Origin of the sequence: Prauserella muralis, assembly GCF_003202285.1 — a bacterium.
Lineage (GTDB): Bacteria > Actinomycetota > Actinomycetes > Mycobacteriales > Pseudonocardiaceae > Prauserella_B > Prauserella_B muralis.
This window is the reverse complement of record NZ_MASW01000001.1, coordinates 1,399,162-1,455,193: the sequence shown is the minus strand read 5'-3', so window position 1 is coordinate 1,455,193 and position 56,032 is coordinate 1,399,162. Positions and strand designations below refer to the sequence as shown.

Sequence of the window (56,032 nt, the reverse complement as noted above, 5' to 3'; positions counted from 1 at the left end):
GCGCCGTGTCGCCGGATGACGTGATGATCGTCGTGATCGCCGGGCTGCTGTCCACCTCGTGCGCGCTGCTCGGCGGATTCCTCGTACTGCGCAGGCAGGCGCTGCTGCCCGACGCGGTGAGCCACGCCGTGCTGCCCGGCATCGTGCTGATCTTCCTGCTCACCGGCGAGCGGGCGTCCGCGGCGACCGTGCTGGGGGCCACCGCGTTCGGGGTGGCGTGTGTCGCGGGTTTCGAGTGGCTGCGGCGCAGCGGCATCGTCGGCTCCGACGCCGCACTCGCGCTCGTGTTCCCCGCACTGTTCTCCCTCGGGATCCTCGGCATCACGCGGTTCGCCTCGGGCGCGCACATCGACCTCGACTCGGCCATCTACGGGGACCTGACGTTCGCGCCGCTGCGCACCATGAGCCTGGCCGGGCTGGACGTGCCGACGTCGCTGGTGGTGACGGGCTGCGCGACGGTGGCGACGATCCTGTTCGTGGTGTTGCTGTGGCGGCCGCTGCACGCCAGCACGTTCGACCCGGAGTTCGCCGAGCTCAGCGGGCTGCGTGCGCGCGCGGCGGGGCGAATGCTGCTCGTCGTGGTGGCCGGGCTCGCCGTCGTCGCGTTCGACAGCGTCGGCGCCATCCTGGTGGTGACGTTCTTCATCGTGCCCGCCGCGACGGCGCGGCTGCTGACGCAGCGGCTCGGCACGATGCTCGTGGTCGCCGTCGCCGCGGGCTGGGTCAGCTCGCTGGCGGGCGAGCGCCTGGCGACGGCGATCGACTCGTCCATCCCCGGCACGATCGGGCTGGCCAGCGCGGGCCTGTTCGTGCTCGCGCTGCTGCTGGGCCGCCGCGGCCTTGCCTGGCGAGCGTTGCGGAGCCGCCGCCCGGAGTCCTGAGGCACCGCGCCTACTTGCGGATCTCCAGGGTGCAGCACTTGGGGCCGCCGCCCGCCTTGCGCAGCTCGGAGATGTCGAGCAGCACCGGCTCGTAGCCGCGGGCGGCGAGCCGGTCGGCCAGCGCGGTGGCCTCCAGCGGCAGGATCACGTTGCGGCCGTCGGAGACGCCGTTGAGCCCGAAACACTCCGCGTCGGCGGTGCCTGCCACCACGGCGTCGGGGAACATCCGCCGCAGCACCCGCAGCGAGCCGGGCGAGAACGCCTGCGGGTAGTAGGCGATCTGCGCCTGCCGCGTGTCGGTGGCCTCGCTGAGGACGAACAACGCGGTGTCCAGGTGGTAGTAACGCGGGTCGGTCAGCCGCAGCGACACCACGGGCACTCCCAGCGTCTCCTGCGCCTCGGCGTGCGCCTCCGGGTCGGTGCGGAAGCCGGTGCCCGCGAGCAGCACGGAGCCCGTCCAGGCGAAGTCGCCCTCGGCCTCGTTGATCCGCCGCGGCATCGTGAGGTCGCGGTAGCCGTGCTCGACGAACCAGCGGCGGAAGTGCTCGGCCTCGGCGGCACGCTGCGGCGCGCGGAACCGCGCGCCCAGCACGCGGCCGTCGATCACGGTGCCGGAGTTGGCGGCGAACACCATGTCCGGAAGCCCCGGCCGCGGCTCGACCTCCTCGACGGTGTGCCCGAGGTCGCGGTAGGTGTCGCGCAGGATGGTCCACTGCTCCATCGCGCGGTCGACGTCGACGGGCGTGCTCGGGTCCATCCACGGGTTGATCACGTAGTCGACGGCGAAGTACCGCGGAGGGCACATGAGGTAGTGACGGGGGGTGGGCACACGCACGGGCAACGGGGAGGTGTCCGTCATACTTCGAATGTATTGGTGCCAGATCATGCAATCAATCGCTGTTGGTTGCGTGTTTATGTGCTAAACATTGCGTGTGAACACGCTCGATCAGCGAATCGTTTCGTGCCTGGTGGCCAACGCGCGGTCCAGCTATGCCGAGATCGGCAAGGTGGTCGGACTGTCGGCGCCGGCCGTGAAGCGCAGGGTGGACCGGCTGCTGGAAACCGGCGTGCTGCGCGGCTTCACGGCCGTGGTGGACCCCGAGGCGCTGGGCTGGGGCACCGAGGCGTTTGTCGAGGTGCACTGCCAGGGCAACGTCTCGCCGGCCCGCATCCGGGCTCACCTGGAGCCGCTGCCGGAGGTCGTCGCCGCGTACACTGTGTCGGGAGCGGCCGACGCGATCGTGCACCTGCGCGCGGCCGACATCCACCACCTCGAGGACGCGCTGGAGCGTCTGCGCGGGCTCGAGATCATCGACCGCACGGTGTCCACGGTGGTGCTCTCGACACTGCTCGAGCGGCCGCCGAACCGTACCGCCGATCCCACGAACTGAGATCGACAACGGCGTTACCACTGGTCACAGGTAAGCCGGATCACACCCCTGCGCACCCCCTGAAAACAACAAGTAATCTCGAAGTATTGACGCGTGTCCCGCGCCCAGTCGTGAGAGAGGGATTCCCTGGCCCATGAGCACGAGTGCGAACGGCAGTGGCACCGGCGCGCTGTCGGCGACGCGACCCACGGAGGTCAGTCAGCTCGACCGAGTCGTCATCCGGTTCGCCGGTGACTCGGGCGACGGCATGCAGCTGACGGGCGACCGGTTCACCTCGGAGGCCGCGGCGTTCGGGAACGACCTCGCCACGTTGCCGAACTACCCCGCCGAGATCCGCGCCCCGCAGGGCACCATCCCCGGCGTCTCCAGCTTCCAGGTCCACTTCGCCGACTACGACATCCTCACCCCCGGCGACCGGCCGGACGTGCTGGTGGCGATGAATCCCGCCGCGCTGAAGGCGAACCTGGCCGACGTCCCGAACGGCGGGACGATCATCGTCAACACCGACGAGTTCACCAAGCGCAACCTCTCCAAGGTCGGATACGGCTCCGACCCGCTCGAGGACGACTCGCTCTCGGCCTACGAGGTGCACCGGGTGGCGATGTCGACCCTGACGCAGGGCGCGCTGGCCGACACCGGCCTCGGCAAGAAGGACGCCGAGCGCTGCAAGAACATGTTCGCGCTCGGTCTGCTGTCGTGGATGTACCACCGGCCGACCGAGGGCACCGAGCGGTTCCTGCGCGAGAAGTTCGCCAAGAAGCCGGACATCGCCGAGGCCAACGTGCTGGCCTTCCGCGCGGGCTGGAACTACGGCGAGACCACCGAGGCCTTCGGCACGACGTTCGAGGTGGCGCCTGCCAAGCTGGCGCGCGGCACCTACCGGCAGATCACCGGCAACACGGCGCTGGCCTACGGGATCGTCGCCGCGGGGCAGCGCTCCGGCCTGCCGGTGCTGCTGGGCACCTACCCGATCACGCCGGCCTCCGACGTGCTGCACGAGCTGTCCAAGCACAAGAACTTCGGCATCCTCACGTTCCAGGCCGAGGACGAGATCGCCGGCATCGGCGCGGCACTGGGCGCCTCCTACGGCGGCGCACTGGGCGTGACGTCCACGTCCGGCCCCGGCATCGCGCTGAAGAGCGAGACCATCGGGCTCGGCGTCATGACCGAGCTGCCGCTGCTCGTCATCGACGTGCAGCGCGGCGGCCCGTCCACCGGCCTGCCGACGAAGACCGAGCAGGCCGACCTGCTGCAGGCCATGTTCGGCCGCAACAGCGAGTCGCCGGTGCCGATCGTGGCGCCGTGCACGCCCGCCGACTGCTTCGACATCGCGCTGGAGGCCACCCGCATCGCGCTGACCTACCGCACGCCGGTGCTGCTGCTCTCCGACGGCGCCATCGCCAACGGCTCGGAGCCGTGGCTGATCCCCGACGTCGAGTCGCTGCCGGACCTGCGGGTGACGTTCGCGTCGGAGCCCAACGCGCCTGACGGCTCCGGCGAGTTCTGGCCCTATGTCCGCGATCCGGAGACGCTGGCCCGCGAGTGGGCGGTGCCGGGCACACCCGGCCTGCAGCACCGCATCGGCGGCCTGGAGAAGGCCGACGGCAAGGGCAACATCTCCTACGACCCGGACAACCACGACCACATGGTCCGGCTGCGCCAGCGCAAGATCGACAACATCGACGTGCCGGACGTGGAGGTGGACGACCCCAGCGGCGGCAGGGCCCGCGTGCTGGCGCTGGGCTGGGGCTCGTCGTTCGGGCCGATCGGCGCCGCGTGCCGGCGGGTGCGCAAGAACGGCATGCCCATCGCGCAGGCCCACCTGCGCCACCTCAACCCGTTTCCCAAGAACCTCGGCGAGGTACTCGCCGCCTACGACACCGTCGTGGTGCCGGAGATGAACCTCGGCCAGCTGGCGACGCTGCTGCGCGCCAAGTACCTCGCGGACATCAAGTCCTACACCAAGATCGCCGGACTGCCGTTCAAGGCCGAAGAGCTCGAGAACGTCTTCACCGACATCATCCGTGACAAGGAGGTCGTGGCATGACCGCCACCGACCTGGGTCTCCCGCGGATCGGCGGGCTCGACCTGGTCCCGACCACCGACGAGCCGCAGAAGGCCAAGGAGTACAAGTCCGACCAGGAAGTGCGCTGGTGCCCGGGCTGTGGCGACTACGTGGTGCTCAACACCATCCAGTCGTTCCTGCCGACCCTGGGGCTCAAGCGCGAGAACATCGTGTTCATCTCGGGCATTGGCTGCTCCAGCCGCTTCCCGTACTACATGAACACCTACGGGATGCACTCCATCCACGGCCGTGCGCCCGCGATCGCCACCGGCCTGGCGACCACGCGTCCGGACCTGTCGGTGTGGGTGGTCACCGGTGACGGCGACGCGCTGTCGATCGGCGGCAACCACCTGATCCACAGCCTGCGCCGCAACGTCAACCTCAAGATCCTGCTGTTCAACAACCGGATCTACGGCCTGACCAAGGGCCAGTACTCGCCGACCTCCGACCAGGGCATGGTCACCAAGTCCACGCCGATGGGCTCGGTGGACACCCCGTTCAACCCGGTGTCGCTGGCGCTGGGTGCCGAGGCGTCGTTCGTGGGCCGCGCGCTGGACTCGGACAAGAAGGGCCTGACCGAGGTGCTGACCGCCGCCGCGCAGCACCGCGGCTCGGCGCTGGTGGAGATCTACCAGAACTGCCCGATCTTCAACGACGGCGCGTTCGACGTGCTCAAGGACTCCGACGAGGCGCAGCGGCGGCTGATCCCGCTCAGGGCGGGTGAGCCGATCCGGTTCGGCCCGGAGGGCGAGTACGGCGTCGGCCGTGGCGGCTGGGGCGGCCTGGAGGTCGGCAAGGTTTCCGAGATCGGCGAGGAGAACGTCGTCGTGCACGACCCGACCATCGCCGACACCGCGTACGCGTTCGCCCTGTCGCGGCTGGGCGACCAGAGCCTGAACCACACGCCCACCGGAATCTTCCGGCAGGTCAGCAGGCCCACCTACGACGACCAGGCCCGCGCGCAGGTGGAGCAGGCCGCCCAGGCCAAGACCCCGGATCTGCAGGCGCTGCTGCGCGGCAAGGACACCTGGACAGTCGCCTGAGCGATCGATCTCCGCTCGACACGACGCGGCCCCGGGGCTGAACAGCCTCGGGGCCGCGTTCGTGTCCGGGTCCGGGATCAGCTGAGCGGGCGGAACCCCACGCGCTCGGCGTCGGCGGGCGTGCGGAACCACACCTCGGCGACCATGCGCTCGAACTGCGGCGAGTCCTCGGTGCAGTAGCGCAGCGCGGTGACGCTTGCCTTCACGGTGTAGTCATCCGACGGCCTGCCGCCTCCCGGCCGCGGCATCGCCGAGCCGGGCCCGAACGGGCCGGGGGGAAGGCCGTCGCCGGGTCCGGGGTCACGGGCGGGAGGCGTCGGCGCCGAAGGACCGGGGGCGACGGCGGGTTCGAACAGGGAGCCGCTGTGCGCACCGCCCTCCGGCTCGGGTTCGCGCCGGGTGACCGGCCGCATCGACGGCTGGATGGGTTTGGGTGGCTCGAAGCCACCGGGAGGCGACTGCCGCGGCCTGCGCTTCGGCAGCACCTGAGTCTGCTCGACGGCGGGCTCGTCCTCCGGCTCCGTGCCGGGGTCGCTGAACGCGTACGCCGGGGGCGGGTCGGCCTGCGGCTGCTCGTCGGCGGCGCGGTGCCGGGCGGTCTCCGGCTCCTGCTGCGGCTGGTACCCCATGGGCTCGAACAGGCTCGGCGCGCGCCGCGGCTGCTCCGGCTCGGGCTCGGGCTCGGGCTCCGGTTCGGGTTCGCGCTCGGGCTCCGGCTCCGCGTATTCGTGGTAGGGCTGGTCGTCGTAGGTCTCCTGGTAGGTCCCCGGCTCCTCGTACCCGTGCCGTTCCTCGGCGAACCGCGGCTCGTCGTGCGGCTCGACCTCGGGCTCGGGCTCAGGCTCCGGGACGCTGCGCATCGAGTCGTCGCCGCCCAGTACGGCGCTGACGCCCGGCGCGCCGTACTGCTCGTGCCGGTCCTGCTCGCGCTGCCACCGGTCAATGTCGTCCTCGTCGTCGGCCGCGGCGGCAGGCTGGAAGCCCTGCAGACTGTCGCGCTCGTGCCAGTTGGTGGCCGGGGTCGGGGGCATCTGCTGCGTCAGCTCGGCCTGTGCGGGTTCGGAGGGGGTGAACTGCCTGGTCGACGGCATGGGCGCGACCGGGTCGGACTCGTCGCCGTGGGCGGCGCCCCCGAACATCGCGGGCTCCGGGCGCGGCCCCGGCTGGACCGGTGCCGGGGTGGACTCAGCGGCGGCGAGTCTGCGCTCCAGCTCGCGCACACGGCGCTGGGCGGGCCGGACCAGGAAGAGCCAGGCGAGGAACGCGCCCAGCACGAACGCGATCGCGCTGAACACCCACACCTGTCCGAAAATGGACATACCCGCGCTGTCCTCCTCGTGTTCTGTTCACCTGGCGACGGCGCAGCGGCCCGTCAACGAGTGCGCGCGACGAGGTAGTCGGCTACCGATTCGCAGGCGTCCCGTGCCGGGGTCGGCGGCAGGGCCGCCAGCTCCGTTCTCGCGCGCTGAGCGTAGTCGGAAAGGGTGACCCGCGCGCGCTCGAGCCCGCGGGAACCGCGCAGGCGCTCCAGCGCCTCCCCCACCAGGGTGTCGTCCTCGAGGGGAGCGCTGCGCAGCAGCTCGACGAGCCGCGCGTCGGGGGCCGGTTCGGCCAGCTCGTAGAGCATCGGCAGCGTGCGGACGCCCTCCCGGAGGTCGGTGCCCTGCGACTTGCCGAGCTCGTGCGACGGCGAGTCGATGTCGATGATGTCGTCGGAGATCTGGAAAGCGGTGCCGATGATCTCGCCGAACCGGCACAGCGCCTCGATGTGGTCCGCAGGGGCGCCGGAGAGCATCCCGCCGAAGCGGCCCGAGGTGGCGATCAGCGAGCCGGTCTTCTGCGCGATGACCGACAGGTAGTGCTCGACGGCGTCCTCGCCCTCGCCCGGGCCGACCGTCTCGCGCATCTGGCCGGTGACCAGCTCACCGAATGTCTCGGCGATGATCCGGGCCGCGTCCGTGCCCAGGTCGGCGACGAGGCGGGACGCGTGCGCGAACAGGAAGTCGCCGGTGAGGATGGCCACCGTGTTGTCCCAGCGCGCGTTGACGCTCGGGGCGCCGCGGCGCATGGTGGCCTCGTCCATCACGTCGTCGTGGTACAGCGTGGCCAGGTGCACGAGCTCGACGGACGCGGCGGCGGTGATCACCGCGTCGCGGCCCTCGGTGCCGAACTGCGAGGCCAGGAGGGTGAACAGCGGACGGAAACGCTTGCCACCGGCTTCCACCAGGTGCCGGGCAGGCTCGTGCACGGCGGCCACCTCGCTGCGCACGACGTCACGGAGGATGCGCTCGACGTCGCGCAGCCCGTCGGCGAGGGTCCGGAGCAGACCCTCGTCGGCGATCTGCAGCCCGACTGCAGCGCGCAACTCCTCGATGGCGCCATCACGCACTGACACGTCGGCTCCGCCCTTTCCGGCACTGGGTCACGGTCCTCACCAGCCTAATGGGAGACATTGACCTGCCGATCACCCGCTGGTCACGCCGTTGCGTGATGCTGACGACACCACCCGCGCAAACGCTTGCGACTTCCGCCGAAGCCGTCCCCGAGGGAGGGGAACCGTGCTAGCGTCCGAACCGTCGTACACGGAGCGTAGGTGCTACGTCACGGCACGAGGGGGAGCGAGTGAAGAGGGAGATTCGCGGGCAGGCGATACCCGTGACGCAGGTCTACGTGCCGCGGGAGCGCCCGGAGCGCGACACCACGCAGACGGATACTCCCGGCACCTCCTGGTTCGACACCGTCATCGCCACCGCAGGCCCCGGCTACGCCTTCACCCCCGACCAACTCCACACCATCGCAGGCGAATGGGAAACCCTCGCCGAGCGCTACAAGGCCGCGAAGCGAACTGCGCAGCAGATCGCTCTCGTCGAAGGGCCCGGGGCCGAGTACGCAAGCATCAACAACGCGGAAAAGATACGAGCATCGGGTTTGGCACTGATGCAAGCGCTGGACGAGCGCGCGAACTACTGCGAGACGATGGCTGGCAAGTTTCGCACGGCCTTGAGCAGTTACAGTCGCGCGGAAGGTGATGCGGCTGCCGAGGTCAAGGCAAGAGGGAAGTTCTGATGCGTCGACTGGTCCTCTTGTTCACCTCACTGACGTTTTCTGCCGTGCTGGCCATGGCCTGCACAGGAATGGAGCCGGGCGAGGCAGTGCCGACCGCTACCGGGCAAGCCGGCCCGAGTTCGCTGGTCACGGAAGACCAATTCCCCGCCTACGGCGCACCCCCGGCCGATCCTGCCCTGGACATCACCCATTTTCTGGCGCACCCATGCGACGCGGTGACGGAACAGCAGAAGGCCGCGTTCGTTGGCTCCGATGCGGAGGCCACCGCCAACGTCAGTGGCGGTACCGGTCCCGAATGCGTGTGGGGTCCGCCCGATCAGTCGCGGGCGCGGTTTGCCGTGGCGTTCCCACGGATCGACGATCGAGGGCTGACGACCCTGTACCGGAACCGAGCGACCGCCGCGTTCTTCGAGGAGATGCCCTTGGCGGCAGGTTATCCGGTCGTCGCATATGGCGTGACGGATAACCGCGGTGAAGGCGAATGCACCGTTCGTGTCGGCGTCAGCGACCGCGACACGGTCGACATCACGCTCTACCTCAGCGACAACAAAGTCGGACAACTCGACCCCTGCGAGGCGGCACACGAAGTCGCCACCGCAGTCGTCGGCAACATCAAGGCAAGGAACTGACATGCCCACAACCGACGTGACGTGGAGCATCGCCGTAACGAGGGCAAACGTCGACTGGCGCATGGTGAGGGGGACAGCATGAAAAGGGAGATCCCCGGCGAAGCCATACCCACCATGCAGGTCTACGTCCCCCGCGATACCCCGAAGACCGGCAACGACCAGATGGAGACTCCCGGCACCTCCTGGTTCGACACCGTCATCGCCACCGCAGGCCCCGGCTACGCCTTCACCCCCGCCCAACTCCACACCATCGCAGGCGAATGGGAAACCCTCGCCGAGCGCTACGAAAGGGCCAGACTGCGGGCACAGGCGCTGATCGACGCGGAAGGCCCCGGCGCAGAGTATGCCAGCATTAACAATGCGGAGAAGGTGCGCGAATCGGGTCGAGCCTTGAGCAAGGCGCTCGAGGAACGCGTCGCGTACTGCACGACCATGGCCGAGAAGTTCACAGCCGCACTGGGTGCCTATTCGATGGCGGAAGACGCTGCGGGGGAGAGAATGCGCGCCACCGGGGGTAGTATGTGATGCCTCGCCCGCACCGGCTCACCACCGCCGCCGTCCTGGCACTCGCCCTTTGCCTCACCGGCTGCACCGGCACGGAACCCGGCGATCCGCAACTGGACGCATCAGCGCCGACCACTGCAACCGCGGAAAGCAGCTCACCTACCGGAGCAGCCGTGCCGCCGGTCGACCGGCCCTTGAACATCGATGACTTTTTGCGGTCGCCTTGTGCTGCGCTCACGAAGCAGCAGATCGACGCGTTTCTCGGGCCGAGCGCCACGGCAAAGCCGGACCCTGCCGCGTCCACCGGGCCTGACTGCCGGTGGGGTACCGATATGCGGCACGCCCGTATCTACGTCATCTTTCCTCGGGTATCCGAGCGGGGTCTTGCAGCCGTCTACCAGAACCATGACGAGAAGTACGATTTCTTCCGAGAGATGCCGTTGGCCGCAGGATATCCATCAGTCGCCTACGGAGTGACCGACAACCGCGGTGAAGGCGAATGCACCGTTCGTGTCGGCGTCAGCGACCGCGACACGGTCGACATCACGCTCTACCTCAGCGACAACAAAGTCGGACAACTCGACCCCTGCGAGGCGGCACACGAAGTCGCCACCGCAGTCGTCGGCAACATCAAGGCAAGGAACTGACATGCCCACAACCGACGTGACGTGCAGCATCGCCGAAACGAGGGCAAACGTCGACTGGCGCATGGTGAGGGGGACAACGTGAAGAGGGAGATCCCCGGCGAAGCCATACCCACCATGCAGGTCTACGTCCCCCGCGACACCCCGAAAACCGGCAACGACCAGACGGAGACTCCCGGCACCTCCTGGTTCGACACCGTCATCGCCACCGCAGGCCCCGGCTACGCCTTCACCCCCGACCAACTCCACACCATCGCAGGCGAATGGGAAACCCTCGCCGAGCGCTACGCGCAAGCCAAGGTGAAAGCACAGATCATCGCCTATGCCGAGGGCCCCGGGGCCGATTACGCGAGCATCAACAACGCCGAGAAAGTGAGCGCATCGGGCACGGAGCTCCTCGCCGCCCTCGATGAGCGAGTGCGCTACTGCGAGCAAATGGCGCAGAAGTTCCGCGCAGCCTTTGGCGCCTACCTCGCCGCCGAGGACAACGTCCGCGCCGAGGTCCTGGACCGCGGGGGCAGGTACTGATGGGACGCACCAGCCGCCTGGTAGCCGCGACCGCGGCCGCCGGTCTTGTCGCGGGCTGCACCGGTACCGAGCCTGGCGAAGCGGTTCCGGGAAGCCCCACGCCCAGCTCGTCTGCGGGCGCTGGCTCTCCCGACAACGGGGCGCCCAAGGTGGAGCGGCCGCTGAATGTCCAACCACTGCTCGCTGCACCTTGCGACACGCTCACTGAAAGCCAGGTCGAGACCTTCCTCGGTTCGGGCGCCAGCGCCAAGGCGGCCCCCGAAGGCATCACGGGACCCGAGTGCAGCTGGACGACAGATCATCAACATGCCCGGATCTACCTCACCTTCCCGGATCTCGACGACGCTGGATTGACGAGTCTGTATCGCAACAGGCAGAAGGGCGAGTTCTTCGAGGAGATGCCGCCAGCAGCCGGTTATCCGGTTGTCGCCTACGGGATCACGGACAACCGCGGCGAAGGCGAATGCACCGTTCGTGTCGGCGTCAGCGACCGCGACACGGTCGACATCACGCTCTACCTCAGCGACGACAAAGTCGGACAACTCGACCCCTGCGAGGCGGCACACGAAGTCGCCACCGCAGTCATTGGCAACATCAAGGCAAGGAACTGACATGGCCGAGGAAGCACCCATCAGCGCGGGTGAGATCTACGCGAAGATCCACGGCGGGCCCGGCGAGCCGGGGCTCAGCGCAGCACACGAGGCCGCTCGCGACCTCGCCAACGAGCTCGAGGACTGCGCCCACCAGGTCTTCGGTCTGGCCCAGAAGATCCACGAAGGGTGGCAGGGCGAGGCGGCTGACGGCGCATCCAACGCAGCCATACCTCTTGCCGAGGCCTCCGTCACGGACGCCATCTACCTCGCGACCGCAGGCAATGCCGTCACCGAGCAGATCAGCGCGTTCGGCACCGTGCGCAACTCCGTGGTCCCCGTCGCCGACTCGCTGCCGGAGATGGAAGCCCTCGACATCGTCGTCCCCGGCCGCTACGAGTCACGGCTCGCCGAGCACGAGGCGCAGGCACGCGCGAACGTCCAGGCGTTCGCGACCTACCACCAGGCCAGCACCGCCAACGCCGAGACCGTGCCCGCCTCCTACTACTCGCTGAGCGACACCGGCGCCCGCATCGCCGTCGCCGAGAGCCCCGCGGCCACACCCGGCAGGGAGACCGTCGGCGGCACCGCGGGCACCGTCGCCCCCGCCGGCTCCGTGCGCGCACCCGCACCGGCGACCCACGTGCCTGGCAGCGGCACCGCGGCCAGCAACACCTCGGTCCGGCCGCCGGGCCGGCGCCCGGACGTGCCCGCCGCGTCGGCCCCCGCGACAGAGACCGCGGACACTCCCGGATCGCCAGGAGCCCGACCGCCCGCCGGCATCCCGACACAGGACGGATCCCGGCAGCCGGACGACGGCACCCACGCCGCCACCTACACGCCCCAGCCGGTGAACCCACCCACGCCGCAGCCCGACTCCTACCAGTTCGGCCCCACCGGAAAACCGATCAACCACCTCAACACCGGCACCGGCCCCTGGGCACCGCCCAACCCGTACACGAGCACCGGCACCGGCACTCCCGGCACCGGCACGGGCACCGGTGGTCCCGGTACCGGAGCCCGCGGCGGCTACGGCGGCACCGCCTGGCGTGGCGGCACGCCCGGATTCGGCCAGGCACCCGGGCAGACACCGGGCCAGACACCGCCCGCACCGGGCCGGGGCACGGGCGCCGCCCTGCCCGGCGAACCGGTCTCCCGCGGCGGCACCGCTGCCACGACGGGCGCCGCCGGAGCCCGCGGCGCGGCCGGAATGCCGCTGGGTGCCATGGGCGGAGGCCGGGGCCGCGAGGAGGACAAGGACCGCCAGCCGCCGCCCTACCTGCGCAACCCCGACCCCGACGACACCTTCGCCGGACCACCGCAGGCCGCCGCGCCACCCGTGCTGGGCGAGCGCAGACCCGGCACCGACGCCGAGCGCAAGGAAAGGTAAGCCAGCCGGTGGAGTTGTCGCTGCGCACACTGCTCGGCGCCATGCAATGGGCAGGTTGCGGGGAGCCGCACCTGATCTTCGCCGGGGGTGCCGAGTACGTTCCGCCCGCGGCCGCCGGCCGCGAACGCCGCGCCCTGTTCGACGAGCTCACCGAACTCGGAGTCACCGTCGGCAAAGAGCTCGACCCCGAGTTCGAACGCTGGCTGCACGTCCTGGACCGGCCGCACACCGAGTACTACGCCTACGCGCGCACCGGCGACGAGCAGTTCGGCGTGCTGATCGCCGTCCGGGGCAGCACCACCGTCGTCGCGGAGCACCACGACAAGCGGGTGTGGCTGCGGTCCGTGGGCGAGCGCGACTACCCGGCCCTGCTGGTGGAGCTCCTTCCCTCGGTGCGGCCCGCCGCGTTCACGCCGTTCTCGCTGCCCGCGAGCGCCTACCCCGGATCAGGTCCCGAAGCCCGGCAGCTCGACACGCTGCTGGACCCTCCGCCCCGCGGCATGGGTCACCTGCACACCGCCCGCCGTCCCGGCGGCGGCCCGCGCCAGCAGGCCGTCGCACCGGTCAGCTACCTGGACACCGCCGCAGGGCGGGTCGGTATCGAGCACACCGCCGACGCACACCTGACGGTCTTTCCCGGCGACCCCACCGGGCTCGCCGCGAGGCTGGCCGCAGCCCGATCCACACTGGACTGACCGTCAGGAGCCGAGCGCGAAGCCCCCGGCGCCGGCCCAGTCGAGCGCGAAGGTCGGCGCCACCCCGAGCAGCAGCGTCACCACGACGCCCAGCGTGATCGCCGCCGTGGTGAACGCGCCGGGCACGCTCACGCTCGGCCCCTCCGGCGCGGGCTCCGAGAAGTACATCAGGACCACGACGCGCAGGTAGAAGAACGCCGCCACGGCGCTGAACACCAGCGCGATCACCACCAGCGGCGCCATCCCGTCGGACAGCGCCGCCGAGAAGACGACGAACTTGCCGACGAAGCCGCTCGTGAGCGGGATCCCCGCCAGCGCGAGCAACAGGAACGTGAACACACCCGCCAGCAGCGGTGACCGCTTGGCCAGCCCCGCCCACGCCGACAGATGCGTCGCCTCGCCCGTCGAGTCACGCACCAGCGAGATCACGCCGAACGCCGCCAGCGTCGTGAAGCCGTACGCCAGCAGGTAGAACATCGTGCCGGACAGGCCCTCGTCGGTGAGCGCCATCGTCCCGATGAGCAGGAACCCGGCGTGCGCGATCGAGGAGTACGCGATCATGCGCTTGACGTCGGTCTGGGTCAGGCCGAGGACGGCGCCGATGAGCATCGAGACGATCGCCACCGCCCACAGCACGCCGCGCCATTCCCAGTTGGTCGTCTCGAACGCGACCGTGAGCACCCGCAGGATCGCGCCGAACGCGGCGACCTTCGTGCACGCCGCCATGAACGCCGTGATCGGGGTCGGCGCGCCCTGGTAGACGTCCGGAGTCCAGGTGTGGAACGGCCCGACGGAACCCTTGAACAGCAGGCCCACCAGCAGCAGGCCGAGCCCGGCGAACAGCAGCGTGTCGGACCGGTCGGTGCCCGCGGTGGCGTTGGCGATGTCGGCGAGCCGCACCGAGCCCGCGTAGCCGTACAGCAGCGCGAGGCCGTAGAGGAAGAACGCGCTGGCGAACGCGCCGAGCAGGAAGTACTTGACCGCCGCCTCCTGCGAGATGAGCCGCCTCCTGCGCGCGAGCCCGCACATCAGGTACAGCGGCAGGCTCAGCACCTCGAGCGCGATGAACATCGTCAGCAGGTCGTTGGCCGCGGTGAACGCCATCATCCCGCCGAGTGCGAACAGCGTCAGCGGGAACACCTCGGTCTGCATGCCCGTCGAGCCGACCTGCTCACGGTCCTGCACCGTGCCGGGCGCGATGCCCGCCTGAGCGACGAACGCGCCGCCCGGCTCCACCGAGCGGTCGGCGATCAGCAGCAGCGCCGCCAGCGCGAGCGCCAGTAGCGTGCCCCACAGGAACAGGGCGGGCCGGTCCACCGCGAGCGTGCCGGACAGGGTGGTGACCCCGCGCTCCGGCGAGTCGCCCGCGTACGCGCCGAGCGCGACGCCCGCCCCCGCCAGCGCGAGCAGGCTCAGCGTGACCTGCCCCGGCCACCGCTGGTGCTTGGGCAGGAACGCCTCGAACAACACCCCGACACACGCCGCGCCGAGAATGATCAGCATCGGCAGGATCGCGGCGTAGTCGATGGGCGGTGCCTCGATGTCCGCCTGGGCCAGAAAAACGTTCGTCACGGCTGGGATTACCTTTCCTGCACCGCTGTGAGAGTCGCGTCCACCGTCGGCGTGACCGTGTCGAGCACCGGCTTCGGGTAGAAGCCGAGGCCGAGGACCAGCACCACGAGCGGTGCGAGCACCGCGATCTCGGTGACCGACAGGTCACGGATGGTCTTCTTCGCCCCGGCTTCGGGTGCCTCCACCGCACCGGGCCCCGGACTGGCCCCGAGCAGCGCGTCACCGCGCACGGGACCGGTCATGATGCGCTGGTACAGCCACAGCACGTACGCGGCGGCCAGCACCATGCCGACCGTGGCCACGATGGCGTAGGCCGGCCTGGTCTCGAACGCGCCAAGCAGCACCAGGAACTCGCTGATGAACGAGTTGGTGCCCGGCAGGGACAGCGTGGACAGGCCCGCGAGCAGCAGCATGCCGCCGAGGATGGGCGTCACCTTCGCCATGCCACCGTAGTCGGAGATCCGGGTGGAGCCGCCTCGCGCCGCGATGATGCCGACCACGAGGATCAGCATGCCGGTGGCGATGCTGTGGTTGAGCATGTAGGTCGCCGACCCCACCATCGCCTGCTGCGTGAACGCGAAGATGCCGATGGCGATGAAGCCGAAGTGCGCGAGCGAGACGTAGGCGACGAAGCGCTTCATGTCCTGCTGCCCGGCCGCGAGCATCGATCCGTAGATCACGCCGATGACGCCGAGCACCAGCACCAGCGGCGCGAGGCGCTCGCTGCCCTCCGGGAACATCGGCAGGCAGTAGCGCAGGAAGCCGAAGGTGCCGACCTTGTCGAGCACGCCGACCAGCAGCACGGTGACGCCGATGGGCGCCTGCCCTGCCGCGTCGGGCAGCCAGGTGTGGAACGGCACCAGCGGCGCCTTGATCGCGAACGCCAGGAAGAAGCCGAGGAACAGCCAGATCTGGGTGCTCGCCGGTGCGTCGCTCACCACGTCGACCAGCGTGGCCCAGTCGAACGTGCCCTGGCCCAGCTCGTCGGCGGCCAGCGAGTACGCGCCGATCGCCGAGGCGAGCATGATCAGGCCGCCGAGGAAGGAGTACAGGAAGAACTTGACCGCCGCGTACTGCCGCCGCGCACCGCCGTAGCCGCCGATGAGGAAGTACATCGGGATCAGCATGATCTCGAACAGCACGTAGAACAGGAACACGTCGGTCGCGGCGAACACAGCGATGGTCAGCGCCTGCTGCACGAGGATCAGCGCGAGGAAACCCGCGGCGCTGCGGCCCTCCGGCAGCTTGTCGGTCGAGTGCAGTGCCCCGATGACGATCGGCACGAGCAGCGCGATGACGGCGATCATCAGCAGCGCGATGCCGTCGATGCCGAACGAGATGTGGACGCCGAAAGCCGGGATCCAGTCCATCGAGGACGCCTGCTGGATGCGCTCGCCGCCCGGGTCGTATGCGAGCCACAGCGGCACGATCAGCAGCAACTCCACGATGGACACCGCGAGTGCGGTGATCGTGGCGAGCCGGTCGTTCGACCGCAGGCCGGTGAGAGCCAGCGCTCCCGCAAGGGGGAGCAGGATGAGAGCGAGCAACACAGTCATGAGTTCCCACCAAGGTGAGTCGCGGCAGTCAACTGGCCCCGAGAGCGCGCCCCCGCCGAAGGCACGGTGATGGTGGCGGCGGGGCGCTCACCCAACACCACGCGAGGAGACGCTCCCAGCGGGAGCGCCCCGGCGACACCATCACGTCGGCGCGCAGATCGCGAAAACACAGTCATGAGTCCTCACCAAGGCGAGTCGCGGCAGTCAGCAGTACCCGAGAGCGCGCCCCCGCCGAAGGCACGGTGATGGCGGCGGGGTGCGCGGATCGCGAAGAAGCAGTCACGAGTACCTCACCGCCAGGAGTGCACCGACGAGCAGGACGCCGCCACCGAGCATCGACAGTGCGTAGGAGCGGACGAATCCGGTCTGGAGTCTGCGGAGCCGGCCCGACCCTCCGCCGAGCCCGGCGGCGAGTCCGTTGACGGCGCCGTCGACGCCCCGGTTGTCCGCGAAGACCGAGAAGCGGGTCAGCCACAGGCCGGGCGTGGCCACCAGCGCCTCGTTGAGCGCGTTGCCGTAGAGGTCCTTCCGCGCGGCACGCACCGGCCAGGACACGTTCGCCGGCCGCTCCACCGGGGTGTCGCGCCTGCCGAACAGCGTCCACGCCAGCAGCACACCCAGCGCCGAGATCAGCACGGTCAGCCACGGGATCAGCGCGTGCGGCAGCACACCGTGGTCGGACTCGGACAGCTCGCCCACGGCGGGCACGAGGAACTCGGCGAGCGTGTCGCCGCTGATCAGCAGCGCACCGGCGGCCACGGAGCCGACGGCCAGCACGATCATCGGCACCGTCATCACCGGCGGCGACTCGTGGGGATGGAACTCGCGCCCGTCGGCGGAGGTGGTCTCGCGCCAGCGCTGCTTGCCGAAGAACGTCAGCAGAACGAGGCGGGTCATGTAGAACCCGGTGATGCCGGCGGCCAGCAGCGCGGAGCCACCGAAGATCCAGCCACGCCAGCCTTCCTGGCCGAACGCGGCCTCGATGATCGCGTCCTTGGTGTAGAAGCCGGACAGGAACGGGAACCCGATGATCGCCAGGTAGCCGAGGCCGAACGTCGCGAACGTGATCGGCATCTTCCGGTAGAGGCCGCCGAACTTGCGCATGTCGACCTCGTCGTTCATGGCGTGCATGACCGACCCTGCACCGAGGAACAGGCCTGCCTTGAAGAAGCCGTGCGTGAGCAGGTGCGCGATCCCGAGCGCGTAGCCGAACGGGCCGAGCCCGACGGCGAGCATCATGTAGCCGATCTGACTGACCGTGGAGTACGCCAGCACCTTCTTGATGTCGTCGTAGGCGCAGCCGATGATCGACCCGAGCAGCAGCGTGAACGCGCCGACGATGGTCACCAGCAGGCGGCCGTCCTCGGTGAGGTTGTAGATCGGCGCCGAGCGGGCCACCAGGTACACGCCTGCGGTCACCATCGTCGCGGCGTGGATGAGCGCCGAGACCGGGGTGGGGCCCTCCATGGCGTCGGGCAACCACGCCTGCAGCGGGAACTGACCGGACTTGCCGCACGCGCCGAGCAGGAGCAGCAGACCGATCGCGGTCACCACGCCCGGCGACACGTCACCGATGCCCGCGAACACCTCGGCGTAGCTGGTGCTGCCGATGTGCTTGAACATCAGGAAGATCGCCAGCGCCAGGCCGACGTCGCCGACACGGTTCATCAGGAAGGCCTTCTTCGCGGCGGTCGCCGCCGAAGGCCGGTCGGTGTACCAGCCGATCAGCAGGTACGAGGCGAGGCCGACGCCCTCCCAGCCGAGGTACAGCGTCACGAAGCTGTTGCCCAGCACCAGCACCAGCATCGAGGCGACGAACAGGTTCAGGTAGGCGAAGAAGCGCCTGCGATCGCGGTCCTCGGCCATGTAGCCGATCGAGTAGATGTGGATCAGCGAGCCGACGCCGGTGATGAGCAGGACGAACGTCACCGACAGCGGGTCGATCCGCAGCCCGAAGTCCACCTGCAGCGCGCCGACCGGGATCCACGAGTACACCGTCGTGTCCGCGGCCTCGGCGAAGGAGTCGGCGAAGAACATCGCCAGGCCGTAGACGAACGACGCGATGACCGTCGCGCAGCCGAGCAGGTGCCCCCAGGCGTTGGTCCGGTTACCCCCGAGCAGCAGGATGAGCGCGCCGAGCGCAGGAAACGCGACCAGCAGCCACGATGATGCGATCACTGACCGGAACCTTTCAGTACTTCAGCAGGTTGGTGTCGTCGACCGAGGCCGAGCGCCGGGTGCGGAAGATGGCCATGATGATCGCGAGCCCGACCACGACCTCGGCGGCGGCGACGACCATCACGAAGAACGCCATCACCTGCCCCTCGATGGATCCGTTGATGCGCGCGAACGTGACCAGGGTCAGGTTCACGGCGTTGAGCATGAGCTCGATGCACATGAACATGACGATCGCGTTGCGCCGCACCAGCACGCCGACGGCGCCGATCGTGAACAGCAACGCCGACAGCAGCAGGTAGTACGTCGGGGTCATTCCGCCGTCTCCCCCTCCTTGTCCGGGCCGACCAGCGCGTGCGCGTCCGGTGTGGACGCCTCGCCCGCCACCTGCTTGCGCGCGGTGTCCAGCTTGGCGGCGGAGGTGGACTCGATGAGCTCCGACAGCGACTCCGGGGCCACCGAGCCGTCGGGCAGCAGGGCCGGGGTCGCGACGGAGTTGGCGGTGGCGAACACCCCGGGCCCCGGCTTGGGCGAGGGCCGCTCGTACTCACCGCGGAAGCGCGCCTCGACCAGTTCCCGCTGGGAGCGCTTGCCGGCCTTGGAGTGCCGCTCGGTGAAGGCCAGCACCATCGCGCCCATGCCCGCCGTGATGAGCAGCGCCGAGGTCAGCTCGAACGGGAACAGGTAGTCGCTGAAGATCATCCTGCCGAGGCCGCCCGCTCCGCCGCCCTCGGCCGTCCACGGGTTGAGCGGCTGGGCGGGGGTGACGTCGGCGACGGCCCTCGTCAGCGCTCCGGCCAGCACGCCCGCGACACCGACGCCGAGCACGGCCGCGGCGAGCCGCTGACCGCGTAGCACCTCGACCACCGAGTCGGACGACTCCCGGCCCACGAGCATCAGCACGAAGAGGAACAGCATCATGATCGCGCCGGTGTAGACGATGATCTGCGTGAAGCCGAGGAAGGGCGCATTCTGGATCAGGTAGAGCATGCCCAGCGAGAGCATCGTGAGCACCAGCCACAGGGCCGAGTGCACCGCGTTGCGCGCGAAGATCATGCCGAGCGCGCCGAGCAGGGTCAGCGGCCCGAGGATCCAGAACGCGACGGCCTCACCGGTGGAGACGGTCGCCTCGGCTCCCGCCTGGGCCAGATAGGGCACCATCACTGCATCGCCTTCTCTTCACTCGTCTCCACGGTCTCCCCGGACGGAACGCCGCGGTCGCGCGCCAGTTCGGGGCCGTTGACGTAGTAGTCCTGCTCGTTGTCGCCCAGCCGCATGGGGTGCGGCGGCTGCTCCATGCCGGGCAGCAGCGGCGCGAGCAGGTCCTCCTTGGTGTAGATGAGGTCCTGCCGGTTGTCGTCGGCGAGCTCGTAGAAGTTGATCATCGTCAGCGACCGGGTGGGGCAGGCCTCGACGCACAACCCGCAGCCGATGCAGCGCAGGTAGTTGATCTGGTAGTCCTTGCCGTAGCGCTCACCGGGCGAGTACCGCTCCTCCTCGGTGTTGTCCCCGCCCTCGACGAAGATCGCGTCCGCGGGGCACGCCCACGCGCACAGTTCGCAGCCGACGCACTTCTCCAGCCCGTCCGGGTGCCGGTTGAGCTGGTGCCTGCCGTGGTAGCGGGGCGCGGCGGGAGCGCCGATCTCCGGGTACTCCTCGGTGGCCACCTTCTTGAACATGTTCGAGAAGGTGACGCCGAAGCCCTTCAGCGCGTCGAACATGGTGTGCCTCCGATCAGCGAGCGTGGATCGGCGTGGATGCATGGCAAGGCGGAGGCGAGCCCGCGTACCGGGTTGTACCCGGGCTCGCCGACAACACAGCGAGGCGCCGCGCCGGTCGCGCTCGCCGGAGGTTTCGCCCTGTTCGGCGCGCTGCGATCAAACGTCCCCATGGTTGCTGCCCTCCTTCGTCGACGCGAGCGCAGCCGGTTCCTGCTTCCTCGCGGCCTTCGCCTTGGCCTGCAGCGCCTTCCGCCGTGGGGTCGTCTCCGGCACCTTGAGGTTCAGCGGCGGCACCGGGTAGCCACCGCCGGTGACGGGCACGGAGTCCTCGTCGGGGACCTTCTTCTCCGGCAGCAGCAGCGACAGCAGCACGATCACGACGATGACGATGCCGCCGATGACGAGGATCTGTCCCGTGGAGACGTTGCCGTCGTTGCGGATGGCCCGGATCGCCGCGATCATGACGACCCACACCAGGGCGGCGGGGACCAGGACCTTCCAGCCCAGCTTCATGAACTGGTCGTAGCGGAACCGCGGCAGCGTGCCGCGCAGCCAGATGAAGCCGAACAGGAGCACGAACATCTTGGCGAAGAACCACAGCACCGGCAGCCAGCCCTGGTTCAGCGGCGAGTCGGCGCCGACGAACGGGAACAGGTAGCCGCCGAGGAACAGCGTCGTCGCGAAGGCCGAGACGATCACCATGTTGACGTACTCGGCGAGGAAGAACATCGCGAACTTCATCGAGCTGTACTCGGTGTGGAAGCCGCCGACCAGCTCGGACTCCGCCTCCGGCAGGTCGAACGGCGCCCGGTTGGTCTCCCCGACCATGGAGATCAGGTAGATCAGGAAGCTCGGGAACAGCAGGTAGAAGTACCAGCCGCTCTGCTGCGCGTCGACGATCGCGCTCGTCGCCAGCGACTGCGCGTAGAGCACCACGCTGACGATCGCCAGGCCCATCGCGATCTCGTAGGAGATCACCTGCGCCGCGGAACGCAGGCCGCCCAGCAGCGGGTACGGCGAGCCGGACGACCAGCCGGCGAGCACGATCCCGTACACGCCGATCGAGGCGCCCGCGAGGACCAGCAGCACGCTGACGGGAAGCTCGATCAGCTGGAGCGCCGTGCGCTCACCGAAGATCGTCACCTCGGGACCGAACGGGATGGCCGCGAGACCGATCAACGCGGGTACCGCGGCGATCACCGGCGCCAGGAAGTACACCTTGCGGTCGGCGGTCTCCGGAATGACCTGTTCCTTGAACGGCAGCTTCAGCGCGTCCGCGAGCGACTGCAGGTAGCCGCCCGGGCCGACCCGGTTGGGACCGGGGCGGTTCTGCATGCGGCCGACGGCCTTGCGCTCCCACACGATGAGGAAGATCGTCAGGATCGGGCCGAGCAGCAGGATGACGACGGCCTTGAGCAGGATGAGCCACAGCGGGTCGTCCGCGATCAGCTCCGCCCTGGTCATCGGGTCCTGCGCCTGGGCGAGGAACGGGATCACTGGTCACCTCCGGCCGCGATGGTCACCACGGCACCGTGTCCGGCGCCGAGCGTGGCGCGGACCTTCGAACCCGGCGAGTTCGCCGGAAGCCACACGACACCGTCGGGCAGGTCGGCCACCTCGAGCGGGAGGGTGACCGAGCCGCGCTCGGTGGACACCGTGACCCGCCTGCCGAGCCCGGCGGCACTCGCCTTCGACATCCGCGCCACCACCGGGCGTGCGGTCCCGGCCAGGTGCGGCTCGTCGATCTGCAGCGTGCCCTCGTCGATCAGCTGCCGCCACGTGGCGAGCACGGCCTGGCCGTCGCCCGCCTTCGGCACGTGCCCGTTCGGCACGTCCGGCGCGGCCGCCGACCCGGTGGGCTTCGGTGCCAGCCGCGCCAGATCGCCGGCCGCGGCGGCCGGGGTCTGGGTGAACAGGTCGGCGTCCATCTCGACGCCGAGGGTGTCGAGCACGCGGCAGTCGGGCAGCGCGCCGGTGCCCTCCAGCGTGATGGAGAACTCGCGGCGGCGGCCCTCCCAGTTCAGGAAGCTGCCCGCCTTCTCGTCCACGGGTGCGATGGGCAGCACGACGTCGGCGTGCTCGGTGACCTCGCTCGGCAGCATTTCCAGGCTGACCACGAAGCTCGCCGCCGCCAGCGCCTTGCGGGCCAGCGCCGGGTCGGGCAGGTCGGCCGGGTCGACGCCGCCGACGAGCAGGCCGTCCAGGTCGCGGGTCACCAGCGCGTTCAGCATTCCGGTGACGTCCCGGCCGGGAGTTCCCGGCAGTGCGCCCGCCTCCAGGCCCCACACCTGCTCGACCTCGGACCTCGCCGCGGCGTCCTCGACGGACCGGCCGCCGGGCAGCAGCGTCGGCAGCGCGCCCACCTCGATGGCGCCCCGCTCGCCCGCCCTGCGCGGAATCCACGCGAGCCTGGCCCCGGTGCGCTCCGACAGCCGGTGCAGCGCGGAGAACAGGCCGGGCACCTCGGCGGCCCGCTCGCCGACGAGCACCACGGCCCCTTCGGCGCGCAGTGCCTCGTCCAGGTCGGGCGCGTGCTGGGCGATGCCCTCGACGGCGCTCGCCTCACCGCCGGGCACGCAGGCCAGCAGCTCGCCGAACGTCTTGCTCACCGCGGGCGTCGTCCACTGTCCGATGTGGACCACCTTGGTGCGGCGCTTGCGGGCGCCCTTGCGCAGCCGCAGGAAGACGGCGGGCGCCTCCTCCTCCGGCTCGAACGCCACGCACAGCACCAGTGGCGCGTGCTCCAGCGCCGTGAACGTCACGCCCGTCTCCGGCGTGGTGCCCACGACCCGGGAGGCGAGGAAGTCCAGTTCCTCCGCCGAATGGGCCCGCGCGCGGTAGTCGATGTCGTTGGTGCGCAGGGCCAGCCGGGCGAACTTGCTGTAGGCGTAGGCGTCCTCCAGCGTGAGCCTGCCACCCGGCAGCACGCCGACGCCCTTGCCGTCGCGGGCCTTCGCCAGCCCGTCGGCGGCGGCGGCCAGCGCCTGCGTCCAGGACGCCTCCTCCAGCTCACCCGTCTCGGCGTTGCGCACCAGCGGCGTGCGGAGGCGCTGCGCGGCGGTGGCGTAGCGGAACGCGAAGCGGCCCTTGTCGCAGATCCACTCCTCGTTGACCTCCGGGTCCTCACCCGCGAGCTTGCGCATCACCTTGCCGCGCCGGAAGTCGGTGCGCTCCGCGCAGCCCGACGAGCAGTGCTCGCACACGCTCGGCGAGGACACCAGGTCGAACGGCCGCGACCGGAACCGGTACTGCGCGCTGGTGAGCGCGCCGACCGGGCAGATCTGGATGGTGTTGCCGGAGAAGTAGCTCTGGAACGGCTTGCCGCTCGCCGTGTGCGAGGCCGCGTCGTAGATCTCGGCGGTCTCGGCGGTGCCGATCTGCTGGTGCGCGCCGCGCTCGAGCAGGTCGATGAACGGGTCGCCCGCGATCTGGTCGGAGAACCGGGTGCAACGCTGGCACAGCACGCAGCGCTCGCGGTCGAGCAGCACCTGCGTGGAGATCGGCAGCGGCTTGGGGAACGTGCGCTTGGTGTCGCGGAAGCGCGAATCCGCCCTGCCGTGCGCCATCGCCTGGTTCTGCAGCGGGCACTCACCGCCCTTGTCGCAGATCGGGCAGTCGAGCGGATGGTTGATGAGCAGCAGCTCCATCACGCCCTGCTGGGCCTTGTCCGCGACCGGCGAGGTGCGCTGGGTCTTGACCACCATGCCGTCGGCGACCGTCATCGTGCACGAGGCCTGCGGCTTCGGCATCGGCCTGCCGTTCATCTCCACCTCGACCAGGCACTGGCGGCACGCGCCTGCCGGGTCGAGCAGTGGGTGGTCGCAGAACCGGGGAATGACGGTGCCGAGCCGCTCGGCGGTGCGGATCAGCAGCTCGCCCTTGGGCGCGATGACCTCCTCGCCGTCGATCGTGAGCTTGACGTAGCCCTCAGGGACCTCGACCTTCGGTTCTTCCGGCGCCATCGTCATGCCTGCGCTCCCACGAGTTCTTGCTTCGCCCGGTTGTCCTCGCAGAGGGCGAGGAACTCGTCCCGGAAGTACTTGATGCCGCTGGTGATCGGGCTGACCGCACCGTCACCGAGCGCGCAGAAGGAGCGGCCGAGGATGTTGTCGCAGACATCCAGCAGGGTGTCGATGTCCTCCTCGGTGCCCCGGCCCGCCACCATGCGCTCGAGAATCTGCGCGAGCCAGTAGGTGCCCTCGCGGCACGGCGTGCACTTGCCGCACGACTCGTGCTCGTAGAACTGCGTCCACTTCATGACGGCCCATGGCACCGACACGGTCTCGTTGAAGACCTGCACCGCCGTGGTGCCGAGCATCGAGCCGGCCTCGGCGGCGCCCTCGAAGTCCAGCGGCACGTCGAGGTGCTCGGCGGTGAACAGCGGCGTCGACGAGCCGCCCGGCGTCCAGAACTTCAGCGGGATGCCGTCCTTCATGCCGCCGCACAGCTCCAGCAGTTCCCGCAGGGTGGTACCCAGCGGGGCCTCGTACTGGCCGGGCCGCTCGACGTGGCCGGAGATCGAGAAGATCTTCGGCCCCGGCGACTTCTCGCTGCCCATCTGGCGGAACCAGTCGGCGCCACCGTTGACGATGAAGGGCACGCTCGCGATCGTCTCGACGTTGTTCACCGTGGTCGGCGCGGCGTAGAGGCCCGCGGCTGCCGGGAACGGCGGCTTGAGCCTCGGCTGTCCCCTGCGGCCCTCGAGCGAGTCGAGCAGCGCCGTCTCCTCACCGCAGATGTAGGCGCCCGCCCCCGCGTGCACGGTGATGTCGAGGTCGAAGCCGGAGCCGAGGATGTTCTTGCCGAGATAGCCCGCCTCGTACGCCTCGCGCACGGCCGCGTTGAGCCTGCGGATGCAGTGCAGTGCCTCGCCGCGCACGTAGATGAAGCAGTGGTGCGAGCGCATCGCGTACGCGGCGATGACGCAGCCCTCGATGAGCGAGTGCGGGTCGGCCATCATCAGCGGGATGTCCTTGCAGGTGCCCGGCTCGCCCTCGTCGGCGTTGATGACGAGGTAGTGCGGCTTGTCCTCGTTGGGCGGCATGAACGACCACTTGACGCCCGCCGGGAAGCCCGCGCCGCCACGTCCGCGCAGGCCTGCGTCCTTGACCAGCTGCACCAGCTGCTCCGGCGTGCCCGCGAGCGCCTTGCGGATGGCCGTGTAGCCCTCCAGCTTCTCGTAGGTCGACAGCCGCCACGACTGCGGCGACAGCCATCGCTTGGTGAGAACGGGGGTAATCGGGTCCGCACTCATTTGTGCTCCACCTCCGGCAGCGGGACGTCGTCCGGCAGCGCGGGCGCCGTCCAGCCGCGGTCAGCGGCCAGCTGGGCGCCACGCAGGGTCTCCACGGCCTGGGACGGGCCGTCGACGTCGGCGCGGAACGCGTCGGTGTCCTCGGGGAAGAACCCGGCGAGCTGCCGTTCCACCGACTTGAAGTCCGACAGCGGCGCACCCCGCGACGGCGCGGGCTTCTCCCCGCGCCGCAGGGCGTCGACCAGCTCGACGGCCTTCTCCGGCGTCTGGTTGTCGTAGTACTCGTAGTTGACCTGCAACACCGGGCCGAGGTCGCAGGCGGCGAGGCACTCGGCGTGCTCGAGCATGATCGAGCCGGGCTCGCCGGGAGTGCCCGCGACCTCCTCGTGGCCGAGCGGCTTGCCGTCGCTGCCCAGGTGCTCCTGGAGCCGCTGGTAGATCGCGTCGCCACCGAGCGCCGCGCACAGGGTGTTGGTGCACACGCTCACCAGGTGCTCGCCGCACGGCCTGCGCTTGTACATCGTGTAGAAGGTGACGACGGCGCTGACCTCGGCCTCGGAGAGCCCGAGCTGGTCGGCGCAGAACGCCACACCCTCCTGGCTGACGTAGCCCTCGACGGACTGCACCAGGTGCAGCATCGGCAGCAGCGCCGAGCGCGACTGCGGGTAGCGGGCGGCCAGCTCCCTGGCCTTGGCGACGATGTCGTCGTCGAACGGGCTCGCCGGCCGGTCGTCGGTCAGCATGCCCTCCTCCTGGACGGGCGAGATCGCCATGACGTCGACGTCCTCCCCCGCGGCGGCGAAGGTCTGCTTGGCGGGCCGCGGCCCGGGCCGCGGCGTCTCCGACGGTGTGGTCACCGGTCCACTCCCCCCATCACCGGGTCGATCGAGGCGACCGCCGCGATGACGTCGGCGACGAGGCCGCCCTCGGACATCGCGGGCATCGACTGCAGGTTCACGAAGCTCGGCTCCCGGACGTGCACGCGCAGCGGCCGGGTGCCGCCGTCGGAGACCAAGTGGTAGCCGAGTTCGCCGCGCGGCGACTCCACCGGCACGTACACCTGGCCCGGCGGGACGCGGAAGCCCTCCGTGACCAGCTTGAAGTGGTGGATCAGCGACTCCATCGACTGACCCATGATCTTGCGGACGTGCTCCAGCGAGTTGCCCATGCCGTCGCTGGAGATCGAGAGCTGGGCGGGCCAGGCGACCTTGGCGTCCTCCACCATCACCGGGCCGGGCTCCAGCATCGTGAGCACCTGCCGGATGATGCGCAGCGACTGGTGCATCTCCTCGACGCGGATCAGGTAGCGCGCCCAGCAGTCCGCGTCGGTGGAAGTGGGGATGTCGAACTCGATCTCGTCGTAGCAGGAGTACGGCTCCACCTTGCGCAGGTCCCACGGCAGGCCGGCCGACCGCAGCACCGGGCCCGTGACGCCGAGCGAAAGGCACGCGTCCACGGGCAGGTAGCCGACGCCCTTGAGCCGGTTGCGCCAGATCGGCTGGCCGGTGAACAGCTTGTCGTAGAGCGGAAGCCGCTCGTCCATCACGTCGCAGAACTTGGAGACGACCTCGTGGAAGTCGTCCGGCATGTCCTGCGCGAGCCCGCCTGGGCGGATGAAAGCGTGGTTCATGCGCAGGCCGGTGAGGTACTCCAGCAGGTGCAGCACCTCCTCGCGCTCGCGGAAGCCCAGCGTCATGGCCGTGGTGGCGCCCAGCTCCATGCCGCCGGTGGCGATGTAGACGAGGTGCGAGCCGATGCGGTTGATCTCCAGCAGCAGCACGCGCAGCAGCTGTGCCCTGCGGGGCGCCTCGATGCCGAGCAGCTTCTCCACCGCGAGGCAGTAGCCCATCTCGTTGGACAGCGGCGCCAGGTAGTCCATGCGCGTCACGAACGTGACGCCCTGGGTCCAGGTGCGGTACTCGCAGTTCTTCTCGATCCCGGTGTGCAGGTAGCCGATGACCGAGCGGAGCTGGGTGACGGTCTCGCCCTCCATCTCCAGCACGAGCCGGAGCACGCCGTGCGTCGACGGGTGCTGCGGGCCCATGTTGATGACCATGCGCTCGTCGTGCGTGGCATCGGAGAGGACGTCGTCCCAGTCACCGCCGCTGACCGTGTAGACGCGGCCCTCGGTGGTCTCGCGGTGCTCGGCGTACCGGGCGCTGTCGCTGCCCTCGGCTGTGGTGTCGGTGCCGGTCGTGGCGTCGGCGAGCCGATCGCTGGTCGTCATTGCGCCTCCAGCTGGAGAGAGTGCCTCGGCGGCGTCATGAGTAGGACCTCCGCGTATCGGGCGGCGGGATCTCCGCGCCCTTGTACTCCACCGGGATCCCGCCGAGCGGGTAGTCCTTGCGCTGCGGGTGGCCGTCCCAGTCGTCCGGCATGAGGATCCGGGTGAGCGCGGGGTGACCGTCGTAGACGATTCCGAACATGTCCCACGCCTCCCGCTCCTGCCAGTCGGCCGTCGGGTAGACCTCCACAATGGACGGCACGTGGGGGTCGTCGGCATCGAGCGTGACCTCCAGCCGGATGCGCCGCCGGTAGGTCATCGACGTCAGGTGGTACACCGAGTGCAGGCGCTGCGGCACGTCCACGCCGTAGTCCACCCCGGACACCGAACTGCAGAGCTCGAAGCGCAGGCCCTCGTCGTCGCGCAGCGTGCGGCAGACCTCCACCAGGTGCTCGCGGGCGACGTAGAACGTGATCTCACCGCGGTCCACGGTCACCTGCTGGATCGCCTCGGCGGGGATCCCGTTGTCGGCGAGCGCGGCGAAGAACTCGTCGGCGAACTCGTCGAACCAGCCGCCGTAGGGCCGCTCGGCGGGCGGCGGCGAGTAGGCGGGCAGCCGCAGGCCGCCGTAGCCGGACGTGTCACCGGTGCCGGAGACGCCGAACATGCCCTTGCGCTCGCGGCCCGCGATGACCGGCTCGGCGGGCCGGGCGGGCTCGGCGCCCTTCGGCTCCACACCGCTCTCGGCACGCTCCGCGCTGGACAGCTCTCCGCCGGTCTCTGGCTTGTCTGGGTCGTTCTCGGGCATCGCGGCCTACTTCTTCGCGTACTTGACGGAGGACGGGATGATCTCGGTGCGCTCGCCGCTGGCGGCGCGCAGCGCGGCACGGCGCGGGCCCATCGGCTCGTCCTGGATCTTGGCGTGCAGCTTCAGGATCGCGTCGAGCAGCATCTCCGGTCGCGGCGGGCACCCCGGCAGGTACATGTCGACGGGGACGATGTGGTCGACGCCCTGCACGACGGCGTAGTTGTTGAACATGCCGCCGGACGAGGCGCAGACACCCATGGCGAGCACCCACTTCGGCTCGGCCATCTGGTCGTAGATCTGCCGCAGCACCGGCGCCATCTTCTGCGTCACGCGGCCCGCGACGATCATCAGGTCGGCCTGCCGGGGGGTGGCGCTGAAGCGCTCCATGCCGAACCGCGCGATGTCGTACCGGGACCCGCCGGTGGTCATCATCTCGATGGCGCAGCAGGCCAGGCCGAACGTGGCGGGCCACAGCGAGTTCTTACGGGCCCAGTTGACCACCTTCTCCAGGCTGGCCAGCAGGATGCCGTTGGGGAGATTCTCTTCCAGACCCATGATCTTCTAGTTCCAATCCAGCCCGCCGCGCCGCCACACGTAGAAGTCGGCGATGAAGAAGGTCGCGATGAACAGGGTGACGGCGCCCACGCCCCACAGGCCGAGCGCGTCGGCCGACACGGCGTACGGGAACAGGAACACCATCTCGATGTCGAACAGGATGAACAGCATCGCCGTGACGTAGTAGGCGACGGGCATCCGGCCCGCTCCGACGAGCGGCTGCGGGGAGGGCTCGATGCCGCACTCGTAGGCCGCCTGCTTGGCCTTGTTGTACCGCTGCGGACCGACCAGGGGGCCCAGCAGCACGGAGAACACGGCGAACGCGAGCGCCAGTGCGAAGAGCAGGACCAGCGGCAGGTAGATGCCGATACCGGTCGCCGCGCTCTCCTGTGCCAGCACCATCGACGCTCCTGTGGAGTTCACTGCGGCACCATCCTTTCCGCGCCGCTGCGTTACGGACGTGTGTTGTGCGACGTTCCTGGCGGCACCCTAAGGGACCTTGGTCACACCTCCGAGGGTTAGGGCACCCTTACCGCCGGTGTTCATCCACCCCGGTCCCCGCCCCTCGGCGCCCGGTCGCTTGTGAAATGGTTCACAAGCTTCCCGACGAGGTTGTGAAGCGGTTCACAAGGCATGGAGCAAGTGTAAGACGCGACTCACATCCTGTCGCTAGTCCCCGTGGTATAAGGCTTACCTAACCTCGCCGGTCACAGGAACGTCACGCGCCGTCGTCGCAAGGCTGAGACCAGGGCGAAAACGGACACCCGAGGCGGAACGCGCGAACCTAGTACGCGTGTCCTGTGAGTTTTCCCACGTGTCAGGCGCTGGGGGTGGCCTTCGCGAGCAGCGAGATCAGGCGGTCCACCCCGTCGCCGCCGCTGGCGTCGTAGCAGCCGGAGAGGCCCTTGTACACCAACGGAATCAGCGCGTTGACGCGCAGCCCGTACTTCGTCGCGGCCCGCATGACGGCGGGCTTGCCGATCGCCTTGGCGAAGAGGTTGCCCAGCCGGTAGTAGCCGCCCATCAGCTCCGCCAGCGCCCTCGGATACCCACTCAGCGCCCGTTCCCGCGACGGGCCCTCCGGGCGGGCGAGGGCCTGCACGACGTGCTCGGCGGCCAGCTGCGCCGACTCCATCGCCGCCGAGATGCCCTCGCCGTTGAACGGGCTCACCATGCCGCCCGCGTCGCCGAGCAGCAGCAGCCCGGCGCGGTAGTGCGGCGTGCGGTTGAAGCCCATCGGCAGCCCGGCCCCGCCGATGCGGCCCACCGCGTTCTCCTCGCGGTAGCCCCATTCCGCCGGTGTGGAGTCGAGCCAGGTCCGCAGCAAGGCGCGGTAGTCGGTGTTGCGGAACGCCGCCGACGTCGACAGCATGCCGAGCCCGACGTTCACCGTGCCGTCGCCGAGCGGGAACGCCCAGCCGTAGCCGGGCAGCAGCTTGGGCCTGCGCGGATCGCTGCGGTCCCACAGCTCCAGATGGCCCTCGATGAACTCGTCGTCGTGCCGGGGACTGCGGTAGTAGCGGCGCACGGCCACGCCCATCGGGCGCTTCTCGTTCTTCTCGATGCCCGCCGACAGCGCCAGCCGCGCGGACACGCCGTCGCACGCCAGCACCAGCGGCGCACGGTAGCTGACGGGGCGCTTGTCCTCGCCCGTCTTCGCCTCCACGCCGACGACGCGGCCGGTGCGCTCGTCGGTGATCGCGCCGGTGACGGTGGTGCGCTCCTGCAGCCGGGCGCCCGCCTTGACGGCGGTCCTGGCCAGCAGGTCGTCGAAGTCCTGGCGCGTGCGCGCGACGCCGTAGGGCGGGTAGCTGGTCAGCTCCGGCCAGTCCAGCTCCAGGGTCAGCTCGCCGGTGAGGATGCGCAGCCCCCTGCTGTGCACCCAGCCCGCGTCCCTGCTGGTGTCGATGCCCAGGTCGATGAGCTGCTTCACGCCACGCGGGGTGAGCCCGTCGCCGCAGACCTTCTCGCGCGGGAACGTCGTCTTCTCCAGCAGCAGCACGTCGACGCCCGCACGGGCGAGGTAGGTGGCGGCCGTCGATCCGGCTGGGCCGGCCCCGACGACGATGACCTGGGCGTCCTGGCTCATGCGGCCGAGTCTACGGAGGGCTTGCGCGCCCTGTGGATGGCGACGACGCCGAATGTGAGGTTCATCCACTCCACGTTGGTCCACCCGGACGCCGCGATGAGCTCGCCGAGCCCGCGCTGGTCGGGCCAGGTCAGCATCGACTCGGCCAGATAGGAGTAGGCCTCCGGATTGGACGATGCGCGCCTGCCGAGCCACGTCATCGCCCGCAGCAGGATCTTGCGGTAGACGAACCGGATGGGCGGGAACGTCGGCGTGGAGACCTCGCAGATCACCAGCCTGCCGCCGGGCCGGACCACCCTCGCGATCTCGGTGAGCGCCGCCGAGGTGTCGACGAAGTTGCGGATGCCGAAGGAGATCGTGGCCGCGTCGAAGGAGTCGTCGGCGAAGGGCAGCCGCAGTGCGTCCGCGGCGACCATGGGCACGCCCCGGTGCCGTCCGCTGCGCAGCATGCCCAGGGAGAAGTCCGCCGCGACACACCACGCGCCGTTGCGGGAGTACTCGGTGGTGGACACGCCAGTGCCCGCCGCGAGGTCGAGCACGCGCTCGCCTCTGCGGGCGTCGAGCACCTTGGACGTCGTGATCCGCCACCGCCGGTCGAAACCGAACGTCATCACGGAGTTCGCGCGGTCGTAGCCGGCCGCGACTCCGTCGAACATGGCGGCGACGTCGCGAGGATCCTTGTCCAGGCTCGCTCGTGGCATGCCCGGAGTGTAGTTGCGCCCCGCACGACGGGCGCCGGAACGCCTCGTTACGGGCAACGCAGCAGCGTGAGCATGCGTTGGACGGAGCGGGGCCACGTGAACTCCTCCGCCCTGGCGCGGGCGGCGGCGCGGCGGGCGCCCTCAGGGGCGTCCAGCAGGTCGGTGACGGCGGTGGCGAATGCGGGCGCGTGGTCGGCGACGGCGGCGCCGCAGCCGGGCCGCACGATCTCCCGCAGCGCCGACGACGCCGACACCACCACCGGCGTCCCCGAAGCCAGCGCCTCCAGCGCGGCAAGGCCGAAGGTCTCGTGCGGGCCGGGGGCCAGTGACACGTCGGCGCTCGCCAGCAGCCGCGCCACCCGCACGCGGTCGGAGACGAACCCGAGAAACGTCACCGGAAGCCCACGGGCCCTGCGCTCCAGCGCCCTTCGTCTCGGGCCGTCCCCCGCGACCACCAGGCGCACCCGTTGCCCCGACTCGGTGAGCTGGGCGACCGTGTCCACACTGCGTTCCACGTGTTTCTCCGGCGAGAGCCGTCCACAGTGCACGATCAGCGCGTCGGCGCCGCCCGCCAGCTCGTGCCGCCAGCCGTGGTCGCGCAGCATCGGGCTGAAGGCGGCGAGGTCCACGCCGAGCGGCACGCGCGCCACGTTCGGCGCCCCGATCCGCTCGAACTCGCCACGGGCGAAGGCCGTGGTGCACACCACCCTGTCGTAGCTGGCGGCCATGCGCCGGTTCGCGACGTCGGCGACCCTGCGGGCCAGCGGCGAGGGCAGCAGGAACTGCTCCAGCAGCCGGTCGAGCCGCTCGTGGGAGATCACCACGCTGGGCACGTCGTGCCTGCGCGCCCACGCACCCATGCCCCGCAGCGTGAGCCGGTCGGACACCTCCAGCCGGTCGGGGCGCAGCGCCCGCAGCAGCGCACGCACCCGGTACGGGTCGACCGCCCGGTAGCCGCCGGTGCCGGGAATGCGTGGCGCGGGCAGCGACACCCTGCGCACGCCGGTGGACAGCGTCTCGTCGGCGTGCCGCGGCCCGGGAACGACCAGGGTCACCCGGTGGCCTCGCTCGGCGTACCCGGCGCCGAGGTGGTGCAACGCCGTGCGCAGCCCGCCGGAGCGGGGTCCGTAGAAGTTCGCGAGCTGCACGATGTGCATGGATCACGCCGCCGCTTCCCGCGGCGACCCCGCGCGCGGCGCCATCACGCCGCCCTGAGGACGTGCCCCCGCACGGCCTCGTAGTGGCCGAGCAGCTCCCCGCACACGGCGGGCCAGGTGCGGCCCAGCACCGCCCGCCGCGCACTGGCCCCCAGCCGGGCGCGGACCCCGGGATCGCGCAGCTCGTCGATGCGGCGATGCAGTTCGCGGGCGAACTGCTCTCGCGCGGGTGGCAGCAGGTGACCGGTGACGCCCGGGTCCACGAGGTCGCGCGGGCCTCCCACCGCGGGGGCGAGCACCGGCAGCCCCGAGGCCATGGCCTCCTGCACGGCCTGGCAGAACGTCTCGTGCGGGCCGGTGTGCACGAAGACGTCGAGGCTGGCGTAGGCGGTGGCCAGTTCCTCGCCGAAGCGCGCGCCGAGAAACGCCGCACCGGGCAGGCGCTGCCGCAACGGCTCCAGCTCCGGCCCGTCGCCGACCACGACCACCCGGATGCCGGGCACGTCGTTCAGCACGGCCAGCCGGTCGACCTCCTTCTCCGGGGCGAGCCTGCCGACGAAGCCGACCAGCAGCTCCGCGCCGGGCGCCAGCTCCGCACGCAGCGCGGCGTCGGCGCGGCCGGGTTGGAACAGCTCGACGTCGACCCCCCTGCCCCAGCGGTACACGCGCGGCACGCCGTGCAGCCGCAGCTCGCGCACCGAATGGCTGGACGGGGCCAGCGTGCGGTCGGCCCTGCAGTGCAGCCTGCGCACCCAGCGCCAGGCGGCACGGGCGCCGAGGCCGAGCCCGTACGCGGCGGCGAACCCGGCGACGTCGGTCTGGTACACCGCCACCGACGGCACCCCCAGGCGGCGCGCGGCCGCCAGGCCACGGGCGCCGACGACGAACGGCGAGGCCAGGTGCACCACGTCCGGCGCGAACCCGGCGAGCGCGGTGAGCACGGCCCTGGTGGGCACGCCCACCGGCAGCGAGCTCACCACCGGCAGGTCCACGGCGGGGATGCGAACCACGGGAACGCCGCGGTACTCGGCGGGCCCCGCACCCGGTGCGACGATCAGCACGTCGTGCCCGTGCTCGCCGAGGTGTTCCACGACGCGCAGCACGGAGTTCGTGACGCCGTTCACCTGCGGCAGGAAGCTTTCGGTGACGATGGCGACTCGCACACTCGCGACAGTGGCAGGCCGGGCCGTGCGCGAGGCCACGCCGACGTGACGACTGAGCCAACGCCGCCGAAACACTTCGCGTGGCGCGTCATCGGGGGGCGCGGAACGACTCGTCTTCGAATGGCGAGCGGCTCGTCACCTCACCGTCGCGTTCCGGACACTCGCCGTGGCCACGATAAAGAGGCATGACGCTTTTGTCCTCACGCCGGGCGCTGCCCGTCGAGCCGGGGCTGCTGTCGAAGGCCCTCGAGGTCGCCGGACGGCTCGCCAACGACGCGACGGACGTGATCACCGCGACGGCGGGCCGCGGGGCCCACCCCGACACCAAGGACTCGCCGTTCGACTGGGTCACCGACACCGATCGCACCCTCGAGCGGCACACCCGCAGAGTGCTGACGGCGGAGTTTCCCGGCATGCCGGTCGTGGGCGAGGAGTTCGGCCCCGATCTGGGCGCCGACGTCGCCGACTACCGCTGGGTGGTGGACCCGGTCGACGGCACGGCGAACTACGTGGCAGGGGTGCCGTGGTGTGCCTACAGCCTCGCGCTGGTCGACGCGTCGGGCCCGGTGGTCGGCGTCGTGGCGGATCCGTACCGGGGGCAGATCTACGCCGCCGCGCGAGGCCGGGGGGCCCGGGCCAACGGGAGCCCGATCGAGCCCGCCGACCGGGGCTGCACGGCAGGCACGATCGTGTGCACCGAGCTGACGCGCACCGGCCCGTGGCCGGGCATGGGCGGGTTCATCGAGCGGGCCGCCGCGGCGCACGCGGGGGTGCGCGTGCTGGGCTCGGCGGCCCTGTCGATCGCGCAGGTCGCACTCGGGCATGCCTCCGCGGCGGTGCTGCACAGCTACCACGAGTGGGACGTCGCGGCGGCCGTCGGGCTGGCGATCGAGACCGGCGCGGTGGTGCTCGACCGGCACGGCGAGGGCGCGGCACTGCCGCCGGACGGGCTGCTCGTGGCGGCGCCGAGCGTGGCGGAGGAGGTGCTGTCCTGGTGGTCCGGCGTCGGTTAGCGCCCGGTCACGGCACGGCCGCCGCCCCGCGCCGTGCCCAAGGGTCCCGTGGGTACCGCAGGTGTACCCACGGGACCCTTCGGCTCGCGCCGGAACCTGTTCGCGCGCCTCAGGCGTCCACGGTCGCGCGCTCCCGTGCCCGCTGCCGCGTGCGCAACCACCACAGCAGCGGCCCCGCGACGAGCCAGGTGATGCCCACCATGCTGCCCACGGGCAGAAGCGTCAGCAGCCACGTGCGGCCCGCGACCTTGGCCAGCTCAGGGTTGGTGGTGTCGTACTCGATCCTGATCAGCTGGCCCTCCGAAAGGCCCTGCGGATAGAGCGCGCCGAGGGCAGGGCTGTGCGCGATGCCGTCCGGGGTCTCGAACCGGATGATCGTGCGATCCCACGTCACCTCCTCGACCTGGCCGGTCGCGACGCCCCGGTGTGCCGAGATCGCCTGGTCGTTGCGCAGGCCCGCGAACACGAGCGTCACGCCGATCAGGGTGATCACGGACGCGAGGCCGAGCACCACCCAGACGCCGACGCGCGACGCGCGCTCGTTCGGGACACCGGAAGCCACCCGGCGAGCATATCGGCCGCCGTCACCGCCCCGCGGCGAGTTGCCGGTGGGTGAGCTGGATCTCGGCGTACGACGCGGGCTCGGAGACGGCGGCCAGCCGCGCGGCGGTGCTCGCGCCGTTGGGGCTCTGCGCCGGCTTGCCCGCCGTGAACAGCCACTCCTCGAACAAGCCGTCCAGCTGCTGCCCGGACATCCGCTCGGCGAGGGCGACGAACTCGGCGGTGGTGCCGTGGCTGCCCTTCTTGTCCTCCAGCCACGTGCGCAACAGGGCGAAGAACGTCTCGTCGCCGACGGTCTTGCGCAACGCGTGCACGGCCAGGGCGGCGCGGTCGTAGACGGCCGGGTGGAACTGGTTCTCCGGGCCGGGGTCGCCGGGCAGCACCTGCCAGAACTCGTCGTCGGCCGGGTAGGAGTCGTAGACGTACTCGGCAAGCTCGTCGGCGGTGCCCTCGCCTGCGTGCTCGGACCACAGGAACTCGGCGTAGCTGGCGAATCCCTCGTTGAGCCAGATGTCGCTCCAGGCCCCCAGCGCCACCGAGTCGCCGAACCACTGGTGGGCGTTCTCGTGCACGACCACGGACATGTTGGTGCCCGCGCGGAAGAACCCGCCGTCGTAGACCGAGCGCGTCTGGTTCTCCAGCGCGAACCCGAGACCCGTGGTCGCGATGCCACCCTGCGCCTCGAACGGGTACGGCCCGAGCAGCTCCTCAAGGAACTCCACGACCTCGGGGCTGCGCTCGATGCTGGCCTTCGCGGCGGGCAGCCGGTCGCCGAGCAGCGGGTCGTAGGCGGTGATGAACGGCTGGCCGTCCGGGGTCTGCGACTCCAGCACCTCGTAGTCGCCGACCACGAGGAACGCCAGGTACGTGGCCTGCGGGCTGGTGCTGCGCCAGCTCCACCTCGTCCAGCCCTTGCGGTGCTTGGTCTTGCGGGCGAGCGTGCCGTTGGACAGCGCGACGGCGTCGTCGGGCACCTCGGCGGACACGTCGAAGGTGGCCTTGTCGGTTGGATGGTCGTTGGACGGGTACCACCACTCGGCGATGGTCGGCTGGTCCACGGCGAGCGCGCCGGTGGGCGTCTTCTTCCAGGCCTGGTAGCCGTCGATGGTGATCTTGGACGGCGTGTCGGCGTAGCGGACGACGACCGTCATGAACTGGTTCTTCGCCAGCCGCTGGCGCGGGGTGACGACGAGTTCGGTGAAGTCATCGGGGTCCTTGGCGAAGCGCGCGGGCACGTTGTTGACGCGCACCGAGTCGACGTGCAGGCCGAAGTCGAGGTTGAACCTGGACAGCTGCTGCGTCGTGGTGGCGAGAATCGTCGTGGTGCCCGCGAGCCGGTCGGTGCCCGGCTGGTAGGTGACGCGGATGTCGTAGTGGGCGACGTCGTAGCCGCCGTTGCCCGCGCCCGGGTAGTAGGGGTCGCCGAGCCCGGGGGCGCCGGGTCCCGGGGCCGCGCTGGCGGTGGTGGCGAGCAGGACTGTCGCGAGACCCGTCGCGACGGCGCCGGAAACGGCGCGAGCCGAAAGCCGCATAACCGGACAAGCTAGCGAGCCGGGCCGGGTGCCGGACACGGCCGAAAGGAGGTTATTCCCCGGTGACCGCGGCGGCGACGGCCTGCCGGAGCCGCGCGTGCAGGTCACGGTGGCGCGAGCGGTCCACCCGCACCTCCACCACGCGCAGGCCGGGCTGGGGCCGCAGGGCGGCACGGAACTCCTCGAGCGTCTCGGCGAGCGTGTAGGGCACGTGGTAGCCGGCACACAGCGCACCGAGGTCGGCGCCGTGCGGGGTGCCGAACACGCGCTCGAAGCTGTCACTGTGCTCGGGCGCGCCCTGTTCCAGCAGCGAGAAGATGCCGCCGCCGTCGTCGTTGAGCACGATGATCGTCAGGTCCGGCCGCTGCTCGGCGGGCCCGGTGAGCAGGCCGTTGATGTCGTGCAGGAACGTCAGGTCGCCGAGCAGGGCGTACGAGGGGCCTCGGTGCACGGTGGCGGCGCCGAGCGCGGTGGACACGGTGCCGTCGATGCCCGCGACGCCGCGGTTGCGGTGCACGAGCACGTCCGGCCGCAGCCCCCCGGCCAGTGCGACGTCGCGGGCCGGGTTGGACGAGCCGACGACCAGCAGCGAGTCCTGCGGCAGCCCGCGCACCAGTTCGTCGGCGACCCGCAGCCCGCTCGGCCACGGCTCCGAGGCCAGGGTCGCGCGCACGGCGTCGGTGGCGGCGGCGTCGGCTCGCCGCCAGCGGGCCAGCCATTCCGGGTCGGACGGTTTCGTGGGCTCGTCGAACCACTGCCCGACCTGCCGCACGTTGTGCGCGGGCGCGGGCCAGTCGGAGTCGGGCCGCACGAGCAGCACCTCGACACCCGGATCGGACAGCAGCCGCTGCACCTGCCGGAACACCGTGGGCCTTCCGATGCACAGCACCTGCTCGGGCATGTGCTCGGTGAGGAAGCCCTCCACGCCCAGCAGCCACGCGCCGCCCGAGATCGCGGTGGAGCCGCCGAGCCCGAGCCCGCCGGTCTCCGACACCACGGGCCAGCCGTGCTGCTCGGCCCACTCGCTGGCCGCGCGCACACCCGCGTCGCAGGCCACCACCAGGCCGTGCCGGGCGGACGGAACCACGAACGACGGCAGCGCGCCGAAGTCCGGCAGCTCCGTCCAGCGGGCGCCGCGCGGCCTGCCGTCGAGCGACTCGAACCACTCGTCGGCGCCTTCGCCGCCGTCCGGGACGAGCGGCTCGCGGAACGGCACGTTGAGGTGCACGGGACCGCACCGCCACTCGCCGTAGGCGGCGTTCCAGGCGCGGCAGATCTGGCTGCGCCAGTACGCGTTCTGCCCGGCCCTGCGTTCGGCGACGGCGAGCTCGTCGAAGTAGCGCACCGCGTCGCCGTAGAGGTTGTGCTGGTCGATGACCTGGTTGGCACCGGCGGCCCGCAGCTCGGGCGGCCGGTCGGCGGTGAGCACGATCAGCGGCACCCCGGCGCGGTCGGCCTCCAGCACGGCGGGGTGGAAGTTCGCGGCGGCCGTGCCCGACGTGCACACGACGGCGACGGGGCGGCCGGTGCGGGCGGCGATGCCGAGGGCGAGGAACGCGGCGGTGCGCTCGTCGATGCGCACGTGGAGGCTGAGTTTGCCCTCGGCCGCGGCGGCGTAGAGGGCCAGCGACAGCGGCGCGTTGCGCGAGCCGGGGCTCAGCACGACGTGCGACACGGTGTTGCGCACGAGCTCGTCGACGATGACCCTCGCCTGCGCGGTGGAAGGGTTCACAGGTGAGCCCCCTGAAGCGTCGACGGCACGGGACATATTCTCGCAAGCGTGGCTGACGCTCGCGTATCGGAGCTGTTCGACCCCGCCGCCTGGACGGAGATCGAGGGGTTCGACTTCACCGACATCACCTACCACCGTTCTGTCCAGACCCGTTCCGGCAAGCGCGTCGTGCGGGTGGCGTTCGACCGGCCGGAGGTGCGCAACGCCTTCCGCCCGCACACCGTCGACGAGCTCTACCGTGCTCTGGACCACGCCCGGATGAGCTCGGACGTCGGCTGCGTCCTGCTCACCGGGAACGGCCCTTCGCCCAAGGACGGAGGGTGGGCCTTTTGCTCCGGTGGTGACCAGCGTATTCGTGGTCGCTCCGGGTATCAGTACGCGAGCGGAGAGACATCGGACACGATCGACCCCGCCCGCGCGGGCCGCCTGCACATTCTCGAGGTGCAGCGGCTGATCCGGTTCATGCCCAAGGTCGTGATCGCGGTGGTGCCCGGGTGGGCGGCGGGCGGCGGACACTCGCTGCACGTCGTGTGCGACCTCACCCTGGCCTCGGCCGAGCACGCGCGGTTTAAGCAGACCGACGCCGACGTCGGCTCCTTCGACGGCGGCTTCGGGTCGGCCTACCTCGCGCGGCAGACCGGGCAGAAGTTCGCGCGGGAGATCTTCTTCCTCGGCCGCGAGTACACCGCCGAGCAGGCGCACCGGATGGGCGCGGTGAACGCCGCGGTGCCGCACGAGCGGCTGGAGGAGACCGCGCTGGAGTGGGCCTGGGAGGCGCTGGGCAAGTCGCCGACCGCCCAGCGCATGCTCAAGTACGCGTTCAACCTCGTCGACGACGGCCTGGTGGGCCAGCAGGTGTTCGCCGGGGAGGCCACCCGGCTGGCCTACATGCAGGACGAGGCCGTCGAGGGCAGGGACGCGTTCCTGGAGAAGCGGGAGCCCGACTGGTCGGGCTTTCCGTACTACTACTGACCGCTCATGCGGATCGTCTGGACCGACGGTTCCCCGGCCTCCGTCGAGCGGCTGCGGGCGGCGTTGACGGACGCGCTCGCCGAGGGCCCGGCGGTGCTGCCGCTCGACCCGCGCAACCCGGCCGCCGAGCGGGTCCGCGACGCGCTGTCGCCGGGGGAGCCGGTCGAGCCCGGCACGGCGGTGGTGATCCCCACGTCCGGCTCCACGGGCGAGCCGAAGGGGGTGCTGCTGTCGGCGCGGGCGCTGCACGCCTCGGCGCGCGCCACCCACGCCCGGCTCGGCGGGCCGGGCCGCTGGCTGCTGGCCACGCCCGCGCACTACGTCGGCGGGCTGCAGGTGCTGGTGCGTTCCGCGCTGGCCGGTCACCGGCCCGCCGTGCTCGACCTGTCGTCCGGTTTCGACCCGGGCGCCTTCGCCGAGGCCGCGCGGACCCTCACGGCGACCGAGGGCCCGCACTACACGGCGCTGGTGCCCACCCAGCTGTCGCGCCTGCTCGACGCCGGCGGCGGGGAGGCGCACCGCTTCGCCGCGATCGTGCTGGGCGGCGCCGCCCTCGACGACCGGCTGCGGGCGCGGGCGCGCGAGGCCGGGCTCAGCATCGTCTCGGCGTACGGCATGAGCGAGACCGCGAGCGGCTGCGTCTACGACGGGGTGCCGCTCGACGGGGTGCGGGTCCGCCTCGGCGAGGGCGACCGCATCGAGCTCACCGGCGACGTGCTGGCGCACGGCTACCGGCTGCGGCCGGACCTGACGGCGGAGGCGTTCCGCGACGGCTGGTTCCGCACCAGCGACGTCGGCCGCCTGCGCGACGGCAGGCTCGACGTGCTCGGCAGGGCCGACGACGTCATCAACACCGGCGGCGTCAAGGTGCCCGCCGCGCGGGTCGAGCGGGTGCTCACCGCGCATCCGGGCGTCGCCGCGGCGTGTGTGGTGGGACTGCCCGACCCGGAATGGGGACAGCTGGTGGCGGCCGCCGTCGTGGCGGGCGAGGTGCCGCCGCGCGCGGAGGAGCTGCGGGAGGCCGTGCGGGCCGAGCTCGGTGGCCCGGGGGTGCCGAAGCGGCTGGTGTTCGTGCCGGAGCTGCCGTTGATCGGACCCGGCAAGGTCGACCGGGCCGCCGTGCGCACCACCCTGCTGGGGTAGCCCGGCAGGCTGGAGCACGCCGACACGGCCGCCCGCTCGTTGACGGCGCCGGGCGCGGCTCCTTGGCTACCGGACATGATCTCTCGAAGACGCAGGTCAGCGGCGTTGAGTGCCGTAATCGGCCTGGTGCTGACCCTCGTACCGGAGCCGGTGCGGACCACCGGTGCCGTCTCGTGGACGCTGCCGGCCTCCCGCGCGGACCTCGCCCTGTCGACCACCTCCCCGGTGGGCATGTCCGTCCGGGAGTCGCCCGTGCGCCACCTGGACAGCCCGGTCGACACCGTGGCCGTGACCGCGCCGGGACAGGGCACCGCCGTCGACGTGCGCGGCCTGCGCTCGGACGGCACGTGGTCGGAGTGGGTCGGGGCCCGGCCCGGCGCCGCGGCCGTGCTGCCGGAGGCCACCACGTCTGTGCAGACCCGCCTGGCGCTCACCGCCGGGGCCCGGCCGCGGGCGATCGACGTCACCGCGTGGCGGGCTCCGGGGCGGAGAATGGGGGCGATGACCCCAGCACAGGGCACGACGTTCCGGATCTTCGCCACCCGGGAGGGCCTCGTCGGCGGCACCACCGCGAACGGGCACGTGATCACCGAGCGGGACCACTTCGTGGCGCTGCCCTCGCGGCGGGGCCTCGCGAGCCGCGGCAGCGGCAACTACACGGTCAAGGTGTGCACCACCGACGGGGCGCGCTGTGAGTGGGCACCCGTGTGGGACGTCGGGCCGTGGAACACCAGGGACGACCACTGGAACGCCGAGCGCGACATGTGGCCCGGCCTTCCGCACGGCAAGCCGCAGGCGCAGGCTGCCTACCAGGACGGGCACAACGGCGGCAGGGACCAGTTCGGGCGCGTCGTGAGGAACCCGGCCGGGATCGACCTCGCCGACGGCACGTTCTGGGACGGCCTGCGGCTGCCCACCAACGCCTGGGTGGACGTGACCTACCAGTGGACCGGCCACGGTCCGTGGGGCACGGTCGAGACCGGCGGCTGGCAGCTGAACGTGCGCACCGGTCCCTCGCTGGACGCCGATCGGGTCGGCTACGCGGCGCGGCACGCACAGGTGCGCATCGATTGTGCCGCCACCGGCGACCGGGTCCGCGGCACGCAGGGCGCCACAGCGCGGTGGTACCGCCTCGCGCCCGGCATGTACGTCTCGGCCGCCTACGTGCGTCCCGGGCTCGCCGCCGCGCCCTGCCGTCAGCCCTGAGCGTCGCCGCCGCCGGGCGGGCGAAAGAATGGCGCCATGGCGACTGTTGCGGAGTGGATCGAGGGGGCGCGGCCGCGGACGTTGCCCAACGCGATCGCCCCGGTGCTGGCGGGCATGGGGGCGGCGGCGCAGCTCGACGCGTTCTCCTGGTGGCAGTCGCTGCTGGCGCTGGGCGTGGCACTGGCGTTGATCGTCGGGGTCAACTTCGCCAACGACTATTCCGACGGCATCCGTGGCACCGACACCGAGCGGGTCGGTCCGCTGCGCCTCGTCGGCTCGGGGGCGGCCCGGCCGAGGACGGTGCTCGCCGCGGCGCTGGCCTCGCTGGGCGTCGCGGGGGTGCTCGGGCTGGTGCTCGTCGCCGTGACCGGCACGTGGTGGCTGCTCGCGCTCGGCGCTGCGTGCATCGCGGGCGCGTGGTTCTACACCGGAGGCAGGCGCCCCTACGGCTACGCGGGCCTCGGCGAGGTCGCCGTGTTCGTCTTCTTCGGACTGGCCGCCGTGCTCGGCACGGTGTACGTCCAGGCGGGCCGGGTGAGCTGGGAGGCGCTGGCGTCCGCGGTCGCCGTGGGCTGCCTGTCCACGGCGGTGCTGGTGGCCAACAACCTGCGGGACATCCCCACCGACCGCGAGGCGGGCAAGCGCACGCTGGCCGTCAAGCTGGGCGACGGCGGCACCCGGCGGCTGTACCTGGCGCTGGCGGTCGTGCCGTTCGTGCTCACCGGGACGCTGGCGTTCGCGCACCCGGTGGCGCTCGTGGCGCTGCCGGCGGCCGCGTTGCTCGTCACGCCGGTGCGGGTCATCACGGGCGGGGTCACGGGGCGGGGCCTGATCCCGGTGCTGCGGGACACCGGCATGGCGATGCTGGCGTGGGCCGTGCTGACCGGCGCGGCGCTGGCGTGGACCGGCTGACGGTGGGCTCTCAGGCGCCGAACTCGCCGGTGGCCAGGAAGTGCTCCAGCTCGGCCAGGTGCGGGGCGAGGTCGAGGCCGCGTTCGGCGATCCAGGTGTCGGAGTAGTAGGTGTTGGCGTAGCGCTCGCCGCCGTCGCAGACCAGCGTGACGACGCTGCCGCGCTCCCCTGCCGCGAGCATCCGCGCGATGAGCGTGAACGCGCCGACGAGGTTGGTGCCCGTGGACCCGCCCGCCCAGTGGCCGGTGCGCTCGCGCAGCAGCCGGATCGCCGCGAACGACGCCGCGTCCGGCACCTGGATCATCTCGTCGATCACCTCGGGGACGAACGACGGCTCGACGCGCGGGCGGCCGATCCCCTCGATTCGCGAGGGCATGCCGGTGGTGTAGTCGCGAGCCCCGGTCTCCCATGCGCCGAAGAAGGCCGAGTTCTCAGGGTCGGCCACGGCGATGCGGGTGTCGTGGCGGCGGTAGCGCACGTAGCGGCCGAACGTCGCGCTGGTGCCGCCCGTGCCCGCGCCCACGACGATCCACGCGGGCACCGGGTGCCGCTCCGAGCGCATCTGCGTGAACACCGACTCGGCGATGTTGTTGTTGCCGCGCCAGTCGGTGGCCCGCTCGGCGTAGGTGAACTGGTCGAGGTAGTGGCCGTTGCACTCGGCGGCAAGCCGCTCCGCCTCCGAGTACATGGCGGACGGGATGTCGACGAAGTGGCAGCGCCCGCCGTAGAACTCGATGAGGTCGATCTTCTCCTGGCTGGTCTTGCGTGGCACGACCGTGACGAACTCCAGTCCGAGCATCCGCGCGAAATAGGCCTCGGAGACCGCCGTCGAGCCGCTGGAGGCCTCGACGAGCACCGTGTCCGGGCCGATCTGGCCGTTGACGAGGCCGTACAGCAGCAGCGAGCGGGCCAGCCGGTGCTTGAGGGAGCCGGTGGGGTGCACCGACTCGTCCTTGAGGTAGAGGTCGATGCCCCAGTCGGCGGGCAGCGGGAACACGTGCAGGTGGGTGTCGGCGCTGCGGTTGGCGTCGGCCTCGATGATGCGGATCGCCTCGCGCACCCACTCGCGGCTCACTCGGCCCCCTGCTCGTCGCCGCGCAGCTGCGCCCGCAGCCTGGCGCGCTCGGCGGCCCTGCGCTCGTTGCGCGCGGCGAGCCCGGCTGTCACCCGTGCGTTGAGCCCGCGCAGCAGGAGCAGGCCGAGCGGAAGACCCGCGACGAAGCCGATGGCCAGCGCCACCAGCAGCGGCACGTCGAACAGGACCAGGAGCGTGGCGACCACGGCGACGAGCGCGAACCGCGCCAGCACGTAGAGGGTCAGATCGCGGGCAAGGTGCTCGCCTGGTCGTTCACTCACGGTCTACGAGGCTACGCCGCCGCTCAGGCCGTCTTCCGGGTGGTCGAGCACGGTGTTGTTGGGCCGGCCCTCGAAGCGCGTGGACAGCACCACGGTGGTGTGGGTGCGGGCCACGCCGTCGATGCGGCGCAGCCTGCCGAGGGTGTGCTCCAGCTCGTCGACGGTGCCGACCCGCACCTTGACCACGAACGCCTGGTCGCCCGCGACGGCGTAGCAGCTCTCTACCTCGGGCAGCTCGCCGAGCGCGACGGCGACCTCGTCGTCGGAGGCGGTGTCGGTGGGCTGGATCCCGACGAGCGCGGTGACGCCGAGCCCGACGGTGCGGGGGTCGACGACGGCGTGGTAGCCGGTGATGACGCCGGCGGCCTCGAGCTTGCCGACCCGCTCGTGCACCGACGACGGCGACAGGCCCACGATCCGCCCGAGCTCGGCGTAGGTGGCCCTGCCGTTGGTGCGCAGCTCGGCGATGATCTTGCGGTCGAGGTGGTCCACGGGGCCCACCCTAGCCGTGTCCGAAGCGGCCGTTTTGTCCCTTACTACCTCTTTACTCGCCGACAACCGTTCGAGTACCTGACGGGTGAAGTGCAACGATTGTGGAGTTAGGGACCGGGCACGACGGACACGTGAGCCCGACGCGCTCCCGGTATAGCACTGAAGGTGTGAAGGAGGCGGAAAGTGACCGCGACCACGGGAGGACGGCTGCTGACACCGGGCGAGGTCGCCGCTTTGTTCCGAGTCGATCCGAAGACGGTGACTCGCTGGGCGACGGCAGGGCGGATCGGCTCGATCCGCACACCCGGCGGCCATCGCCGGTTCCGCGAATCCGAGGTCAACGCGCTGCTCGCCGAGCTGACCACTGACGCGAGCGAGCCACGGCACGCCTGAGGCTCGGGTAGCGGGGTGCCCTTCAGCGCCGCAGGGCCACCCCTCACCCCAAAACCCGGCAAAAGGGTTAATCTCGGTGACAACAGTCGCGAGGCATGCGCGGCACGGTCGGGTGGGCGTTCACAGCGCGCCTACTCCCCGGCGTGCATAATCCGAGGACTGCGAACCACCTGTCACTCGCGCAGCACACCGGGAAGGAGCGAGCATGCTGTACCTGCTCGCGGCGATCGGCGCGATCACCATCGCCGTATTGTTGTGGCGAGTCTTCGGCGCCGAACGGGTCGGTGTGCCGAGCCGGCAGAGCGCCGTGGCGCCGGACGACGACCCCGAGTTCCTCCGCAGCATCGGTGAGCAGTCGAAGCGGCCGGAGGACGACGAGAAGGGCTGAAACCCCGCCCGGCCTGCCGGTCCGCGTGCTACGTTCGCACGGTCGGACACGGAGGGTGCTGCCCTGGTGACAGCGGCGTGGGGGCGACGGTGATCGAGAAGGAAATCGGCGGGCAGGCGATACCCGTCACCCAGGTCTACGTCCCCCCGCAACCCGACACCCACGCCGGTCGTCCGGAGCTGCTCCCGGGCGGCAGAGGCGGGGGCGCCCCACAGACGGGACCCGGCTACGCCTTCACTCCGGAACAGCTGACCTCCATCGCCACGGAGTGGGACGAACTGGCGGACAAGTTCGAAAGCTGCAGAACGCACGTCCGAACGATCGAAGCCGTCGAGGCCCCGGGAACCGAATACGCCAGCATCAACAATGCCGACAAGATCCGGCAATCGGGCGCGGCGCTGCAGGTGGCATTGGACGAGCGGGTGAACTATTGCCGCGCGATGGCGCAGAAGTTCAGAAACGCGCTCCCTGCCTACACGACGGTCGATGAGGACACAGCGGCTGTCGTCACCGAGAAGAAGGGGACTCTGCGGTGAAGCTGGCAGCCGTCATGGCTGTCGCAGGCGCTGCCATCATGATCACATCAGGGTGCACGACGTCCGAATCTGGCGAGGGCAGCCCGCAGTCCACAGCGTTGCCGGCCAGCCCGAACGTTCCCACCAGCGAGGGCGACAGCCTGCCAGCCAACGGCGCCCCCCAGGTCGACCGCCCGCTCGACATCGCCACCCTCCTGCAGCAGCCCTGCGACGTCCTGACGGATGCGGAGATCGAGGAGTTCTTCGGCGAGCGCATCGCTCCTACGAGCGATGTCAATGCTCCCACCGGACCTGACTGCCATTGGCAGGTGCCACGTGGCCCGGCCGGCATCAGTGTGATCTTTCCCCAGCTGGACGAGCGGGGTCTCAGCTCGCTCTACGCCAACCGCGACAACCTGCCGCTGTTCGAGGAAATGTCGCCTGTGGACGGCTATCCCGTCGTCGCGTACAGCACCGACCGCCGTCACGACGATGAGTGCACGCTGCGGATCGGCACCAGCGACAGGGAAACGATTGACATCACGCTTTACCTGGGCGAGAGCAAGATCGGGCAGCTCGACCCCTGTCAGGCAGTTCGTGACCAGGTGGCCACCGCGATGATCCGCAACATCAAGGCTCGGCAATAGCGTGGAAAGGCACCCTGCCTCGACGGGCTCCATGCTAGATTTCGCACGGTCGGACACGGAGGGTGCTGCCCTGGTGACAGCGGCGTGGGGGCGACGGTGATCGAGAAGGAAATCGGCGGTCAGGCGATACCCGTCACCCAGGTCTACGTCCCCCCGCAACCCGACACCCACGCCGGCCGTCCGGAGCTGCTCCCGGGCGGCAGAGGCGGGGGCGCCCCACAGACGGGACCCGGCTACGCCTTCACTCCGGAACAGCTGACCTCCATCGCCACGGAATGGGACGAACTGGCGGACAAGTTCGAAAGCTGCGAGCGATACGCCCTGGTCTTGATCGAGGTGGAAGGTCCCGGAGCCGAGTACGCGAGCATCAACAACGCGGAGAAGATCAACGAATCTGGTGTGGCCCTGCTTGAAGCGCTGCACCAGCGAGTCGCCTACTGCCGATCGATGGCACAGAAGTTCAGGGACACTCTCGGCGCCTACGGCAACGCGGAAGGCGACGCCGCCGCGGCGGTCCCCAAGTCAACGGGCACCCTCGGATGAGGCGTGCACCCGCCGGTTTCGCGGTACTGACCGCTGCGGCGTTGGCCGCAGGCTGCGTGAGTCCTGAGCCTGGCGAGCCGAGCCACGCACCCACCGGGGCAGCGGACGACCGCTCGCCTGCTGCGACAACGCCCAGAGGAAGCGACAACCTGCCCTCGAACGGCGCGCCGAGCATCGATGATCCACTCGACATCAGCCATTTTCTGCGTGCTCCCTGTGATGTCATCACGGACGCCGAGAAGGAGGCTTTGATCGGAACTGAGGGCACCGCCTCCCCGGATCTCGATACTCCCGTCGGCCCTGAATGTGTGTGGAGCACCGGAGACTCGAAACGCGGCCGATTTGCCGTGATCTTCCCACAGGTCGATGCACGGGGACTGACCTCGCTGTACGAAAGCCGCCACCGCAACGCGCTGTTCGAGCAGTTGCGGCCGGTCGACGGATACCCGGTCGTCGCCTACGGGATCACCGATGTTCGCCACGAAGGCAAATGCACGCTCCGCGTCGGGGTCAGCGACCGGGAAACGATTGACATCACGCTTTACCTGGGCGAGAGCAAGATCGGGCAGCTCGACCCCTGTCAGGCAGCCCGTGACCAGGTGGCCACCGCGATGATCCGCAACATCAAGGCCCGGCAGTAGCGCCCGCTCAGCGGACCAGGCGGTCGGCGGCGAAGCCGTCGGCCACCGTCGCCGCCAGTTCCAGCAGCGCGAGCCGGGTCTCCGGCTGCAGGCGCTCCAGCTCGATCTCCGCGCCCTCCTCCAGGTGCGGATCGAACGGGATCCGGACGACGGCGCGGGTGCGCGCGGCGAAGTGCGCGGCCAGCTTGTCGAGGTCCACCGAACCGCCCTTCGGGCGCACCGAGTTGATCACCGTGACCGAGCGTTGCACCAGTTCGCCGTAGCCGTGGGCGTCCAGCCAGTCGAGGGTGGCCGATGCGCTGCGCGCGCCGTCCACCGAGCCCGACGACACGATCACCAGCGAGTCGGCGACGTCGAGCACCCCCTTCATCGCCGAGTGCATCAGGCCGGTGCCGCAGTCGGTGAGCACGATGTTGTAGAAGTGCTCCAGCAGGTCCACCGTGCGCCGGTAGTCGCGTTCGGAGAAGGCCTCCGACACCGCGGGGTCCTGCTCGCTGGCCAGGATCTCCAGCCTGCTGGCCCCCTGCGAGGTGTACGCCCGCACGTCGCTGTACCGGGTGATCCGGTCGGCGTCCCGCAACAGGTGCCGCACGGTCGCCGTCGTCTCGATCGGGATCTTCTGCGACAACGTTCCCCGGTCGGGGTTGGCGTCCACAGCGATCACCCGGTCACCGCGCAACGACGCGAACGTCGAGCCGAGCGTCGTCGTGGTGGTGGTCTTGCCGACCCCGCCCTTGAGGCTCAGCATCGCGATCTTGAAGCAGCCCCGCAACGGCTGGTTGACCCGCGAGATCAGCTCGCGCCGCCTGCGGTCGGCCGGGCTCTCGCCGGGATTGATGAGCTTGCCCGTGCCCAGGTAGAGCGCCTTGCGCCAGCCCGACTGCGGGGTGCGCTTCATGCGCTTGACGAACTGCCCGCCCCCGAACTCGCCGTTGCCCATCGGATGGCGCGCGCGCTGCGGTTGCGGCAACGCGGGCGGAGGCCCCGTGGGCGGAGGTGGGGGTTGCTGCCCCGGCGGGGGCGGCGGCTGCTGATGCGCCTGCTCGTACCGGGGATCCAGCGGCGGCAGGTTCGGGTCATAGCCCGCGGGATACTGCTGCTGCTGCGCGGGGTACGGCTGCTGCGGCGGCCCCGGCACCGCCGGATGCGGTGTGGAGTCCGTGCTGGCCTCGGAATAGAGCGGCGGCTCCTGCCCCTCTCCTTCGCTGGGTCCGGTCACCGCGTCAGTCCTCCGATGGTCGCGAGGTGTCTCCCCTCTGCCTTGCTTCACGTGCGACCGTAGCCGCAGATGACGCCCAACGTCAGCTTACTCCGGCATACGAGTGAAGCCCCGTGGTCACGAGGTTGACGAAGAACAGGTTGAACACGGTGGCCGCGAACCCGATCACGTTGATGATCGCCGCGCGGTTGCCCCGCCAGCCCGCCGTGGCCCGCGAATGCAGGTAGGCGGCGTAGATCACCCAGGCGATGAACGCGACGGTCTCCTTGGGGTCCCAGCCCCAGAACCGGCCCCACGCGGCCTCCGCCCACACGGCACCGCACAGCACGCCGAACGTGAACACCGGGAAGGCGAACACCGTCGTGCGGTAGGCGATGCGGTCGAGCACGTCCAGTGCGGGCAACCGGGCGCCGAAACGCGCGAACTTCGCCGGGTCGCGCTCGTGGCGGGCCTTGACGAGGTACAGGATGCTCGCCACGCCCGGCACGAGGAACACGCCGGACGCCGACGCCGCGGCCGAGACGTGGATGACCAGCCAGTACGACTGCAGTGCGGGCACCAGCGGCGCCGCCACCGCGTACAGCCAGGTGCCGCCGACGAACATCAGGATCACCACGGGCAGCAGCACGAACGCCGAGAGGTGCCGTACCGGGAACTTCCGCATCACCGCGAGCCACGTCACGACCGCGATGAAGCAGACGATCATGATGTACTCGTACATGTTGCCCCACGGCACCCTGCTGGTCGCCAGACCGCGCAGCACCAGCGCCGCGAGGTGCAGCAGCGCGCCGAGCACGGTCAGCGCGGCGCCCATCCGGCCGATGCGCTCCGCGCGCGTGCGCGGCGGGCGCGGGCCCGCCGTCTCCCCGGGCGGGGGCACTGCGACCGTGCCCACCGGACCCCCGCCGGCGCCGACCAGTTCCTGCGCGCGCTCGCGGGTGCGGGCGGCCGCCTGCCGTCCCTTGCGGCCGAACGACTGCTCGACCAGGAAGAACACCATCGCCAGCACGTACACGGCGACGGCCGTGGTGTACGACCAGTCGCTGTACTGGGACAACGTCTCGTTGACCGGCATCAGCGTGCCTTTCTGTCACGGGTCAGCAGGTCGCCGGCGAGTGTGGTGAACTCCTCGCCGTACCCGGCCTGATCGGTGCGGGCCAGCCCGCCCACTTCTACTACAGTACGTCGTTCACCGGCTGCTGTCGTGGCGGGGGTCACCCGCACCCACAGCCTGCGGCGCTTGACGAACAGCGACAACCCGAGCCCGGCGAACATCACGACGGCGAAGCCGAGCACCCAGATCTGCGTGGGGTCGTGCGACACCTGCAGCGACACCCACTGCTTCACCCCGTCGAAGCTCACCGTGGTGCCGTCGCCGAGGCGCAGCTGCTCGCCGACCTTGAGGTTCTCCCTGGCCACCCGCTCGAGCCTGCCCGCGTCGACCATCGACCGGTCGATCTCGAAGATCGACTGCCCTCGCCCGGAGTCGACACCCAGGTCGCCGCGCATGACGTCCACGGCCACGGCGGGGTCGGTGAGCTTCGGGCTCGCCGAGGACAGCACGCTGCCCTGCATCGCGGCGGTGGGCGCGAACAGGCCGGTGACCGCGATCTGGTTGTTCCTGCGTTCCTCGGCGCTGGTCGTGCCCGGCGGCTCGAACTTCGTGGCGCCCTCCGAAAGGCCCGTGTTCTGGTCGACCGGCCGCCACTGGATCGTGTGGGTCCGGGAGGTGCCGTCGGGGAACGTGACCGTGAACGTCGGCGCGTAGCCGTGGCCGAGCAGGTAGACGCGATCGCCCTGCGTGCGCAGCGGCTCGTTGACCTCGAGGTGGTACGGCCGCCACGTGCCGGAGACCAGGTCCTCGCCCGCCTGGTACTCGATGTCGGACTCGAAGCTCACCGGCTGGCCGGACTCGGCGTAGCCGGCGGTGAAGTTGTTGACGCGCACGCAGAACGGCGTCAGCTCGGTGCCGTCGACGCGCAGGCCGGGGTTGAACGAGTCGTAGTTGTAGATGCCGGCGTTGCAGAACTCCGAGCCGTCGGCGAGGACGATCACCTGGCCCTCGTAGGAGTACATCTTGCCCAGTGCGAACGCGATGATCAGGCCGAGCATCCCGAAGTGGAAGGCGAGGTTGCCGGTCTCGCGCAGGAAGCCGCGCTCGGCGCTGATGCTGCGGGCCCCGCCCTGCTCCTCGCGCTCGGCGCGGCGCCAGCCACGGAGCCTGGCGTTCGCGGCGGCGAGCACGTCGTCCGGTGCGGCGTCGAGCTCGGCGCGCGCGTGGTGCGGCAGCCGCGCCAGGTTGCGCGGCGTGAGCACGGGCTTGGCGCGCATCGACCGGACGTAGTCGACGCTGCGCGGCAGCAGGCAGCCGACCAGCGACACCATCAGCAGCAGGTAGATCGCGGAGAACCAGACGCTGGCGTAGACGTCGAAGAACTGCAGCCGGTCGAGCAGCTCGCCCCACCAGCCGTGGGCCTCGATGTACTCGCGGGTCTTGGCCTCGTTGAGCGAGCGCTGCGGCAACAGCGCGCCCGGCAGGGCCGCCAGTGCCAGCAGGAACAGCAGGATCAGCGCGGTGCGCATCGACGTGAGCCCGCGCCAGGTGTTGCGCAGGAAGGCCAGCACCCGCCGGCCCGGGGTCGGCCGGTACTCCTGTCGCTGCGGGGTGATTGTTTCGGTCACAGCGGCAGCCTCGTGTCGGAGATGAACGCGTCGCGCAGCCAGCCGACCAGCTCCGCCCACAGCCCTGTGACCAGTAGCACGCCGACCACCAGCAGCAGGCCGCCGCCGAAGAGCTGCACGCGGCGGCCGTTGCGCCGCAGCCAGTCGGTGGCGCGCACGGCCCACCGGGCGCCCGCGGCGATGAGCAGGAACGGCACGCCGAGGCCGACGCAGTAGACGAGCACGAGGAGGAATCCGCGCGCGCCGGTGCCCCCGCTGGCGCTGGCGATGGCGAGCACGCCGGAGAGCGTGGGCCCGATGCACGGCGTCCAGCCGAGCCCGAACACCGCGCCGAGCAGTGGCGCGCCCCACAGCCCGGCCCGCGGCACGTGGTGGGACCGGAGGTCGCGCTGCAACCCGGGGACGAGGCCGAGGAACACCAGCGCCATGGCGATGGTGATCACCCCGCCGACGCGTTGCAGCAGTTCCTGGTTGAGCAGCAGGGCGTCGGCGAGCCAGACGAGACTGCCGACCCCGGCCGTGAAGATCACCGTGAAGCCGAGCACGAACAGCCCTGCCGCGCCCACCACCGCCGACCGGCCGCGCTTGCGGTCCTCCTCGGTGCTGACGGCCGGGGGGTCGGAGCCGACCAGTGCCGCGAGGTAGGCGAGGTACCCGGGCACCAGCGGCACGACACACGGGGACGCGAACGAGACCGTTCCCGCCAGCAGGGCCACTGCGGCCGCGAGCAGCAACGGGCCGGACATCGCCAGCTCGGTCGCATCCACGGAGACCAGCGTAAGGAATGGGCTCCGTGTTAAACCGGCGGGCCAGCGTTGTTCAGCGGACCGGCCTTCGCGCCGTGGGTCGCCCCGCGCGTCCACGCGCTGCCGCCGTGCCCAAGGTGACCTCGGGTACCGGGTGGGTACCCACGGTGCCCTTCGGCTCCTCACCACCGGCACCGCCACCCGAGCCGAAGGGCACCGTGGGTACCGCAGACGTACCGGAGGTCACCTTCGGCTCGCCGTCACCGGGGCGAGGGCGGCGCCGGGCGTCAGTTCTCGGCGGCGAGTCGTCGCACCACCGGCAGGATGTCGCTCGCCAGCAGGTCCCGGAGAAAGATCGCGGCGACCCGGTGCTGGCGGTCGACGATGATCGTCGACGGCACCACGTTGCGCGGATACCCGGACAGGCGCAGCAGCGACCGCCCGGACGGGTCGTAGATCGACGGGTAGGTCAGGCCCCGGTTGCGCATGAAGTCCTGCGGCGCCGAGCGGTCGAAGTCGCGGACGTCGATGCCGAGCACCTGCACGCCCTTGTCCTTCATCTGCTCGTAGACCTTCTGCATCTCGGGCGCCTCGGTGCGGCACGGGCCGCACCACTGTCCCCAGATGTTGATGACGACGACCTTGCCCTTGAAGTCGCTGACCGCCAGCTGCTCGCCCTCGTTGAACAGGTCCTCGCCGGAGACCTCGGGGATCGGCTGGCGTTCGGCGCCGTTGTAGAAGATGTCGGTCTTGCCGCCGGGCGAGACGAACGAGAAGCTCGTGCCCCGCGAGACGGCGTCGTCGCCGGTGGTGCATCCCGCGAGCAGGAGCACGGCGGCGAGCAGCAGCCCGAGTGTTCTCATGCGCCGGTCACCGTGGGGTCGGTGTGGCCCGCGGGCTCGCTGTAGACGATCTCGAGCAGTTGCTCACCGCCGAAGACCAGGCTGGTCAGCGAGGCCAGCGAACACTGCCGCCTGCGCGGGTCGTGCCAGAGCCGCCTGCCCTCCAGGTACCGGCGCAGCGTCCAGATCGGCAACTGGTGCGACACGCACAGCGCCTCGTGGCCCTCGGCCGCGGCGCGGGCGGCGTGCACGGCACCGAGCATGCGGTGGGCGATCCCGAGGTACGGCTCGCCCCACGAGGGTTGCAGCGGGTTGCGCAGCTTCGACCAATGCCGTGGCTGCCGCAACGCGCCGTCGCCGACACCCACCCGCAGGCCCTCGAACTGGTTGGCGGCCTCGATGAGCCGTTCGTCACTGGCCACGTCGAGCCGGTGCGCCGCGGCGATGGGCGCCGCCGTCTCCTGCGCCCGCTCCAACGGCGAGGCCACGACGTGCACCAGGCCGTGCCCGGCCAGTGCCTCGGCGACCGTGAGCGCCTGCTGCCGCCCGCGCTCGGACAGGACGAACCCGGGCATGCGCCCGTACAGCACGCCCTCCGGGTTCTCGACCTCGCCGTGCCGCAGCAGGTGCACGACCGTCCTGACGGTCATGGCCGCTCCGCCGCCGCGGCCGCCCGCGCCGCAGGCCCGAGCGCGGCCTCGATGACCTCGAACGCCGCGTCGTCCAGTGCCGCGTTGACGAACCACGCCTCGAACGCGCTCGGCGGGGCGTACACGCCGCGTTCCAGCAGCGCGTGGAAGAACGGCGGGAACCGCCAGGTCTCCGCCGACGCCGCGTCCTGGTAGTCGCGCACCGGCCGGTCGGTGAAGAACACGCTCACCAGGTTGCCCGCGAAGGCGACGGTGTGCGTGACACCCGCGGCGCTCAGCGCCTCGCCGAGCACCGTGCCGAGCCGCCGGGCGTTCGCGTCGAGCGCGCGGTACACCTCGGCGTCGGCGGCGCGCAGCGTGGCCAGGCCCGCCGCCACGGCGACGGGGTTCCCGGACAGCGTGCCCGCCTGGTACACCGGGCCGCTGGGCGCGAGCCGGGCCATCACGTCGGCCCTGCCGCCGAACGCGGCGGCGGGCAGCCCGCCGGACATCACCTTGCCGAAGGTGTAGAGATCACCCGCCACCCCGTCGAGGCCGTACCAGCCTGCGGCCGACACGCGGAAGCCCGTCATCACCTCGTCCATGATGAGCAGCGCGCCGTGCTCGTGGGCCAGCTCACGCAGTGCGGCGTTGAACCCGTCGCGGGGCGCCACCGCACCCATGTTGCCCGCCGCGGCCTCGGTGATGATCGCCGCGATCTCCCCCGGGTTCTCCGTGAGCGACTTGCGGACCGCTTCGACGTCGTTGTACGGCAGCACGATCGTGTCCGCCGCCTGCGCGCCGGTGACGCCGGGCGAGGTAGGCAGGCCGAGCGTGGCGACGCCGGACCCGGCCTGGGCGAGCAGCGCGTCGACGTGCCCGTGGTAACAGCCCGCGAACTTGATGATCTTGCTGCGGCCGGTGAAGCCGCGGGCGAGCCGGATGGCGCTCATGGTGGCCTCGGTGCCGGAGTTCACCAGGCGGACCTGCTCGACGGGCTCGACGCGGCGGATGATCTCCTCGGCCAGCTCGACCTCACCGGTGGTGGGGGTGCCGAAGGACAGCCCCGAGCCCGCCGCCTCCTGCGCGGCCCGCACCACGTCGGGGTGCGCGTGCCCGAGGATCATCGGCCCCCACGACGACACCAGGTCGACGTAGCGGTTGCCGTCGGCGTCCCACAGGTGCGGGCCCTCGCCGCGGACCATGAACCGGGGTGTGCCTCCGACGGCGGCGAAGGCCCGCACCGGGGAGTTCACGCCGCCCGGGGTGGCCGCCGACGCGCGATCGAACCAGGACTTGGACTGCTCGACTCCTGTCACGTCTGCCAGTCTGGCAAAGGCTCCTCAGTCGCTGTCGCCCCGGCCGTTCTCCCGTGACGCGCGCCGCCTGCGGCGCCGCGTGCGCGCGCCGAGCGACGCCTGGCGCACCGCGTCGACCACCAGCAGCCCGGCGAGGCCGCCGAGCCCG

59 protein-coding genes (2 of these 59 running past the window's edge) are annotated in these 56,032 nt (G+C 70.8%); 24 read left to right on the top strand and 35 right to left on the bottom strand.

What is annotated here, in order from left to right; all coding sequences use genetic code 11:
• Positions 1-19 carry the 3' end of a metal ABC transporter permease gene (locus BAY60_RS07955; protein ID WP_112280113.1) on the top strand. Its footprint begins 863 nt before the window's first position, so 19 of the gene's 882 nt are visible here — the last part of the coding sequence; the start codon falls outside the window, past its left edge; its stop codon occupies positions 17-19.
• A complete protein-coding gene (locus BAY60_RS07950; protein ID WP_112280112.1) occupies positions 6-881 on the top strand; it encodes a metal ABC transporter permease in 876 nt (291 codons plus the stop codon). The genes BAY60_RS07955 and BAY60_RS07950 overlap by 14 nt, the downstream gene beginning before the upstream one ends.
• A 10-nt stretch (positions 882-891) precedes the next feature.
• Here the strand turns inward: BAY60_RS07950 and ddaH are convergent, their stop codons facing one another.
• On the bottom strand, positions 892-1,686 hold the full coding sequence (gene ddaH / locus BAY60_RS07945) for a dimethylargininase (protein WP_112280793.1): 795 nt from the start codon (positions 1,684-1,686) through the stop codon (positions 892-894).
• A gap of 127 nt (positions 1,687-1,813) precedes the next feature.
• Between ddaH and BAY60_RS07940 the strand changes: the two genes are divergently transcribed.
• The 3 genes from BAY60_RS07940 (at position 1,814) to BAY60_RS07930 (ending at position 5,380) form a co-directional block, all read left to right on the top strand.
• Positions 1,814-2,272 carry an Lrp/AsnC family transcriptional regulator gene (locus BAY60_RS07940; protein ID WP_112280111.1) on the top strand — a complete coding sequence of 153 codons (459 nt, stop codon included), beginning with the start codon at positions 1,814-1,816 and terminating at the stop codon, positions 2,270-2,272.
• Between the two features lie 133 nt (positions 2,273-2,405).
• Positions 2,406-4,319, top strand: a complete 1,914-nt coding sequence (locus BAY60_RS07935) for a 2-oxoacid:acceptor oxidoreductase subunit alpha (RefSeq protein ID WP_112280110.1) — start codon at positions 2,406-2,408, stop codon at positions 4,317-4,319.
• Positions 4,316-5,380 carry a 2-oxoacid:ferredoxin oxidoreductase subunit beta gene (locus BAY60_RS07930; RefSeq protein ID WP_112280109.1) on the top strand — a complete coding sequence of 355 codons (1,065 nt, stop codon included), beginning with the start codon at positions 4,316-4,318 and terminating at the stop codon, positions 5,378-5,380. The genes BAY60_RS07935 and BAY60_RS07930 overlap by 4 nt, the downstream gene beginning before the upstream one ends.
• Before the next feature lie 77 nt (positions 5,381-5,457).
• On the opposite strand, the gene BAY60_RS07925 is transcribed toward BAY60_RS07930, so the two are convergent.
• Both BAY60_RS07925 and BAY60_RS07920 read right to left on the bottom strand, forming a co-directional pair.
• Positions 5,458-6,699, bottom strand: coding sequence for a sunset domain-containing protein (locus BAY60_RS07925; protein WP_112280108.1), 1,242 nt, complete (start codon positions 6,697-6,699; stop codon positions 5,458-5,460).
• 53 nt (positions 6,700-6,752) lie between these two features.
• The gene (locus BAY60_RS07920) at positions 6,753-7,775 is read right to left on the bottom strand and encodes a polyprenyl synthetase family protein (RefSeq protein WP_112280107.1); all 1,023 of its coding nucleotides are present in this window, start codon (positions 7,773-7,775) and stop codon (positions 6,753-6,755) included.
• A 260-nt stretch (positions 7,776-8,035) separates the two neighbouring features.
• Here BAY60_RS07920 and BAY60_RS07915 point away from each other — a divergent pair, with 260 nt between their 5' ends.
• The 8 genes from BAY60_RS07915 to BAY60_RS07880 all read left to right on the top strand — a co-directional run bounded on the left by BAY60_RS07915 (position 8,036) and on the right by BAY60_RS07880 (position 13,426).
• On the top strand, positions 8,036-8,446 hold the full coding sequence (locus BAY60_RS07915; protein WP_245992366.1) for a hypothetical protein: 411 nt from the start codon (positions 8,036-8,038) through the stop codon (positions 8,444-8,446).
• The gene (locus BAY60_RS07910; RefSeq protein WP_112280106.1) at positions 8,446-9,075 is read left to right on the top strand and encodes a DUF3558 domain-containing protein; all 630 of its coding nucleotides are present in this window, start codon (positions 8,446-8,448) and stop codon (positions 9,073-9,075) included. The genes BAY60_RS07915 and BAY60_RS07910 overlap by 1 nt, the downstream gene beginning before the upstream one ends.
• 78 nt (positions 9,076-9,153) lie before the next feature.
• The gene (locus tag BAY60_RS07905; protein WP_112280105.1) at positions 9,154-9,600 is read left to right on the top strand and encodes a hypothetical protein; all 447 of its coding nucleotides are present in this window, start codon (positions 9,154-9,156) and stop codon (positions 9,598-9,600) included.
• On the top strand, positions 9,600-10,226 hold the full coding sequence (locus BAY60_RS07900) for a DUF3558 domain-containing protein (protein ID WP_146770986.1): 627 nt from the start codon (positions 9,600-9,602) through the stop codon (positions 10,224-10,226). Before BAY60_RS07905 ends, BAY60_RS07900 begins: the two co-directional genes overlap by 1 nt.
• 78 nt (positions 10,227-10,304) lie before the next feature.
• Positions 10,305-10,751 (top strand): PE domain-containing protein, encoded by a 447-nt coding sequence (locus tag BAY60_RS07895; protein WP_112280103.1) that lies wholly within the window; start codon positions 10,305-10,307, stop codon positions 10,749-10,751.
• On the top strand, positions 10,751-11,362 hold the full coding sequence (locus tag BAY60_RS07890) for a DUF3558 domain-containing protein (RefSeq protein ID WP_112280102.1): 612 nt from the start codon (positions 10,751-10,753) through the stop codon (positions 11,360-11,362). Before BAY60_RS07895 ends, BAY60_RS07890 begins: the two co-directional genes overlap by 1 nt.
• Position 11,363: 1 nt before the next feature.
• A complete protein-coding gene (locus tag BAY60_RS07885; RefSeq protein ID WP_112280101.1) occupies positions 11,364-12,731 on the top strand; it encodes a PPE domain-containing protein in 1,368 nt (455 codons plus the stop codon).
• Positions 12,732-12,739: 8 nt separating this feature from the next.
• Positions 12,740-13,426 (top strand): ESX secretion-associated protein EspG, encoded by a 687-nt coding sequence (locus tag BAY60_RS07880; protein WP_245992365.1) that lies wholly within the window; start codon positions 12,740-12,742, stop codon positions 13,424-13,426.
• Between the two features lie 3 nt (positions 13,427-13,429).
• Here the strand turns inward: BAY60_RS07880 and nuoN are convergent, their stop codons facing one another.
• From nuoN to BAY60_RS07790, 18 genes are all read right to left on the bottom strand, one after another.
• A complete protein-coding gene (gene nuoN / locus BAY60_RS07875) occupies positions 13,430-14,998 on the bottom strand; it encodes an NADH-quinone oxidoreductase subunit NuoN (protein WP_112280100.1) in 1,569 nt (522 codons plus the stop codon).
• 8 nt (positions 14,999-15,006) lie between these two features.
• On the bottom strand, positions 15,007-16,554 hold the full coding sequence (locus BAY60_RS07870) for an NADH-quinone oxidoreductase subunit M (RefSeq protein WP_112280099.1): 1,548 nt from the start codon (positions 16,552-16,554) through the stop codon (positions 15,007-15,009).
• A 279-nt stretch (positions 16,555-16,833) separates the two neighbouring features.
• Positions 16,834-18,732 (bottom strand): NADH-quinone oxidoreductase subunit L, encoded by a 1,899-nt coding sequence (nuoL, locus tag BAY60_RS07865; protein ID WP_112280098.1) that lies wholly within the window; start codon positions 18,730-18,732, stop codon positions 16,834-16,836.
• Positions 18,733-18,745: 13 nt separating this feature from the next.
• Positions 18,746-19,045 carry an NADH-quinone oxidoreductase subunit NuoK gene (nuoK, locus tag BAY60_RS07860; protein ID WP_112280097.1) on the bottom strand — a complete coding sequence of 100 codons (300 nt, stop codon included), beginning with the start codon at positions 19,043-19,045 and terminating at the stop codon, positions 18,746-18,748.
• Complete coding sequence (locus tag BAY60_RS07855; protein ID WP_112280096.1) at positions 19,042-19,890, bottom strand: NADH-quinone oxidoreductase subunit J; 849 nt, start codon at positions 19,888-19,890, stop codon at positions 19,042-19,044. The genes nuoK and BAY60_RS07855 overlap by 4 nt, the downstream gene beginning before the upstream one ends.
• Positions 19,890-20,450, bottom strand: coding sequence for an NADH-quinone oxidoreductase subunit NuoI (gene nuoI, locus BAY60_RS07850; protein WP_112280095.1), 561 nt, complete (start codon positions 20,448-20,450; stop codon positions 19,890-19,892). Before nuoI ends, BAY60_RS07855 begins: the two co-directional genes overlap by 1 nt.
• A gap of 156 nt (positions 20,451-20,606) precedes the next feature.
• Positions 20,607-21,947: an NADH-quinone oxidoreductase subunit NuoH gene (nuoH, locus tag BAY60_RS07845; protein WP_425466450.1), complete on the bottom strand. Its 1,341-nt coding sequence runs from the start codon at positions 21,945-21,947 to the stop codon at positions 20,607-20,609.
• Complete coding sequence (locus BAY60_RS07840; RefSeq protein ID WP_112280094.1) at positions 21,944-24,418, bottom strand: NADH-quinone oxidoreductase subunit G; 2,475 nt, start codon at positions 24,416-24,418, stop codon at positions 21,944-21,946. Before BAY60_RS07840 ends, nuoH begins: the two co-directional genes overlap by 4 nt.
• Positions 24,415-25,704, bottom strand: coding sequence for an NADH-quinone oxidoreductase subunit NuoF (gene nuoF / locus BAY60_RS07835; protein WP_112280093.1), 1,290 nt, complete (start codon positions 25,702-25,704; stop codon positions 24,415-24,417). The genes BAY60_RS07840 and nuoF overlap by 4 nt, the downstream gene beginning before the upstream one ends.
• Positions 25,701-26,561 (bottom strand): NADH-quinone oxidoreductase subunit NuoE, encoded by an 861-nt coding sequence (nuoE, locus tag BAY60_RS07830; RefSeq protein WP_112280092.1) that lies wholly within the window; start codon positions 26,559-26,561, stop codon positions 25,701-25,703. Before nuoE ends, nuoF begins: the two co-directional genes overlap by 4 nt.
• Entirely contained in the window at positions 26,558-27,931 is a 1,374-nt protein-coding gene (locus tag BAY60_RS07825) for an NADH-quinone oxidoreductase subunit D (RefSeq protein ID WP_112280091.1), read from the bottom strand. The genes nuoE and BAY60_RS07825 overlap by 4 nt, the downstream gene beginning before the upstream one ends.
• A gap of 34 nt (positions 27,932-27,965) precedes the next feature.
• Positions 27,966-28,736, bottom strand: coding sequence for an NADH-quinone oxidoreductase subunit C (locus BAY60_RS07820; RefSeq protein WP_112280090.1), 771 nt, complete (start codon positions 28,734-28,736; stop codon positions 27,966-27,968).
• Positions 28,737-28,742: 6 nt separating this feature from the next.
• The gene (locus BAY60_RS07815; protein WP_112280089.1) at positions 28,743-29,291 is read right to left on the bottom strand and encodes a NuoB/complex I 20 kDa subunit family protein; all 549 of its coding nucleotides are present in this window, start codon (positions 29,289-29,291) and stop codon (positions 28,743-28,745) included.
• A gap of 6 nt (positions 29,292-29,297) precedes the next feature.
• Positions 29,298-29,693, bottom strand: coding sequence for an NADH-quinone oxidoreductase subunit A (locus tag BAY60_RS07810; RefSeq protein WP_112280088.1), 396 nt, complete (start codon positions 29,691-29,693; stop codon positions 29,298-29,300).
• A gap of 415 nt (positions 29,694-30,108) precedes the next feature.
• On the bottom strand, positions 30,109-31,380 hold the full coding sequence (locus tag BAY60_RS07805; RefSeq protein WP_112280087.1) for a geranylgeranyl reductase family protein: 1,272 nt from the start codon (positions 31,378-31,380) through the stop codon (positions 30,109-30,111).
• Positions 31,377-32,081, bottom strand: coding sequence for a demethylmenaquinone methyltransferase (locus BAY60_RS07800; protein WP_112280086.1), 705 nt, complete (start codon positions 32,079-32,081; stop codon positions 31,377-31,379). Before BAY60_RS07800 ends, BAY60_RS07805 begins: the two co-directional genes overlap by 4 nt.
• Positions 32,082-32,128: 47 nt before the next feature.
• Positions 32,129-33,238: a glycosyltransferase gene (locus BAY60_RS07795; protein ID WP_112280085.1), complete on the bottom strand. Its 1,110-nt coding sequence runs from the start codon at positions 33,236-33,238 to the stop codon at positions 32,129-32,131.
• A gap of 44 nt (positions 33,239-33,282) precedes the next feature.
• Entirely contained in the window at positions 33,283-34,401 is a 1,119-nt protein-coding gene (locus BAY60_RS07790; protein ID WP_211330201.1) for a glycosyltransferase family 4 protein, read from the bottom strand.
• 185 nt (positions 34,402-34,586) lie between these two features.
• Here BAY60_RS07790 and BAY60_RS07785 point away from each other — a divergent pair, with 185 nt between their 5' ends.
• Positions 34,587-35,414, top strand: a complete 828-nt coding sequence (locus BAY60_RS07785; protein WP_112280084.1) for an inositol monophosphatase family protein — start codon at positions 34,587-34,589, stop codon at positions 35,412-35,414.
• A 109-nt stretch (positions 35,415-35,523) separates the two neighbouring features.
• Here the strand turns inward: BAY60_RS07785 and BAY60_RS07780 are convergent, their stop codons facing one another.
• The 3 genes from BAY60_RS07780 to menD are packed head-to-tail and all read right to left on the bottom strand — an operon-like array spanning position 35,524 to position 39,239.
• Positions 35,524-35,976, bottom strand: coding sequence for a DUF3592 domain-containing protein (locus BAY60_RS07780; protein ID WP_112280083.1), 453 nt, complete (start codon positions 35,974-35,976; stop codon positions 35,524-35,526).
• Positions 35,977-35,998: 22 nt separating this feature from the next.
• Entirely contained in the window at positions 35,999-37,507 is a 1,509-nt protein-coding gene (locus BAY60_RS07775) for a M1 family metallopeptidase (RefSeq protein WP_112280082.1), read from the bottom strand.
• A 52-nt stretch (positions 37,508-37,559) separates the two neighbouring features.
• Positions 37,560-39,239 (bottom strand): 2-succinyl-5-enolpyruvyl-6-hydroxy-3-cyclohexene-1-carboxylic-acid synthase, encoded by a 1,680-nt coding sequence (menD, locus tag BAY60_RS07770; protein WP_170160327.1) that lies wholly within the window; start codon positions 39,237-39,239, stop codon positions 37,560-37,562.
• 48 nt (positions 39,240-39,287) lie between these two features.
• Here menD and BAY60_RS07765 point away from each other — a divergent pair, with 48 nt between their 5' ends.
• The 4 genes from BAY60_RS07765 to BAY60_RS07750 all read left to right on the top strand — a co-directional run bounded on the left by BAY60_RS07765 (position 39,288) and on the right by BAY60_RS07750 (position 43,472).
• Complete coding sequence (locus tag BAY60_RS07765) at positions 39,288-40,211, top strand: 1,4-dihydroxy-2-naphthoyl-CoA synthase (protein ID WP_112280080.1); 924 nt, start codon at positions 39,288-39,290, stop codon at positions 40,209-40,211.
• 6 nt (positions 40,212-40,217) lie between these two features.
• Positions 40,218-41,354 carry an o-succinylbenzoate--CoA ligase gene (menE, locus tag BAY60_RS07760; protein ID WP_112280079.1) on the top strand — a complete coding sequence of 379 codons (1,137 nt, stop codon included), beginning with the start codon at positions 40,218-40,220 and terminating at the stop codon, positions 41,352-41,354.
• Positions 41,355-41,459: 105 nt separating this feature from the next.
• Positions 41,460-42,560, top strand: coding sequence for a hypothetical protein (locus BAY60_RS07755; protein ID WP_146770985.1), 1,101 nt, complete (start codon positions 41,460-41,462; stop codon positions 42,558-42,560).
• A 36-nt stretch (positions 42,561-42,596) separates the two neighbouring features.
• Positions 42,597-43,472, top strand: a complete 876-nt coding sequence (locus BAY60_RS07750) for a 1,4-dihydroxy-2-naphthoate polyprenyltransferase (protein ID WP_112280077.1) — start codon at positions 42,597-42,599, stop codon at positions 43,470-43,472.
• Between the two features lie 10 nt (positions 43,473-43,482).
• Here the strand turns inward: BAY60_RS07750 and cds1 are convergent, their stop codons facing one another.
• The 3 genes from cds1 to BAY60_RS07735 are packed head-to-tail and all read right to left on the bottom strand — an operon-like array spanning position 43,483 to position 45,320.
• Positions 43,483-44,547, bottom strand: a complete 1,065-nt coding sequence (gene cds1 / locus BAY60_RS07745) for an L-cysteine desulfhydrase Cds1 (protein ID WP_112280076.1) — start codon at positions 44,545-44,547, stop codon at positions 43,483-43,485.
• Positions 44,544-44,828, bottom strand: coding sequence for a DUF4229 domain-containing protein (locus BAY60_RS07740; protein ID WP_112280075.1), 285 nt, complete (start codon positions 44,826-44,828; stop codon positions 44,544-44,546). Before BAY60_RS07740 ends, cds1 begins: the two co-directional genes overlap by 4 nt.
• 3 nt (positions 44,829-44,831) lie before the next feature.
• The gene (locus BAY60_RS07735; protein WP_112280074.1) at positions 44,832-45,320 is read right to left on the bottom strand and encodes an Lrp/AsnC family transcriptional regulator; all 489 of its coding nucleotides are present in this window, start codon (positions 45,318-45,320) and stop codon (positions 44,832-44,834) included.
• A 183-nt stretch (positions 45,321-45,503) separates the two neighbouring features.
• Between BAY60_RS07735 and BAY60_RS07730 the strand changes: the two genes are divergently transcribed.
• The 6 genes from BAY60_RS07730 (at position 45,504) to BAY60_RS07705 (ending at position 48,447) form a co-directional block, all read left to right on the top strand.
• Positions 45,504-45,713 (top strand): BldC family transcriptional regulator, encoded by a 210-nt coding sequence (locus BAY60_RS07730; protein WP_112280073.1) that lies wholly within the window; start codon positions 45,504-45,506, stop codon positions 45,711-45,713.
• Positions 45,714-45,918: 205 nt separating this feature from the next.
• A complete protein-coding gene (locus BAY60_RS07725) occupies positions 45,919-46,101 on the top strand; it encodes a hypothetical protein (protein WP_112280072.1) in 183 nt (60 codons plus the stop codon).
• An 89-nt stretch (positions 46,102-46,190) separates the two neighbouring features.
• On the top strand, positions 46,191-46,637 hold the full coding sequence (locus tag BAY60_RS07720) for a hypothetical protein (RefSeq protein WP_146770984.1): 447 nt from the start codon (positions 46,191-46,193) through the stop codon (positions 46,635-46,637).
• Positions 46,634-47,263, top strand: coding sequence for a DUF3558 domain-containing protein (locus BAY60_RS07715; RefSeq protein WP_112280070.1), 630 nt, complete (start codon positions 46,634-46,636; stop codon positions 47,261-47,263). The genes BAY60_RS07720 and BAY60_RS07715 overlap by 4 nt, the downstream gene beginning before the upstream one ends.
• 96 nt (positions 47,264-47,359) lie before the next feature.
• Positions 47,360-47,806 carry a hypothetical protein gene (locus BAY60_RS07710; protein ID WP_245992364.1) on the top strand — a complete coding sequence of 149 codons (447 nt, stop codon included), beginning with the start codon at positions 47,360-47,362 and terminating at the stop codon, positions 47,804-47,806.
• The gene (locus tag BAY60_RS07705; RefSeq protein ID WP_112280069.1) at positions 47,803-48,447 is read left to right on the top strand and encodes a DUF3558 domain-containing protein; all 645 of its coding nucleotides are present in this window, start codon (positions 47,803-47,805) and stop codon (positions 48,445-48,447) included. The genes BAY60_RS07710 and BAY60_RS07705 overlap by 4 nt, the downstream gene beginning before the upstream one ends.
• Before the next feature lie 7 nt (positions 48,448-48,454).
• On the opposite strand, the gene BAY60_RS07700 is transcribed toward BAY60_RS07705, so the two are convergent.
• The 8 genes from BAY60_RS07700 to BAY60_RS07665 form a co-directional block, all read right to left on the bottom strand.
• The gene (locus BAY60_RS07700) at positions 48,455-49,666 is read right to left on the bottom strand and encodes a MinD/ParA family ATP-binding protein (protein WP_112280068.1); all 1,212 of its coding nucleotides are present in this window, start codon (positions 49,664-49,666) and stop codon (positions 48,455-48,457) included.
• A gap of 82 nt (positions 49,667-49,748) precedes the next feature.
• Positions 49,749-50,741 carry a c-type cytochrome biogenesis protein CcsB gene (gene ccsB / locus BAY60_RS07695; RefSeq protein ID WP_112280067.1) on the bottom strand — a complete coding sequence of 331 codons (993 nt, stop codon included), beginning with the start codon at positions 50,739-50,741 and terminating at the stop codon, positions 49,749-49,751.
• Positions 50,741-52,348, bottom strand: a complete 1,608-nt coding sequence (gene resB, locus BAY60_RS07690; RefSeq protein WP_425466449.1) for a cytochrome c biogenesis protein ResB — start codon at positions 52,346-52,348, stop codon at positions 50,741-50,743. The genes ccsB and resB overlap by 1 nt, the downstream gene beginning before the upstream one ends.
• A complete protein-coding gene (locus tag BAY60_RS07685) occupies positions 52,345-53,094 on the bottom strand; it encodes a cytochrome c biogenesis CcdA family protein (RefSeq protein WP_112280786.1) in 750 nt (249 codons plus the stop codon). The genes resB and BAY60_RS07685 overlap by 4 nt, the downstream gene beginning before the upstream one ends.
• Before the next feature lie 287 nt (positions 53,095-53,381).
• A complete protein-coding gene (locus BAY60_RS07680) occupies positions 53,382-53,957 on the bottom strand; it encodes a TlpA disulfide reductase family protein (protein ID WP_112280066.1) in 576 nt (191 codons plus the stop codon).
• Positions 53,954-54,586, bottom strand: a complete 633-nt coding sequence (locus BAY60_RS07675) for a histidine phosphatase family protein (protein WP_112280065.1) — start codon at positions 54,584-54,586, stop codon at positions 53,954-53,956. The genes BAY60_RS07680 and BAY60_RS07675 overlap by 4 nt, the downstream gene beginning before the upstream one ends.
• Positions 54,583-55,884: a glutamate-1-semialdehyde 2,1-aminomutase gene (gene hemL / locus BAY60_RS07670; protein WP_112280064.1), complete on the bottom strand. Its 1,302-nt coding sequence runs from the start codon at positions 55,882-55,884 to the stop codon at positions 54,583-54,585. Before hemL ends, BAY60_RS07675 begins: the two co-directional genes overlap by 4 nt.
• 24 nt (positions 55,885-55,908) lie before the next feature.
• Positions 55,909-56,032 carry the end of a hypothetical protein gene (locus BAY60_RS07665; protein WP_112280063.1) on the bottom strand. The gene runs 224 nt beyond the window's last position, so the window shows 124 of its 348 coding nt (coding positions 225-348); its start codon lies off the right edge, out of view; the stop codon is at positions 55,909-55,911.

Coding starts and splice junctions, on each gene's coding strand:
- ddaH (WP_112280793.1), bottom strand. CDS start 1,686: ATGTGCCCTCCGCGGTACTTCGCCGTCGACTACGTGATCAACCCGTGG.
- BAY60_RS07935 (WP_112280110.1), top strand. CDS start 2,406: ATGAGCACGAGTGCGAACGGCAGTGGCACCGGCGCGCTGTCGGCGACG.
- BAY60_RS07930 (WP_112280109.1), top strand. CDS start 4,316: ATGACCGCCACCGACCTGGGTCTCCCGCGGATCGGCGGGCTCGACCTG.
- BAY60_RS07925 (WP_112280108.1), bottom strand. CDS start 6,699: ATGTCCATTTTCGGACAGGTGTGGGTGTTCAGCGCGATCGCGTTCGTG.
- BAY60_RS07910 (WP_112280106.1), top strand. CDS start 8,446: ATGCGTCGACTGGTCCTCTTGTTCACCTCACTGACGTTTTCTGCCGTG.
- BAY60_RS07905 (WP_112280105.1), top strand. CDS start 9,154: ATGAAAAGGGAGATCCCCGGCGAAGCCATACCCACCATGCAGGTCTAC.
- BAY60_RS07900 (WP_146770986.1), top strand. CDS start 9,600: ATGCCTCGCCCGCACCGGCTCACCACCGCCGCCGTCCTGGCACTCGCC.
- BAY60_RS07890 (WP_112280102.1), top strand. CDS start 10,751: ATGGGACGCACCAGCCGCCTGGTAGCCGCGACCGCGGCCGCCGGTCTT.
- BAY60_RS07885 (WP_112280101.1), top strand. CDS start 11,364: ATGGCCGAGGAAGCACCCATCAGCGCGGGTGAGATCTACGCGAAGATC.
- BAY60_RS07870 (WP_112280099.1), bottom strand. CDS start 16,554: ATGACTGTGTTGCTCGCTCTCATCCTGCTCCCCCTTGCGGGAGCGCTG.
- nuoK (WP_112280097.1), bottom strand. CDS start 19,045: ATGACCCCGACGTACTACCTGCTGCTGTCGGCGTTGCTGTTCACGATC.
- BAY60_RS07855 (WP_112280096.1), bottom strand. CDS start 19,890: ATGGTGCCCTATCTGGCCCAGGCGGGAGCCGAGGCGACCGTCTCCACC.
- nuoI (WP_112280095.1), bottom strand. CDS start 20,450: ATGTTCGACGCGCTGAAGGGCTTCGGCGTCACCTTCTCGAACATGTTC.
- BAY60_RS07840 (WP_112280094.1), bottom strand. CDS start 24,418: ATGACGATGGCGCCGGAAGAACCGAAGGTCGAGGTCCCTGAGGGCTAC.
- nuoF (WP_112280093.1), bottom strand. CDS start 25,704: ATGAGTGCGGACCCGATTACCCCCGTTCTCACCAAGCGATGGCTGTCG.
- BAY60_RS07825 (WP_112280091.1), bottom strand. CDS start 27,931: ATGACGACCAGCGATCGGCTCGCCGACGCCACGACCGGCACCGACACC.
- BAY60_RS07820 (WP_112280090.1), bottom strand. CDS start 28,736: ATGCCCGAGAACGACCCAGACAAGCCAGAGACCGGCGGAGAGCTGTCC.
- BAY60_RS07815 (WP_112280089.1), bottom strand. CDS start 29,291: ATGGGTCTGGAAGAGAATCTCCCCAACGGCATCCTGCTGGCCAGCCTG.
- BAY60_RS07810 (WP_112280088.1), bottom strand. CDS start 29,693: ATGGTGCTGGCACAGGAGAGCGCGGCGACCGGTATCGGCATCTACCTG.
- BAY60_RS07805 (WP_112280087.1), bottom strand. CDS start 31,380: ATGAGCCAGGACGCCCAGGTCATCGTCGTCGGGGCCGGCCCAGCCGGA.
- BAY60_RS07800 (WP_112280086.1), bottom strand. CDS start 32,081: ATGCCACGAGCGAGCCTGGACAAGGATCCTCGCGACGTCGCCGCCATG.
- BAY60_RS07795 (WP_112280085.1), bottom strand. CDS start 33,238: ATGCACATCGTGCAGCTCGCGAACTTCTACGGACCCCGCTCCGGCGGG.
- BAY60_RS07785 (WP_112280084.1), top strand. CDS start 34,587: ATGACGCTTTTGTCCTCACGCCGGGCGCTGCCCGTCGAGCCGGGGCTG.
- BAY60_RS07775 (WP_112280082.1), bottom strand. CDS start 37,507: ATGCGGCTTTCGGCTCGCGCCGTTTCCGGCGCCGTCGCGACGGGTCTC.
- menE (WP_112280079.1), top strand. CDS start 40,218: ATGCGGATCGTCTGGACCGACGGTTCCCCGGCCTCCGTCGAGCGGCTG.
- BAY60_RS07750 (WP_112280077.1), top strand. CDS start 42,597: ATGGCGACTGTTGCGGAGTGGATCGAGGGGGCGCGGCCGCGGACGTTG.
- BAY60_RS07725 (WP_112280072.1), top strand. CDS start 45,919: ATGCTGTACCTGCTCGCGGCGATCGGCGCGATCACCATCGCCGTATTG.
- BAY60_RS07705 (WP_112280069.1), top strand. CDS start 47,803: ATGAGGCGTGCACCCGCCGGTTTCGCGGTACTGACCGCTGCGGCGTTG.
- ccsB (WP_112280067.1), bottom strand. CDS start 50,741: ATGCCGGTCAACGAGACGTTGTCCCAGTACAGCGACTGGTCGTACACC.
- BAY60_RS07685 (WP_112280786.1), bottom strand. CDS start 53,094: ATGTCCGGCCCGTTGCTGCTCGCGGCCGCAGTGGCCCTGCTGGCGGGA.
- BAY60_RS07680 (WP_112280066.1), bottom strand. CDS start 53,957: ATGAGAACACTCGGGCTGCTGCTCGCCGCCGTGCTCCTGCTCGCGGGA.
- BAY60_RS07675 (WP_112280065.1), bottom strand. CDS start 54,586: ATGACCGTCAGGACGGTCGTGCACCTGCTGCGGCACGGCGAGGTCGAG.